Source organism: Pseudalkalibacillus sp. JSM 102089, assembly GCF_041366475.1.
Classification (GTDB): domain Bacteria; phylum Bacillota; class Bacilli; order Bacillales; family Guptibacillaceae; genus Guptibacillus; species Guptibacillus hwajinpoensis_B.
The window spans coordinates 403,701-460,814 of the sequence record NZ_JBEWYW010000001.1; the positions used below are offsets into that span (position 1 = coordinate 403,701).

General features: G+C 36.3%; 69 protein-coding genes and 1 tRNA gene (1 of these 70 cut by a window edge). 9 read left to right on the plus strand and 61 right to left on the minus strand.

All coding sequences use genetic code 11. The features are described from left to right. Positions 1-1,380 carry the 5' portion of a selenocysteine-specific translation elongation factor gene (gene selB, locus ABVF21_RS01950; protein ID WP_371017362.1) on the minus strand. Its footprint begins 501 nt before the window's first position, so the window shows 1,380 of its 1,881 coding nt (coding positions 1-1,380); its start codon is at positions 1,378-1,380; its stop codon lies beyond the left edge, outside the window. Between the two features lie 505 nt (positions 1,381-1,885). On the opposite strand from selB, the gene ABVF21_RS01955 reads away from it, so the two are divergent. Then, positions 1,886-1,982, plus strand: a tRNA-Sec gene (locus ABVF21_RS01955). Positions 1,983-1,986: 4 nt separating this feature from the next. On the opposite strand, the gene ABVF21_RS01960 is transcribed toward ABVF21_RS01955, so the two are convergent. Further along, on the minus strand, positions 1,987-2,331 hold the full coding sequence (locus ABVF21_RS01960) for a DUF4183 domain-containing protein (RefSeq protein WP_371017363.1): 345 nt from the start codon (positions 2,329-2,331) through the stop codon (positions 1,987-1,989). A 116-nt stretch (positions 2,332-2,447) separates the two neighbouring features. Here ABVF21_RS01960 and ABVF21_RS01965 point away from each other — a divergent pair, with 116 nt between their 5' ends. Then, entirely contained in the window at positions 2,448-2,828 is a 381-nt protein-coding gene (locus tag ABVF21_RS01965) for a DUF4183 domain-containing protein (protein WP_371017364.1), read from the plus strand. A gap of 90 nt (positions 2,829-2,918) precedes the next feature. Next, positions 2,919-3,344, plus strand: a complete 426-nt coding sequence (locus ABVF21_RS01970; protein WP_303531395.1) for a DUF2621 domain-containing protein — start codon at positions 2,919-2,921, stop codon at positions 3,342-3,344. Between the two features lie 34 nt (positions 3,345-3,378). Here ABVF21_RS01970 and ABVF21_RS01975 read toward each other — a convergent pair whose 3' ends face one another. From ABVF21_RS01975 to ABVF21_RS02015, 9 genes are all read right to left on the minus strand, one after another. Further along, positions 3,379-3,867: a CcdC family protein gene (locus ABVF21_RS01975; RefSeq protein WP_303531393.1), complete on the minus strand. Its 489-nt coding sequence runs from the start codon at positions 3,865-3,867 to the stop codon at positions 3,379-3,381. A 110-nt stretch (positions 3,868-3,977) separates the two neighbouring features. Beyond that, positions 3,978-4,433, minus strand: a complete 456-nt coding sequence (locus ABVF21_RS01980) for a Na(+)/H(+) antiporter subunit B (RefSeq protein WP_194221504.1) — start codon at positions 4,431-4,433, stop codon at positions 3,978-3,980. 20 nt (positions 4,434-4,453) lie between these two features. Further along, complete coding sequence (locus ABVF21_RS01985; protein WP_303531390.1) at positions 4,454-5,164, minus strand: cytochrome c biogenesis protein CcdA; 711 nt, start codon at positions 5,162-5,164, stop codon at positions 4,454-4,456. 105 nt (positions 5,165-5,269) lie between these two features. After that, the gene (locus ABVF21_RS01990) at positions 5,270-6,154 is read right to left on the minus strand and encodes a M15 family metallopeptidase (RefSeq protein ID WP_371017365.1); all 885 of its coding nucleotides are present in this window, start codon (positions 6,152-6,154) and stop codon (positions 5,270-5,272) included. 324 nt (positions 6,155-6,478) lie between these two features. Next, positions 6,479-6,739, minus strand: coding sequence for a hypothetical protein (locus ABVF21_RS01995; protein WP_371017366.1), 261 nt, complete (start codon positions 6,737-6,739; stop codon positions 6,479-6,481). Between the two features lie 12 nt (positions 6,740-6,751). Further along, positions 6,752-7,624 carry a hypothetical protein gene (locus ABVF21_RS02000; RefSeq protein WP_371017367.1) on the minus strand — a complete coding sequence of 291 codons (873 nt, stop codon included), beginning with the start codon at positions 7,622-7,624 and terminating at the stop codon, positions 6,752-6,754. Positions 7,625-7,737: 113 nt separating this feature from the next. Beyond that, entirely contained in the window at positions 7,738-8,349 is a 612-nt protein-coding gene (locus ABVF21_RS02005; protein ID WP_371017368.1) for a replication-relaxation family protein, read from the minus strand. Then, the gene (locus ABVF21_RS02010; protein ID WP_371017369.1) at positions 8,342-9,490 is read right to left on the minus strand and encodes an FtsK/SpoIIIE domain-containing protein; all 1,149 of its coding nucleotides are present in this window, start codon (positions 9,488-9,490) and stop codon (positions 8,342-8,344) included. The genes ABVF21_RS02005 and ABVF21_RS02010 overlap by 8 nt, the downstream gene beginning before the upstream one ends. Further along, positions 9,487-9,735 (minus strand): hypothetical protein, encoded by a 249-nt coding sequence (locus tag ABVF21_RS02015; RefSeq protein WP_371017370.1) that lies wholly within the window; start codon positions 9,733-9,735, stop codon positions 9,487-9,489. Before ABVF21_RS02015 ends, ABVF21_RS02010 begins: the two co-directional genes overlap by 4 nt. Before the next feature lie 323 nt (positions 9,736-10,058). Between ABVF21_RS02015 and ABVF21_RS02020 the strand changes: the two genes are divergently transcribed. From ABVF21_RS02020 to ABVF21_RS02030, 3 genes are all read left to right on the plus strand, one after another. Continuing rightward, entirely contained in the window at positions 10,059-10,256 is a 198-nt protein-coding gene (locus tag ABVF21_RS02020; RefSeq protein WP_371017371.1) for a helix-turn-helix transcriptional regulator, read from the plus strand. Positions 10,257-10,648: 392 nt separating this feature from the next. Beyond that, positions 10,649-10,843: a hypothetical protein gene (locus ABVF21_RS02025; protein WP_371017372.1), complete on the plus strand. Its 195-nt coding sequence runs from the start codon at positions 10,649-10,651 to the stop codon at positions 10,841-10,843. Positions 10,844-10,847: 4 nt separating this feature from the next. Further along, on the plus strand, positions 10,848-11,057 hold the full coding sequence (locus ABVF21_RS02030) for a hypothetical protein (RefSeq protein ID WP_371017373.1): 210 nt from the start codon (positions 10,848-10,850) through the stop codon (positions 11,055-11,057). A 39-nt stretch (positions 11,058-11,096) separates the two neighbouring features. On the opposite strand, the gene ABVF21_RS02035 is transcribed toward ABVF21_RS02030, so the two are convergent. From ABVF21_RS02035 to ABVF21_RS02195, 33 genes are all read right to left on the minus strand, one after another. Then, positions 11,097-11,309 carry a hypothetical protein gene (locus tag ABVF21_RS02035; RefSeq protein WP_371017374.1) on the minus strand — a complete coding sequence of 71 codons (213 nt, stop codon included), beginning with the start codon at positions 11,307-11,309 and terminating at the stop codon, positions 11,097-11,099. A gap of 18 nt (positions 11,310-11,327) precedes the next feature. Beyond that, positions 11,328-12,323, minus strand: coding sequence for a peptidoglycan recognition protein family protein (locus ABVF21_RS02040; protein ID WP_371017375.1), 996 nt, complete (start codon positions 12,321-12,323; stop codon positions 11,328-11,330). A gap of 20 nt (positions 12,324-12,343) precedes the next feature. Beyond that, positions 12,344-12,667, minus strand: a complete 324-nt coding sequence (locus tag ABVF21_RS02045) for a hypothetical protein (RefSeq protein WP_371017376.1) — start codon at positions 12,665-12,667, stop codon at positions 12,344-12,346. A 208-nt stretch (positions 12,668-12,875) separates the two neighbouring features. After that, positions 12,876-14,723: a phage tail spike protein gene (locus ABVF21_RS02050; RefSeq protein ID WP_371017591.1), complete on the minus strand. Its 1,848-nt coding sequence runs from the start codon at positions 14,721-14,723 to the stop codon at positions 12,876-12,878. Between the two features lie 20 nt (positions 14,724-14,743). Then, positions 14,744-16,477 (minus strand): glycerophosphodiester phosphodiesterase, encoded by a 1,734-nt coding sequence (locus ABVF21_RS02055; RefSeq protein WP_371017377.1) that lies wholly within the window; start codon positions 16,475-16,477, stop codon positions 14,744-14,746. A gap of 14 nt (positions 16,478-16,491) precedes the next feature. Beyond that, positions 16,492-17,310 carry a phage tail family protein gene (locus ABVF21_RS02060; RefSeq protein ID WP_371017378.1) on the minus strand — a complete coding sequence of 273 codons (819 nt, stop codon included), beginning with the start codon at positions 17,308-17,310 and terminating at the stop codon, positions 16,492-16,494. Next, a complete protein-coding gene (locus tag ABVF21_RS02065; RefSeq protein WP_371017379.1) occupies positions 17,307-21,194 on the minus strand; it encodes a peptidoglycan DD-metalloendopeptidase family protein in 3,888 nt (1,295 codons plus the stop codon). Before ABVF21_RS02065 ends, ABVF21_RS02060 begins: the two co-directional genes overlap by 4 nt. Before the next feature lie 261 nt (positions 21,195-21,455). Then, positions 21,456-21,854, minus strand: a complete 399-nt coding sequence (locus tag ABVF21_RS02070; protein ID WP_371017380.1) for a hypothetical protein — start codon at positions 21,852-21,854, stop codon at positions 21,456-21,458. A gap of 129 nt (positions 21,855-21,983) precedes the next feature. Next, positions 21,984-23,861, minus strand: coding sequence for a M14 family metallopeptidase (locus ABVF21_RS02075; RefSeq protein WP_371017381.1), 1,878 nt, complete (start codon positions 23,859-23,861; stop codon positions 21,984-21,986). Continuing rightward, on the minus strand, positions 23,861-24,391 hold the full coding sequence (locus tag ABVF21_RS02080) for a hypothetical protein (RefSeq protein WP_371017382.1): 531 nt from the start codon (positions 24,389-24,391) through the stop codon (positions 23,861-23,863). The genes ABVF21_RS02075 and ABVF21_RS02080 overlap by 1 nt, the downstream gene beginning before the upstream one ends. A gap of 156 nt (positions 24,392-24,547) precedes the next feature. Continuing rightward, positions 24,548-25,114, minus strand: a complete 567-nt coding sequence (locus ABVF21_RS02085; RefSeq protein ID WP_371017383.1) for a major tail protein — start codon at positions 25,112-25,114, stop codon at positions 24,548-24,550. Between the two features lie 56 nt (positions 25,115-25,170). Further along, positions 25,171-25,491: a hypothetical protein gene (locus tag ABVF21_RS02090; RefSeq protein WP_371017384.1), complete on the minus strand. Its 321-nt coding sequence runs from the start codon at positions 25,489-25,491 to the stop codon at positions 25,171-25,173. Next, complete coding sequence (locus tag ABVF21_RS02095; protein WP_371017385.1) at positions 25,488-25,886, minus strand: HK97-gp10 family putative phage morphogenesis protein; 399 nt, start codon at positions 25,884-25,886, stop codon at positions 25,488-25,490. The genes ABVF21_RS02090 and ABVF21_RS02095 overlap by 4 nt, the downstream gene beginning before the upstream one ends. Before the next feature lie 33 nt (positions 25,887-25,919). Then, positions 25,920-26,243 carry a phage head closure protein gene (locus ABVF21_RS02100; RefSeq protein WP_371017387.1) on the minus strand — a complete coding sequence of 108 codons (324 nt, stop codon included), beginning with the start codon at positions 26,241-26,243 and terminating at the stop codon, positions 25,920-25,922. Continuing rightward, positions 26,240-26,545, minus strand: coding sequence for a head-tail connector protein (locus ABVF21_RS02105; protein WP_371017388.1), 306 nt, complete (start codon positions 26,543-26,545; stop codon positions 26,240-26,242). Before ABVF21_RS02105 ends, ABVF21_RS02100 begins: the two co-directional genes overlap by 4 nt. A 48-nt stretch (positions 26,546-26,593) precedes the next feature. Then, entirely contained in the window at positions 26,594-27,712 is a 1,119-nt protein-coding gene (locus ABVF21_RS02110; RefSeq protein WP_371017389.1) for a phage major capsid protein, read from the minus strand. A gap of 56 nt (positions 27,713-27,768) precedes the next feature. Beyond that, the gene (locus ABVF21_RS02115; protein ID WP_371017390.1) at positions 27,769-28,362 is read right to left on the minus strand and encodes an HK97 family phage prohead protease; all 594 of its coding nucleotides are present in this window, start codon (positions 28,360-28,362) and stop codon (positions 27,769-27,771) included. Continuing rightward, on the minus strand, positions 28,355-29,590 hold the full coding sequence (locus ABVF21_RS02120) for a phage portal protein (protein ID WP_371017391.1): 1,236 nt from the start codon (positions 29,588-29,590) through the stop codon (positions 28,355-28,357). The genes ABVF21_RS02115 and ABVF21_RS02120 overlap by 8 nt, the downstream gene beginning before the upstream one ends. Positions 29,591-29,594: 4 nt before the next feature. Beyond that, a complete protein-coding gene (locus tag ABVF21_RS02125; RefSeq protein ID WP_371017392.1) occupies positions 29,595-29,777 on the minus strand; it encodes a hypothetical protein in 183 nt (60 codons plus the stop codon). 2 nt (positions 29,778-29,779) lie between these two features. Continuing rightward, the gene (locus ABVF21_RS02130) at positions 29,780-31,489 is read right to left on the minus strand and encodes a terminase large subunit (protein ID WP_371017393.1); all 1,710 of its coding nucleotides are present in this window, start codon (positions 31,487-31,489) and stop codon (positions 29,780-29,782) included. Beyond that, positions 31,486-31,977 (minus strand): phage terminase small subunit P27 family, encoded by a 492-nt coding sequence (locus tag ABVF21_RS02135; RefSeq protein WP_371017394.1) that lies wholly within the window; start codon positions 31,975-31,977, stop codon positions 31,486-31,488. Before ABVF21_RS02135 ends, ABVF21_RS02130 begins: the two co-directional genes overlap by 4 nt. 348 nt (positions 31,978-32,325) lie before the next feature. Beyond that, entirely contained in the window at positions 32,326-32,679 is a 354-nt protein-coding gene (locus ABVF21_RS02140; RefSeq protein WP_371017395.1) for an HNH endonuclease, read from the minus strand. A 51-nt stretch (positions 32,680-32,730) separates the two neighbouring features. Further along, the gene (locus ABVF21_RS02145) at positions 32,731-32,985 is read right to left on the minus strand and encodes a hypothetical protein (protein WP_371017396.1); all 255 of its coding nucleotides are present in this window, start codon (positions 32,983-32,985) and stop codon (positions 32,731-32,733) included. 55 nt (positions 32,986-33,040) lie between these two features. After that, positions 33,041-33,319, minus strand: a complete 279-nt coding sequence (locus ABVF21_RS02150; protein WP_371017397.1) for a hypothetical protein — start codon at positions 33,317-33,319, stop codon at positions 33,041-33,043. 59 nt (positions 33,320-33,378) lie between these two features. Continuing rightward, entirely contained in the window at positions 33,379-33,615 is a 237-nt protein-coding gene (locus ABVF21_RS02155; RefSeq protein ID WP_371017398.1) for a hypothetical protein, read from the minus strand. Positions 33,616-33,722: 107 nt separating this feature from the next. Continuing rightward, positions 33,723-34,121, minus strand: a complete 399-nt coding sequence (locus ABVF21_RS02160) for a hypothetical protein (protein WP_371017399.1) — start codon at positions 34,119-34,121, stop codon at positions 33,723-33,725. Between the two features lie 60 nt (positions 34,122-34,181). Continuing rightward, the gene (locus ABVF21_RS02165; RefSeq protein WP_371017400.1) at positions 34,182-34,415 is read right to left on the minus strand and encodes a DUF5659 domain-containing protein; all 234 of its coding nucleotides are present in this window, start codon (positions 34,413-34,415) and stop codon (positions 34,182-34,184) included. Next, on the minus strand, positions 34,415-35,098 hold the full coding sequence (locus ABVF21_RS02170) for an HNH endonuclease (RefSeq protein ID WP_371017401.1): 684 nt from the start codon (positions 35,096-35,098) through the stop codon (positions 34,415-34,417). Before ABVF21_RS02170 ends, ABVF21_RS02165 begins: the two co-directional genes overlap by 1 nt. A gap of 55 nt (positions 35,099-35,153) precedes the next feature. Then, the gene (locus ABVF21_RS02175; protein WP_371017402.1) at positions 35,154-35,282 is read right to left on the minus strand and encodes a hypothetical protein; all 129 of its coding nucleotides are present in this window, start codon (positions 35,280-35,282) and stop codon (positions 35,154-35,156) included. Between the two features lie 371 nt (positions 35,283-35,653). Further along, entirely contained in the window at positions 35,654-38,266 is a 2,613-nt protein-coding gene (locus ABVF21_RS02180) for a hypothetical protein (protein WP_371017403.1), read from the minus strand. A gap of 195 nt (positions 38,267-38,461) precedes the next feature. Further along, entirely contained in the window at positions 38,462-39,946 is a 1,485-nt protein-coding gene (locus tag ABVF21_RS02185; RefSeq protein WP_371017404.1) for a hypothetical protein, read from the minus strand. A 250-nt stretch (positions 39,947-40,196) separates the two neighbouring features. Further along, on the minus strand, positions 40,197-40,391 hold the full coding sequence (locus ABVF21_RS02190; protein ID WP_371017405.1) for a hypothetical protein: 195 nt from the start codon (positions 40,389-40,391) through the stop codon (positions 40,197-40,199). A 332-nt stretch (positions 40,392-40,723) separates the two neighbouring features. After that, positions 40,724-41,125, minus strand: coding sequence for a hypothetical protein (locus ABVF21_RS02195; protein ID WP_371017406.1), 402 nt, complete (start codon positions 41,123-41,125; stop codon positions 40,724-40,726). 136 nt (positions 41,126-41,261) lie between these two features. Between ABVF21_RS02195 and ABVF21_RS02200 the strand changes: the two genes are divergently transcribed. Beyond that, positions 41,262-41,480 carry a helix-turn-helix domain-containing protein gene (locus ABVF21_RS02200; protein ID WP_371017407.1) on the plus strand — a complete coding sequence of 73 codons (219 nt, stop codon included), beginning with the start codon at positions 41,262-41,264 and terminating at the stop codon, positions 41,478-41,480. Here ABVF21_RS02200 and ABVF21_RS02205 read toward each other — a convergent pair. The 8 genes from ABVF21_RS02205 to yneA all read right to left on the minus strand — a co-directional run bounded on the left by ABVF21_RS02205 (position 41,477) and on the right by yneA (position 46,278). Further along, positions 41,477-42,289 carry a helix-turn-helix domain-containing protein gene (locus tag ABVF21_RS02205; protein ID WP_371017408.1) on the minus strand — a complete coding sequence of 271 codons (813 nt, stop codon included), beginning with the start codon at positions 42,287-42,289 and terminating at the stop codon, positions 41,477-41,479. The genes ABVF21_RS02200 and ABVF21_RS02205 overlap by 4 nt on opposite strands. Positions 42,290-42,552: 263 nt before the next feature. Further along, a complete protein-coding gene (locus ABVF21_RS02210) occupies positions 42,553-43,476 on the minus strand; it encodes a tyrosine-type recombinase/integrase (RefSeq protein ID WP_371017409.1) in 924 nt (307 codons plus the stop codon). A 195-nt stretch (positions 43,477-43,671) separates the two neighbouring features. After that, positions 43,672-43,899, minus strand: coding sequence for a YneF family protein (locus ABVF21_RS02215; protein WP_098443499.1), 228 nt, complete (start codon positions 43,897-43,899; stop codon positions 43,672-43,674). Positions 43,900-43,991: 92 nt separating this feature from the next. Further along, a complete protein-coding gene (gene sirA, locus ABVF21_RS02220) occupies positions 43,992-44,435 on the minus strand; it encodes a sporulation inhibitor of replication protein SirA (protein ID WP_371017410.1) in 444 nt (147 codons plus the stop codon). Positions 44,436-44,595: 160 nt separating this feature from the next. Beyond that, positions 44,596-44,883: a HesB/YadR/YfhF family protein gene (locus tag ABVF21_RS02225; RefSeq protein WP_194221500.1), complete on the minus strand. Its 288-nt coding sequence runs from the start codon at positions 44,881-44,883 to the stop codon at positions 44,596-44,598. Between the two features lie 117 nt (positions 44,884-45,000). Continuing rightward, positions 45,001-45,237 carry a DUF896 domain-containing protein gene (locus ABVF21_RS02230; protein ID WP_194221499.1) on the minus strand — a complete coding sequence of 79 codons (237 nt, stop codon included), beginning with the start codon at positions 45,235-45,237 and terminating at the stop codon, positions 45,001-45,003. A 66-nt stretch (positions 45,238-45,303) separates the two neighbouring features. Beyond that, entirely contained in the window at positions 45,304-45,954 is a 651-nt protein-coding gene (locus ABVF21_RS02235; RefSeq protein WP_303531383.1) for a YneB family resolvase-like protein, read from the minus strand. Positions 45,955-45,957: 3 nt separating this feature from the next. Then, positions 45,958-46,278, minus strand: a complete 321-nt coding sequence (gene yneA / locus ABVF21_RS02240) for a cell division suppressor protein YneA (protein ID WP_303531380.1) — start codon at positions 46,276-46,278, stop codon at positions 45,958-45,960. A gap of 151 nt (positions 46,279-46,429) precedes the next feature. Between yneA and lexA the strand changes: the two genes are divergently transcribed. Beyond that, entirely contained in the window at positions 46,430-47,053 is a 624-nt protein-coding gene (gene lexA / locus ABVF21_RS02245; protein WP_194222291.1) for a transcriptional repressor LexA, read from the plus strand. Positions 47,054-47,308: 255 nt separating this feature from the next. Here lexA and ABVF21_RS02250 read toward each other — a convergent pair whose 3' ends face one another. The 5 genes from ABVF21_RS02250 to ABVF21_RS02270 all read right to left on the minus strand — a co-directional run bounded on the left by ABVF21_RS02250 (position 47,309) and on the right by ABVF21_RS02270 (position 52,209). After that, the gene (locus ABVF21_RS02250) at positions 47,309-48,598 is read right to left on the minus strand and encodes a hypothetical protein (protein WP_371017411.1); all 1,290 of its coding nucleotides are present in this window, start codon (positions 48,596-48,598) and stop codon (positions 47,309-47,311) included. A gap of 284 nt (positions 48,599-48,882) precedes the next feature. Further along, a complete protein-coding gene (locus tag ABVF21_RS02255; protein ID WP_303531375.1) occupies positions 48,883-49,254 on the minus strand; it encodes an iron chaperone in 372 nt (123 codons plus the stop codon). A gap of 63 nt (positions 49,255-49,317) precedes the next feature. Beyond that, positions 49,318-49,953: a Type 1 glutamine amidotransferase-like domain-containing protein gene (locus ABVF21_RS02260; RefSeq protein ID WP_371017412.1), complete on the minus strand. Its 636-nt coding sequence runs from the start codon at positions 49,951-49,953 to the stop codon at positions 49,318-49,320. A 57-nt stretch (positions 49,954-50,010) separates the two neighbouring features. After that, positions 50,011-50,565 (minus strand): GNAT family N-acetyltransferase, encoded by a 555-nt coding sequence (locus ABVF21_RS02265; protein WP_303531373.1) that lies wholly within the window; start codon positions 50,563-50,565, stop codon positions 50,011-50,013. A 207-nt stretch (positions 50,566-50,772) separates the two neighbouring features. After that, positions 50,773-52,209, minus strand: coding sequence for a DUF11 domain-containing protein (locus ABVF21_RS02270; RefSeq protein ID WP_303531371.1), 1,437 nt, complete (start codon positions 52,207-52,209; stop codon positions 50,773-50,775). Positions 52,210-52,808: 599 nt separating this feature from the next. Between ABVF21_RS02270 and ABVF21_RS02275 the strand changes: the two genes are divergently transcribed. Next, a complete protein-coding gene (locus tag ABVF21_RS02275; RefSeq protein ID WP_371017413.1) occupies positions 52,809-53,117 on the plus strand; it encodes a hypothetical protein in 309 nt (102 codons plus the stop codon). Between the two features lie 26 nt (positions 53,118-53,143). Here ABVF21_RS02275 and ABVF21_RS02280 read toward each other — a convergent pair whose 3' ends face one another. The 4 genes from ABVF21_RS02280 to ABVF21_RS02295 form a co-directional block, all read right to left on the minus strand. Continuing rightward, positions 53,144-53,662, minus strand: a complete 519-nt coding sequence (locus tag ABVF21_RS02280) for a GNAT family N-acetyltransferase (RefSeq protein WP_371017414.1) — start codon at positions 53,660-53,662, stop codon at positions 53,144-53,146. Positions 53,663-53,882: 220 nt separating this feature from the next. Beyond that, a complete protein-coding gene (locus ABVF21_RS02285) occupies positions 53,883-54,146 on the minus strand; it encodes a hypothetical protein (protein WP_371017415.1) in 264 nt (87 codons plus the stop codon). 156 nt (positions 54,147-54,302) lie between these two features. Continuing rightward, positions 54,303-54,707, minus strand: a complete 405-nt coding sequence (locus ABVF21_RS02290; RefSeq protein ID WP_371017416.1) for a VOC family protein — start codon at positions 54,705-54,707, stop codon at positions 54,303-54,305. A 208-nt stretch (positions 54,708-54,915) separates the two neighbouring features. After that, positions 54,916-56,757 carry a dihydroorotate dehydrogenase gene (locus ABVF21_RS02295; RefSeq protein WP_371017417.1) on the minus strand — a complete coding sequence of 614 codons (1,842 nt, stop codon included), beginning with the start codon at positions 56,755-56,757 and terminating at the stop codon, positions 54,916-54,918. Positions 56,758-57,114: the final 357 nt, after the last annotated feature.

Consider the following 57,114-nt stretch of genomic DNA (forward strand, 5'->3'; position numbering starts at 1 on the left):
CGCTTTGCGTGGTCCTTTCCGCATCGGAAAGTGATTATGATAGCCCTGTACAAAGTTGTGAATAGCTTCAACGATCCGTGTTAAAACGTCGTTAGATGTAACACCATTTTGGACACCTACAATTTCCGGATCGTCAATAAGCTGTTGAAAGGATTTTTCATTTAAACCAATTTGTTGCACCACTTGTTCCTTTGATAATAGGTGCTCTTGTTCAAGAATCTGAACAAGCTGTTCGACTGGCGTTCCTTTCTCCATCTGCTCAAACTTCGCAATTGTCTCTGAGCCAAATTTGTATTTTTCTCCCGCTACATTTAAGATGCTTCCTCCACCAATCGTCTCAACCGGGGAAGGGCGTCTAAGGATGACGCGGTCTCCTTTCTTTGCTGTCACGGGATCATGTAACCGAAGCTGACAAAATAGATCTTCTCGGTCTCCAGGCTCAAGAATGTTCCGATCAAAATACACAATCGTTCCACGTACTTCAGCGGTTCCGATATGAACCGTTACTTCTGATCGCTGTTTCAAGTCATAGGACATCGTGAGTGCTTTGGTGAATGAAAGGTCGATAGTAGTTGAAACGGCATAGTGATTAGAATTAACAATCACCTGTCCTCTCGTCAATTCTTGCTTATTAGGTCCTGCTAGATTAACTGCTACCCTCTGGCCAGCAAAAGCCCTCTCCACTTTCTGACTGTGTGTCTGGACTTGTCTTACTCTAGCAGCTACACGGTCTGGCAACAGTGTAACGAGTTCTCCTTCTTGAATTTCCCCATCAAAGATCGTGCCTCTCGCAATTGTCCCGTGACCTTGTAGCGTGAAAATCTGATCAATCGGTAACCTTAGCGCTCCTCCTTTATTTCTCGAAGGAACATCCTTAAGAAAGATACGAATACTTTCTTTCAACTCCTCAATACCTCGCCCACTCTTGCCATCGACGAAATGAAGTGGTGATCCTTCAAATCCGGTGCCCTTTATGTATTCAAGAATATCTTCCTTAACAAGATGAAGCATTTCATCGTCTACCATGTCTGTTTTAGTAATCGCAATAATCGATCGTTCAATCCCCAGCAACGATAAAATCTCCAAATGCTCCCTCGTCTGAGGCATAACCCCTTCATCCGCAGCTACAACTGGAACAACAAGATCTATCCCTGCAACTCCCGCGATCATTTGACGTATGAATCGTTCATGACCCGGAACATCAATAATTGATACCTTCATGTCATCCGATAAATGAAAAGGAGCAAAACCTGGTTCTATTGAAATGTTTCGTTCTTTCTCCTCTTTCAAACGATCTGTATCGATCCCTGTTAACGCTGCTGTCAACGTTGTCTTTCCATGGTCAATGTGTCCAGCTAGACCAATTGTATAATAGTTCACTTTCACACCCGCCAATCAACTGTCATCATTTATTAACCTTAATAAATGTTGTAACAGGATGCAAATTTAAACCATTGCTTTCTTAAAATCACCGCTACATTCTCCATTCACTAATGTATATATATTCACCCATGTATAGTTAAAGAGTTATGCACAGCTATCCACAGATAAAACTGTTACACCGACTTTTCACTACTGTACCATTCAAGCATCTGTTATAGTTCGTTATAGAAAACTGTTCCATTTGAACATTTTGTCGAAAGCACGAATAACGGAAAAAGATACGCTTTTTGTCGATTCATCTGATTTCGCACTATTGATCTATACTTCCGAGATTATTTAGACCTATTTCGACAAATACCATTGATGGAAATCTACAAAAACACCTTTAAGTAAAACTTTACTGAGTGTTTTACTTAAAGTTTTCTTAAAATAATCTTATTGAGCACATGTGTTGAATAAATCATTTTTTTACGTTACTATATTAACGTAATACTAATGATATGGGGCTGGTTGTACGTCTGGTGAGTGCCACGGTCTTCAAAACCGCCTGGGAGGCGCGTGCCGTCTTCGGTGGGTTCGATTCCCACACAGTCCCGCCATTTTTTATACTTTGATCATTTGCAAGATAACGGCCGCTCCTTCAATTGGCGCATCTTCGGTCAAAAGTATTAAGATCCCCTCATCTATTTTATAATTCATTTCAGGTTGCAGTACCGCATTTATAAATAAATTCATGAAGGAAACGTCTTTACACGATAAAATTTGATGATTACCATACCCCTTTACGGCGTCTTTGTCTGTAAAGTTTTTTTGATATCCATTTGCAATAGCAATGTATTCGTAAACTCGCACTTTCGCCGGAAGCTTCGCTCTGAATGGTTTCGAATTTATAGTAGGTAGCATAATTTTAGGATTGTTATAGCGATCGCTTCTCCTCTTATTTATCACTAGAACCCCTCCTCTCTTTACACAACGCACAATTTTTTAATAATGAATAAAACAAATGTTTGTCCCCTTACATAATATTGTTAAGAGCATATTATACAACGACAGGAGGTGAACGAATGGCCTTACAAATCATGAAAATTATAGCTAACGTGACGACTACTGTTGCGACAACTCCTGATACCCAACGTTTTTTCTACAACACAACTAGCTTGATTACTGGCGCAACCACCCTAACAATCGATGCGGCAGATTTCTTTGATGATACAGGAGCAGCGGTAACAACTTTGCCTTCACTAAATACAGACAATAGCTACTTTAACGTATATGTAAATGGTGTCTTACAAATGCAGGACCTCTCAACTTATACACCAGGAGCTACAGGTGTCGGAGAGTTAGCATTCGATGTTCCTGCTGCTACATCCCTATTATTAAACACCCCTATCGTCGTCGAATTAGTCAACTTCACACCTTCATCATCCTCTACGATTGAAACGTAACTCCCCTACCCTCTTGATTAAAAAGCGCTTTCGGCGTATAATGTGACCGTATTCATACAGTTTATATTATGATGCCATGAGGTGAGCGCGTTGGCAGGATGGTTTCAATGGTTTATCGTTGGATGGACAGTGATCTTAATTTCACTAATTGCAATTGGTGGATTTTTTATGTTTCGGAAGTTTCTAAAGCGCCTTCCAAAAGAAGATGGCAAATCAACTCTTGACTGGCAAGAGCACTACATTGAACAAACGAAGCATATGTGGAGCAATGATCAAAAAAAGTTATTAGACGAACTAGTCGCACCTGTGCCTGAATTGTTTCGAGATATTGCTAAGTATAAGATTGCTGGAACAATTGGCGAGCTTGCGTTAAAAGAACAAGCAAAAGATATGTCTCAAGACTTAATAATTAGAGGGTATATTATCGCTACTCCGAAACGAGATCACAAATGGCTCGTGAAAAAATTAAATGAAAAGCGAATTGATATGAGCCCCTATCATCATTTGCTTCAATAAAAAAACTCGTTTAGCAGATGCTAAACGAGTTTTTTTAAAGTAATGTTTGATGAAGTCGACCACTGTGTCCTCGGCTTCGTTCCGTTTTCTTAAATTGATAATACATCGAAATTCTCCATGGAACGATCATACCAAATGCTAATACGAAGAAAAGCGAGCTTGTTTGAAGCACAGGGATTGACTCCCCAATAATTAGTTTAAAAACGATTCTTACTAGAAGTAAGCCGATCAAGATAAACGCAAAAGCTTTTGAACGTGTCAAATAAATTTGATTATCTTTAATCTCAAACTTAGACGTCCGAATCAATAACAACGAAAAAGCCGCTCCAACTGATAGCGCTTCAATCGCTTCGTACCACGGAACCCTTGCATCCGGAACAACGAACATCAAAAAACCAGTTGCCATAAAAAAGGGCGGAAGTATTATTTTCCTTATCGTTGCAGGTTTCTTTGAAGCTTTTAACCTGATTACTACCATCGCAAGAGCCATCATAGCTCCAACAACTGTACTTAAAATCAGCATATACTCATCCCTCACCTATACCGTACTACCCATCATTTCCATTGTATGTGGAAGAGACAAAAAATACAAGCGCATGAAAAAAAGAACGGTGCGCAACCGTTCTTTTCACATTAACCATTTACTTTAGAAAGTTCTTCTTCGCCTTCATCTGCCGCGATGCTTAAAATAATCGTCATCGTAACACCGACAACCGTAAAATAAACACCTAGATCAAATAACATTGCTGTCGCGAGGTGAGAATGACCGAGAATCGGAAGCTCAAAGTACGCGTCTGTCTGACTCAAGAACGGTTGTCCAAAAAGAAAGGAACCGACACCAGTGAGAACAGCAATCAGAAGACCGATCGGAATAAAGTTCTTAAAATCAATGCGGATGACCTTATTCATGGTTTTAAAGCCATAAGAGATATAAAGAAGCACCAGAGCGCCCGCCGTCATAAGTCCTCCGATGAAACCTCCACCAGGTGCATTATGACCAGCGAAGAATAAGTATATTGAAAATCCTAGAATAATAAAGACGATAATCGTAGTCGTCGTTTTAAGTATAAGGTCATTTGTCCCCTTCACACTTCTACACCCTTTCTTTATTAAAATCCTTGAAATCCACCAAACAGGTTATTTACAAGGAACGATGTAAACATTGTCATAAAGTTAAAGTAAAGCAAGATTCCCATTACAATCATTAAGTACCCGCCAGCCTTCATGATGAACCGGCTATTTTTCTTAATCCAGTGCATTCGTCCGATAAAAAAGGACAGAATGAAAAATGGAACAGAAAAACCAAGCGTATAAGCTACCATATACATGAAGCCAGCTCCAGGATTTGAAACACCCATCGCAATAACCGCAGCTAAAATCGGCCCTGTACAAGGTGTCCAACCTGCCGCAAAACCCATCCCAATTAAAATCGATCCAACAAAGCCAGATGGGCGATTTCGAATTTTTAACCTGCGATCTTTCATTAGAAAGTTCGGCGTCCAAAAACCTACTACTACAAGTCCAAATACCACAATCAAAATGGCGCCAACTTGACGAAGAAGCTCTTTGTACTGAATAAATAAATTTCCAACGAGCGATGTTGACATCCCTAATACGAGGAAAATAATTGAAAACCCTATTAAAAAGAAGATCGTATGAAGAATTGCCCTTTTCTGCATCATCCCTCGTTCTTCTTTCAGGTCGTCAACGGATACCCCAGTGATATAAGAAATAAACGCTGGATAAAGCGGTAGCACACACGGTGAGATGAACGATAAAAAGCCGGCTCCGAACGCTAAAAACAAGTTCAAATCTGCCATTAAATTACTCCCTGTCTAATGCATGATCTTATCATGTGCATGTCGTTACCATTTCAACCTCTATTGTAAACGATTTATCTTATTCAAACTATGAACATTCCATAACTATTTTTCTTCAGAGAAAAATTCTTCAAGCGTAACGCCCGCTTCATGAACATCAGAAGCCGCTTCCTTGCCCACATAGCGAACGTGCCATGGCTCATACTGATAGCCAGTGATATCTTCTTTTCCTTTTAAGTAACGAACAACAAAGCCATATTCATGCGCATGCTCTGCTACCCACTTACCTTCTGGCGTATTGCCAAATTCTTCGGTAAGAGAGCTCCCTAGAGAAGGCGTGCTAATATCCATCGTTAATCCCGTCTGATGTTCACTCTGCCCCGCCTGAGCACTAACCTTGTTTGCCACTTCTTCTCCACGCTGTTCAGCATTATAAGCAAAAATAGCTTCCTGTCGCTCATAGGAGCGGTAGCCAGAGACAGCTTTTAATTCAAATCCATCTTTCTTTGCACCGGCAAACATTTTTTCAAGCGCTGTAGCCGCTTCCTTGACCATTAGCCTTTTAGGGTCATCTTTTGGTGCGTACGAAGAAACATCCGGTTCCACAAGATTTTGGGGCACAAAGTCAGAAGGTAGATTTCGCTCTTTGTTTGCCACAACATAAATACTGTCTGGATTCGTTACAGTTAAATTCTCTCCATTTTTCTCAACGGTTTCAGCCATCGTTGGATACGCTTCTGATTTATCCTTCTTGGCCTCATCGCTTTGATCGCTTTCTTGCTCTTCTTTCTTGCTGCTATCATTTTGCTTGTTATTGTTTTGGTTTCCATCATTATTTTCTGAACTATTCGAGGAGCCGTTATTCGTCTGTCCATCATTCTGCGACTGATTCTCTGTCTTGTTAGACGTTTGCTCGTCATCTCCTGCCTGGCATCCGGCTAAAAGCGCGAACGAAAGGCCAGTTGCTACTACTAAGTTTTTCATTGTCATGTGAACACTTCCTGATTTTTTATAGTCTAATCTATCATACCATCACACCAATTAGACCCGTCAACCAAAATTACTCCATACAAAAAGCACTCTGTTACCAGAGTGCTCAATAAGCTATTTATCGTTGTTTGTCATTTGACTATTCATAGCCTTCATCATCTGATTAATCTTCTTCTGAGACAGATGAAGCAAAAAAGAAGAAAAACGTTGATAAATAAGGCTTTTCCCAATTACTTTAACCACTTTATTCTGTTAAGAAAAATATACCTTATTTTTGGTGGTTTGTCTATGGGATTTTATAAGTCTAATCTTCTTATGGTTTATCTATTTCCCGAAATATCTTTTACTAATTCCCCTTGCCCTGTCTCTTCGATTTTGTTTTTCTTCTAGCAAATTTTCAATATTGTCTAGCAACTTCTTGTTATTTTCTTCTACTGCTACTGCAACACCATCGATAATTGAGTCGATAACTTTTTGTATAAAGTAGTCATCTACATAATAAAAAATATCTGGATTTTCATTTAATTTATCATTAATTATTTTTTTAATTTGATGAGAAGATAAGCTATAACTACTATAATTCATGGGATCACCTTATTAATAAAATTTGTTTTTGTGTTCAAATTTCTCCTGTATAAAATTTATTAGCTTACTAATTGAAACCACCAAGTCAGTTACATGGCTGTGAAATTCATTAAAATCCTTCGTCACAATATTGATTGATTCAAATTGTTTGGCCGAATCGTAGAAAGTAAACAATTCAGCCTTAATTCCATCATCCAAGTGTCCATAAAGGCTTTGATTTAAATTTTCTTCAGTAATTGAATTACCAATTAAAATTTCATGTAAAAACGTAGGAACTAATGACTTACTTTTATCTCGAAGTTGTGTATCGACTTTAGCTAAAATCTCCACAGCACCTTGATAAATTTCTTCGTCTGCTTTATTTAATGATTCGATGTATTTTTCCCCTAAATCAATAAGACTCTCTAACTCATTAGTTAAATACCTTGGCATTTCTATAGATCTAACATCAGATGTGATCCTCTCCCATGCTAAAAAGCTATTTCTTTTATACATTTCATGATAATCCTTAGTTGAAAATATCAGCCTTATTGGGTAATCATTATCTTTTTTATACTGATCCATACTATTCTTAAATTTTGTTAAATCATCAAACAAAGGAGAATAGATTACATTTTTCCTAACAATTACACCCTTATTTTTGAAGCTTTTCCTTTGAGTGTATACACTCCCTATAAATGATAATATCCCCCCAATTAACGCTCCAAACAATGCTGCAATCGCTGGATCGGATAAATCTATAGGAATAATCCTATAAATTATATTAGCCGAGTATTTAATTGGGTTTATATTAGCAAAATAACAACCTACTAATACAAATCCTATTAATATAATATAAATTTTCTTCCTGTGAATAATTAAATTCACTTTGTGATTTAATTTCATCTAATCCCCCTTCAAATAAAAAGATATTCTTATATGAATATCTTGAAAATAACCAAACTGTTAAAGGTGCATTTATCCAGAAATAAGTTATTTTACCTATAGATAATCAATTATTACCCACTCTTCCTATCATGTAAAGTAGAAATAAAATCATTCAAACTTGGAGCTTGGAATACTTTCAAATTGCTATCAATTGAGTATCTGGTATCGCTGATTAGTATAATGAAGGGAAACACCTTTTTATCTTTCGGTTGCCAGCTCTCCTCTTTCCATAATCCACTTCTATAATAATTCTCATATCGATTAATCTTTTCATTCATAACCTTCTCAGAATAGAGTGTCCTCTGTATCTCTACAAAGAAAGGTGAATCGTTCCAATTCATGAATACGTCCGGTTCCATATATCCTTTACCATACTTTGGTTCAACAATGAATTGTTTAGGCTTTCTCAATTTACTTGCTTGCTTATAGAAATCCACAATAGCAAGAAAATGCGGTATCTTCTGGCTATCTTTCTTGATAGGTGAAGGTGATAGAAAGTATAAATAAGGTTGATGATCTAACTTTGCTTCTATATAACCGTCTCTTCTCATTCGTTTGAGCACATTATTACATGCCTTTATAGGGTCTTTAAGGTTATTAAAATGAAGAGAAACAATATCATCACGAGACATAACCCTATGACGTTGCAAATCATTAAGGATAGCTGAATCACGCTTATTCATTGTCATTTCCCCCTAGTAACCCAAAAATGTTTTCAGTACTATCTTCTTGGACTTCTCCATCATGAATCGCAGATAGTTCATCTTTAACTACTGTATCAACTTTAAAAGGCTGCAATAACTTCTTAGCTGGATCAGCTTCAAGCAATGGTGCTTGTAACTCCATCACACCTTTATTTTTAAAATACATTCTCCCAGGCTCTTCTAATTTCTCTGCATTGTATTTACTTCCCCTACCTAAAGTAATGTCAGAGTTAATCTTATCAGCATGAGCAAAAGCCATTCTGACAGTTAGATTATTTTTTAATTTGCCATCTAATACGTCTTTATCCGGTCTCTGCATAGACAATATCAAGAATACTCCTAGTGCTCTTCCAATTGCTGATACATCCTCAACCTTTCCCATTATTGCTTTTTCTTTCTTCAATAAGGCTACTTCATCAATGCAAAGGATAATATACGGTGGTGGATTCTCTAGATCATCAATGTGCATGACTTCAGCCTCATCTAAAAGATCGCCTCTACGTTCCATTTCCCGACTTAAATAAGACATTATACGGCTTAATCCTGATACATCGTGAACAACCTCTTTTACCTTATCTATGCGCTTAAATAAGTGAAACTCAGAACGCTTAAGATCAGCTAAATACAGATGAACATTTTTATTAGAAAGTATTAAAGTTGTCAGTATTGCTCTAAGTTCTGTCGATTTTCCACTGCCAGTTTCACCGGCTAAGAGTAAATGGGGATACCTAACCATGTCATATATGTGTGTGGTTCCATTCCGGTCTTTTCCTGCTACGATAGGAAGCTTATAAGGTGATAGGTCATACTCGCTAAAGTCATACTTATTTGACATGCTACGTACTTTAGAATGGACAGTTAAACAGTATACATTGTCTTTGCTATCCAACTCGTAGTTGCTGCCATAAGTCTGATCAATGATAAATGTCTTTTTATTAAAGTCTGCTGGATTTAAACCAACCGGCAATTTAAACACGAAACGCTTATACTCACTCTTTACTTCCACATTCACAATAGATGGATAGTTATTAATCGGATCTTTCCCAATTTTAAATGTAGAGCTAATATCAGCTATCCTAAACATGTTCATCAGTTTGCGTCTTTCTGCTCCCCTACTCATAAAAACGCACCAAAAGCTTCAATAAACATATAGACAATTGATCCACCAATAATACAAGGTACGAGAGTATGTGTTATGTTATTTACTTTTTCAGCTTGCACAAGCATTCCTTTCTTAGCGTACTTTCTTTCAATGATCGTAGAAGCAACCAAGACACCACCAACTAGTACGACTATTCCTGTTCCAATCTGCATTTCTAAAGGCATGTTAAGGACAGAATGTGCGCTCACGTTGAAATTTCCCATAATTTTCTCTCCCCTTTTTTCTGATTTGATGAATAAAATCAAATCCACTTGGGCATCATTAGCTCCCACTTCGCCTCTCGGCTCGCTTCGCTAATAACAAATTCCTCAAATCCCTACATATCAGCATTATCACTCGTACTACCTCGGTAATAGATACCTTACTAACAACTTAACTAATGGATTAAGATTCGACTTATCCTGTTTCCATTTAGCTACCTTGGTAGATAATATGTATCTTTACGCTTGTATGTTGTTTGTCCATTATCAAAAAACATAAAGGACAAAATGTTTTGTATGACGAATATGTTTTTAGGTGATGCGAAATGAAATGTAAATTAAAGGTTATTTTTGCTGAGAGAGATATTAAACAGAGGGATTTTGCAAAGGATATTGGAATAAGTGAAGGGGCTCTTGGATTAATCAAAAATCAGAAGTCTATACCTACGCTGCCAGTAGCAATGAAGATAGCTAAGAAGTTGAATATGTATATAGAAGAGATCTGGATTGAAAATGATCAATAAAAAAGACACCCATGAGCAATGGATGTCTCCTCATACACACACCTGAATATGTACGATAAGATTAATATACCTATAGTAATTATGTCTGTCTACATTTTTTTACATTTATTCTATTTGATAAATCCATATTAATTGGAAGGTCACTTAAAAGTTCAGAGTAAACTTTTTCTTTTAACTGCTTTATATCTGTTTTATCCATTTTTCTACCTGGCTTAAGTTCGATAACGTATTTCACTTTCTACCTGATCCCCTTTTTATTATCATTAGACTATAACTATACAGTTCTTTTACTATATCTGCAGACAAATACACTGTCCACAAATTTTTATTTACAATTATTATCCAATTAAGAAGGTATAATTAATACTAAAGCAGAATTATAAGGAGTCGTTATGAAGATTAAATATGATCTTATGCATTGCGAATTTAAAGGTGGGAGAAGACATTTAAAAGTATTCAATTTTAAAGAAGGTGGTTTGCACACTTTTACATTAGATGAGGTTGATCAGTTACCAGAAGATTTACAAGAATACGTTAAAACGATTGAAGATGATGTTAAGCAGGGAAAATTTGATTACAAGGGGTAGCAAGATGGGGATGAAGATAAAAGTTATGAATGACATCATTAACTATGAGTGTTTGGAGACTGCACCTCCGTCAATATTCGTTCATTATCAGATTAAGCGACTAGGACATGAAATTGATGTTGAGGAGTATTTACCTAGAAGAGAATACTTTGAAATCAGACGTAATCTTGAAGGATATCTACTCAGAAGATACTTACATAGTAAAAAACTTTAACAAAAAATGCCCCACTCCATTTAGGAGCAGGGCTTATGTTTATTTGTCTTCTTTTTTAAATGTAGTGCTTTTTAAACTATTGTTTAGATACAATCCACCAACAGCCACAATAACAGCTACATAGTTTGCAATTTGATCAATATCTGAATCGCTAAATAATGAGAAATTAAAAAAGACTTCACTAATTAGCTTAGTAAGTCCAAGGATTGCTAGTACAAGAGTATAAACATTACCTCTGTTCTGGTTATCCATATGTATCACTTACCTTTCCTAAAACATTTTATTCCAAGTGTTAATACCAACAAGACCATCTACAGCTAGTCCATGACGACTCTGATAAGCTCTGACAGCTTTCTCTGTGTTACGTCCAAAGATACCATCAGGTGTTACTCCCACAGCACGTTGAACACGCTCTACGTCTTTACCACGAGATCCGACTTTAAGCAATCCAGGATAAGGAACAATAGCAGAACCACTGCTTGAAGGCTTGCTCTTTTGAGTTTTAGCTTTCTTAATTGCATCAAACGTGTTGGGGCCGGCTAGACCATCTACAACTAAACCTTTATCTTTTTGGAATGCTCTAACTGCATCCTTAGTATCTCTGCCAAACTTGCCATCTGCACCATATTTGCCGATATCGTACCCAAGTGATTTAAGATCATTCTGCAATTGTTTAACTTGAGATCCTTCATCACCTACACCTAGTACAAAGGAAATTACCTTATCCTTCACTTTTTGTTGTGTAGGATGAAGAACAACTTCAGGTGTGGAAGCAGAAGGCTTAAAGCTAAGTACTTTATAGACATAATCATGTTTATCTAAACCAGTACCAGGACAGGATTTAGCTGCATGTTCTGTATGGAACATAATTGATGCGCCACAATGTTTAACAAGATACTGGTAAACTTTAAGACTACTTTCCAATTGAGCACCTTGTAATTTATCATGGCCTTTGTCAAAGTTACCTACATGCTCAATCATAAATGCCCCTGTGTTATAACCGTAAATACCGGCAGGAGTAGAATTGAATGCTCTACCTGTAACAAATTTACCATCTGGCATAAGCGTTAAGTGTTGACCAATATCATCCCATCCACGAACATTAGTGTGATAGCGACACATACTCTCTTGCAATGCAATATGATTGCTACCGTTAAAGTCAGAGTGATCAGGTTTCCAAGTATGATGAACTTGTGCGTATTTGTATCTATAACCTTTTAACATTTCAATAACTTGATCGGCTGATACTACTTTAAATCTACTCATTATGTAAAACTCCTTTTCTTCTATAAAATTATTGTTATCAATGACAAAATCCCGACAATAATAGAAATAGCCACAGCAAACCAGGCAGGTAATATTGCCTTGTTGCTGCGACTATCGTTTTTAATTTCATTTTCGAGTTTTTCTAGAGACTCACGATTTTCTTTGATATCCTCATCACGGGAACGAAACATTTCTTGAGCTTCAGTTCTTGGTAAAAAGTTTGTTGTGTATGTATCTAATTTTGTTTCCATCCTAAGCATGGTTTCATATAACCTGTCATAGTGATCAGTGTGACCTTTGCTCTGTTCTTCTAGCTTGGCTATTCTTTCATTTTGAGAGTCCAACAGGACACCTCCCTTCAAAACAATAAAAAAAGAGATCATTTATGACCTCTTCATTAGTTCTCCATTTTCAACTATGTAATTATCTAAGTTGTCTACAACATTCCATGAATCTAACTCAAAATAATAATCGTATTCTGGGGGAGCCATCATGGTCGGCCCTGCCATTGAATCAATAATGTTTCCACTACCATCCACACTTACATAGAATTTAATCACCATAATCAGTCAATTCCATCCTAACTTTTTTAGCATAAGCCTTACTTGATCCACTAGAAGAACGAAGCATTAACCATATTGCTTTTTTTGATCCGTCTGGGACACCTAAATCTATTAAAATGTATCTAGTTTGAACTTCTGTACTTTTAACTGAGCTTGAACCTAAAATTTCACCACTGCTAGTATCATATATTTGTACAATTGATTGATACTGACCTGATTGGCATTTTTGATCCATTTGAAGCTTTAGATATCTTGCCTCATGACTAAATGTGTATCGATTTAAAGTACCGTATTCAGTACTAGTAGTAGTCCAATATCTGTCTTCAACTACTATAGATGAAGACATTCCACCTGGCTCTTCTGGTTGCAACTCAAAACTATGGCTTAATTTACCACCAATAATTGTTTTATAGCCGTCCTCACGCTCAACTTCAATGAGCCCCTTTTTCACCACTAGACCATTAGAATTTAATTGAACATATTTATTAGGATCACTAGCATTGATAGCAATAAGTTTATTTCCATCCCAATAAAAAAGATCATCGTTTCCGATAATCTGTACATTGTTCGTTTTAATTTGTCCTGCTGTGAGTAATGAAGTAGTTACACCATCACTCGTAATCGCCTCTTTAAAAGTTTGACCACCATCAACTGTGATTCCAATTCCACCAGAACGAAACACAACAAATCGATTAGGGTCATCTGGATCACGAGCAATGATACCCATACCCTCTGGATACTCCAATTCAGTAAGGGAATTATTTAAGGCTTCAGTAGCACGTTTCACAGATTCATCGTAAACATCATATCTTAGTTTCCCTGTATTCTCGTCCCATATTTTATCCAATATATTCTTACTTCTACTAAACACTGCATCCACAAGGGTATCTTTAACATTAGCTAATGTAACTTTAGGAGATTGATTGGACTCTGGATAGTCTTCAATTTCTAATATTCTTGTTGGGATATCAATTTTTAACGGCTCATAAATGACAAACACATCATCACCCAAACCAGGTGATACTGCAGGATAGCCATTCTTCTTTAATTCAACAAATTCCAATTCGAATCTCGCTTCAGGTGTATCTTTTAGCTCTTCTTTTAACCTTTTCAACAATTCAGCTTGATTAGTATATCGCTCATCTCTTACAGGATTAGCATGTTTTATTCCATAAGCACTTGCTAAAGGAGAGGTATACTCAGCAGTAACAATTGGATTTCCTTTGTCATCTAATTTCCCATAACCTTTTATGTATGTTGAAAGACTATTTCCATCAACATACTGAGTAAATGTTTTTAGATTATGTTTGAAACGGAACTGAAAATCAGACTCTATTCCTATTTTGCTGTAAATTCTAATATCATTTCCGTTAATTAAATACTCAGCACCAAACTTATTGATGATATCTTGAAATAAAGCAAGAGAATTATTGTCACCAAAGTTCTCCAATAATACTGTTCCAAATGATCCCACAATAGTAAAAGTGAAACCAGTATCTTTTAAAGCAAAACTAAGACATTGTGAGATGGATTTGTATCCAGTCGTCAAAGTATCATATTGATACATATCAATTATGTCAAAGAAAATATGATCAGCTTGAATTTGTTTATAAGGTGTCTCTCGCTTAGTTTTTTGCGAAAGTCCTTTAATACGATATTTATCATTGTCATATTCTAGGATAGACTCAACTTGTGCCAAATCAAAACTATGTTCATTTAATTGAGTTTTAGGCAATAAAAAAGAAAGCGTATGATCACCGTTGACCACTCGCCTTCTTACTAAGTTTGTATATGAAGTTAATTTTTCTGTCTCATTATAAATAGATGTAACTTCCAGAAGTCTCTTCTCCTTTCATATTAAGATACACTTACATTTGAAAACGATCCACGAACCATTCTTCTTCCAAATGCCACATACCCACTACGCTTAGAATTATCTACAGCAGTTACACTATAAGGAACGTCCAAACGCTCAAATTTAATACTTGTAGTATTTACAGTAACTTTCAAATCAATTGGTGTATTGGCTGCAACTGGTTGATTAGTTCTGTATTCAGCAATTTTTACAGCTTCAGTGTCAGTAATTTTGTAGATAAACAAATGCCCTATTTCAGAAAACAATAGATGATAACCACCTGCAGATTTTGCATAATTTGTATCGTCAAAGTAATCTTTGCCTAAACAAATAGCTGTGCTCAACCATCCTGTAGCTATGTTTTCAAATTGAATTTGATAATTAAGAGTAAATGATTCATCTAGTTCCCCAAGATATCCTTGTAAAACAAAGTCTCTCTCGTTTACTTTAGTGGTATTATCAGTAAATCCCCATGTGTAAGGACTCAGAGTTTGAGTATTAAATGTTCCCCTGTATTCACCATCACAAGCCAACATACCATCAGTAAAGACCTTTTCTCTAAATCTATCCGTAGAAAGTTGATAATTATTCTGTATGTAAAACGGCTCATCACTAAAATATCCATGCACACCTAAAGCTTGCAGTCTTTCATGTTGAAACTTGTGATTAACGGTATAGACGAATACTTTAAATCCTTCATTCATCATACTAGTAATGTACGAATCAGGTGCGTTTACGGAGCAACCTAGATAATGAATGTTATCTAACAAAAATAGGTTAACAGCAAGTGGTTGCACTAAATCAGATAGATACATTAATCTAATACCTTCATCTTTTATTGTGCGTAAATCACTCGAACTAAAGGACTGTATAATAACAAAATCCTCTAGTTTCATCTTCTTCACTAGAGCACAAATATCTTGAGCACTTTCTCTGTCTTTACTCTCAATAATATAGTTTGTTTTTCTCCCTAATCTTTCAAAAACCTGATTAAGCGTAGGAATAGGTTGATTAGTATAACCATATTCACCTGTAGTCACTTTATCGTCTACACTACGAGTGGAAAGATAACCTGTGCTAACCAAATTAACATTCCATTTTCCGTCTGTAGTTCGATCAAGTGTGTCGTCATGCATTACTACTAATGCTCCATCTGCATTCTTTCGAACGTCTAATTCAATTAGTTTATTTCCCCTAGCTATACAATTTTCATAAGCTTTTATCGTATGTTCTTGATAAATATTTCTAGCACCTCTATGAGCTACATACCAAGGGAAAGGCTTACTAAATTCAGATTCTTTTTCAATTTGACTATTTAAATTAGTAATGTCATTTTGAATTTGAGGAATAGTTGATTCATTAATCTCATTGACTCCCACATTTAATCCATTGACGTCATTCTGAATCTGATCAATCTCATTTGCAGTTTCAGTTTCATTAGCATCTAATCGTTCTTTTAAAGTTGTATGTGTTACTCCATCAGCATCCACTCTAGCTTGAGCAGCTTCAACGGATGAATCACCTTCAATAACGACCTGGTTAAATTCAGCTTTAACACTATTCGCTTTATCTTCTGCAGATTGAGATTGGAATTGTGCTTGATTAGCAATATTGAGAGCTTCTGAGGAATCACTTAATGATTTCTCCATATCTGCTTCTATAGCATCAACGTTATTATTATAATCGTTCCTAAAGTTAGGATCTAAAGCATTACTTACTTTTTTATACTTCGCCAATTATCATCACTTCCTTATAGATAATAAAACCTGAAATCGAAAGTGATTGAGAATGATGAAGAACCAATAATCTCAAAGTCATTCCAACCAGATTTTAGTTTAATCAATTTTCTATTAGTATTTTTAAATACAGATACGCCATTTTTTAAGGAGCGAATTCCACTTAGCTCAAGTTTGTCATTAGTCCCTGTGCTTCCTGTATACTTATAAAAATCTAATGTAGTTAAATTTTTGATTTGAAGATTAGTTGAAGCTCCTCTAAAAGTAATAACTAATGGTAAATTTCTTGGATCGATATCGACAGCACTAGGGTTATAAATCCTAAAAGTATTAGTTGTATGTGTGTATAGAGTTTCATCTAAGATTAGCCCTTGGCCAATTTGCCAAATACCCAAAGCAAAAGTTTTAGGATCAAGTGAAGTACCGGTTGACTCTGCATATGTACTAGCAGAAATGAAATTGATATTTACAGTACCAGTTCTAGATCCAACTAAATCAGGTGAATATCCTTCAGCACGGACTAGCCAACGTTTACCTGGTTCTCTACTGTCAATTACATAAAATTGTTCCTTACTTGCAAAAATGCTGAAAATCTCATTCCTTTTTAGAATGTAATCAATCTCATCCAAGGCAAGAAAATGGAGCGTAGATTCAATCCTACGCTCCGCATAATCAGCACCCATATCTATGTATCCGTCTAAACCTTCAACATACTCACTAGCAATACGAGGAGAAGGGGCACTTATTTTAAAACTACTTACAATAAAACCATTTTGCTTATTTAATATGTATTCTTGTCCATTTAAACGTTGAATAGTTAAATACCTGTTCATTTAATCCCCTTCCCTCTATTTTGTCGTCTCATATTTCTAGTAAGCTGCTCTTCTACAACACTAGCAAAATCTGAAGCATCTTCTCTTGAGCCAGATCCATAATAATTCAATGTGATTGGTTGCAATTGACTTTCTGCATTTGAAGATGATCCTTGAATACTTCTCACAAGGTTATCAATCATATTAGAAGACATTGAACCTGAACTAGATGCACCTACACTACTTACCTGATAAGTTTGTGGAGCTTTAAACATTCCAAGTATCTTACCAGTCTGCAACCATAGATCAACAGCTCTCCCTTTGTATTGTTCAAGTGGAATGATTACTTCTTTCTTACCACCTTCTCCAACTTGAGCTGTGTGTTCTTCATTAATGAAGCCACCAGAAGCATAACCAGGGTTAACAGGACGACCACCTTTACGTACTTCATAATGCAAATGGGGGCCGGTTGAATCACCAGTAGAGCCTACAGCAGCAATAGTTTGACCAGTTTTGACCAATTGACCAGAGCTTACATAGTTTCTTGAGTTATGAGCATACATATGAGTGAATCCAGCACCGTCAGTAATTGCAACAACGTTACCATATCCACCATAACCGGAACCTCTTTGACCGTATCCAGAGAAAATTACTTTACCACCTGAAGCAGAATATATAGGAGTTCCAGTAGGAGCACCATAATCGACACCGGCATGTAGTTTCATTTGTCCAGTAATAGGATGTTTTCGATAACCATAAGAAGATGTCTTAGTCATATGACCAAATACATTTTTACCAGAAGCACTACCGCCACCAAAGAAGCCCCAATCATCAATTAAAGATTGGATTTTACTTTGAGCTAAACCTTTAATTGCTTCAACGGGACTACCACTGACTTTAGTAAACCATGAAGGTAAAATATTATCTTTTAATCCAAATTTCTCTACCCCTTTGTTAAAGATAGCCTTCGGCCCTTCAAGAATAGTATCAAAAAAGTCACCTATTCCTGTGGCATAAGCAGGCGTATTTGAAGGAAAACCGTATTGTTTCAATATACCTTCAGTATGACCATGTGGTAAAACTGAAGAACCAGCAGGTAGATTTACCATTTCTGCTCCACCTTGACCAAGCATTGTGATACCTCTACCAGGAATATGAGCAAGCTCACGTCCTTCTTCACCAACTAAAGCACGTCCACCTGGATGACGACCATTCTTTGTACCTTTTGCATATTTTCTATATTGGCTAGTGCCTCCGACTGTAGACGTAGATTTTTTAGCAGAGCTGTCATTTCCAAATAGATTACTAATCCATCCCCAAACTTTGTCTACCTTCTCCCACATTTGATCCCATCCAGACTTAACTTCACCAGTTTCCCAGTCGATTTCATCTGCATGATCCTTAGCTTGACCCTTTGCTTCCTTGATGACTTTTTTATGCATATCTTCAGCAGCATCTACAGATTCATCTCTTGATTCTTCTGCTTCTTTAATAATTTTGTCAGCTTCATCAGCAGAAATAATGCCAAGATCATCACGAGCAGTTTTTGCTGTTGCTACTTTTTCTTTATACTGTTTGTTAGCTTCTTTAACAACTTTATCCCTTGTCTCAACTGACTTTTTAACAGTATTAGCAGCAGTTTCAGCATTAATGACACTTTGTTCTTCTTTCAAGTTAGTAAGGATAATCTTTTGTTCTTCTTTACTTTTAGATAATTCCTCGACAGCTTTAGTACGTTGTTTTTCTTGAATCTTAGCGATCTCAGCAGCTTCTTTATCCGTAATGCCACGTTTTTCATCAGCAGCAGTTTGCCAAATTTCATTGATTCTTTTTTGATTCTTATCATGTTCTTCTGTTTCTTTTAACTGTTCTGCCTTTAACTTTGCTAATCGTTTTGCTTCTTCTTCCTCGGTTAAGATAGCACTTTGATCAAATAAGCTCTGAGTTTCATCAAGTTGTTTTTGATGATTTTCTTTCATGGCAGTTAAAACTTGATCACCCATAGACTTATACTTAGATACCATATCATCAGCGATACCTTGTGTAATAGTAGATTGTGAGGAAGAAAGATAATTTAATTCAGCAGTAGCATCATCATTCAATTTCATGTAACTTCCTACAGCCTTTTGTGTAGCTTCAGAAATCTTATCACTAAATATCTCTGATTTAAGTACAGGTTTATCCATTTCATGATCAAGTGCCAAGAAACCTGCTCCTAGAGCTGCAACTGCTGCAATTGTAAGACCTACCGGCCCTGTTAATGCAGTAAACGCTACTCCTAAAGCACCAGTTACCCCACCTGCACCAGCGATAAATCCTGTTACTGAAGTTACAATTGGAATTAGACCACCAATAGCAGAAGCAAACATACCAACTGCTCCAATTACGGGGCCGATTACTAAGCCTACTCCACCTACAATAAGGGTTAGATTCTTCATAGTAGGAGACATGTTTTCAAACTTTTCAGTCACAAATTCAATACCAGCAGTAACTTTAGGAAGCCAGTCTTGTGCAACTTCTAATAAAGTTTCTCCTAAAGGCAATAAAGCATCTTGTGTTTGTCTAAATAAAACTTGTGCTTTTTCTCCAAATGTATATTCAACGTTATCACCAGAACGATCCATTGCACCATTAACGTTATCAAGCTCACCTGTTATACCACCAAGAGCAAGCATGGTATCAACACCCATGTCTTCCCACTTAGTTCCATAAAGTGATACACCTAGTTGATTAGCCTTAACTTTGTCGTCCATTCCATTTAAATCTTTGATAACTGAATTATGTAAGTCTTTTACAGTAGCTTCGCCATTCTCAAACTTCTTGAATAAATCCTGAGTACCTTTAGAAAGCTCTCCCATTGTTTCAGTAGTGGCATCCCCACCTTCAGCAGTAACAATAGAAAATTCTTTCATAGCATCATTTAGATAATCAAGGTTGTAAACCCCTTCTTCTGAGCCTTTTTGAAGGTAATCAAAATATTCTTCAGCAGAAAACCCTAAATTCTTATAGAGTGGTGCATATTCAGATAGGTTATCAAACATTTCTTGTGAAAAGTTAAGACCATTTTGAGCACCCCAAGCCATCAAATCAAAGGCTTCTTCACTTTCTAATCCAAAGCCTTTCATTAAATTATTACCTGCACGAGTTACCTCATTAACTTCAGCATCAAATATTTCAGCAAGATACATAGCATTGCCAGTTACTTTAACTAAATCAGCTTCATTAATATCTTTCATATTTTGCTTTACATTTAAAAGGGCATCTTCAACATCTTCTACGCTGTCGCCCCAGCCTTCTTCCCAAAGTCCACGAGCTTTTTCGCTTAATTTATCAGCTTCTTCACCTGTTATACCTAATACTCTTTGTATACGTGCTGAAGATCCATCTGCATTATCAGCAATTTTAAGTAGTCCAATTCCCATTGCGCCCAATGCAGGGGTTAAAGTTTTAGATAATGTACCACCAATCGACTTAGCACCGTCTCCGAAGTTTTTCAGAGCTTTTTCAGCCTTTTTTGCCTTATTTGTTTGTTCTTCAATAGCTGCATTATTTCTTTCAAGAGAGGATTGTGTACGTCTGAGAACACCTTGAGCATTGTTATATTGGATTAATAGTCTTTGTGTTGCAGCATCGTCTTCGCCTTTAACTTGGACAGATTGCTCATATTGTCGCCTTAATTCGGTAACTTTAGCTCTATGTAACTGCATTTGACGTGTAAGAGTATCATTTCTAGCTCTTAAACCTTCTAATGATTTAGCATACTCTTTAGTACCATCATTAGTAGCAGTGAATTCTGACCTTACAGCTTTTAACTGTCTATTAATATCAGTAATACTCTGATTAAATTGCGCTGAGTCTAAGCCTAGAGATATTCTAAGAGCACCTAAATTTTCATTACTCGACATTGATTCACCTCTTTTCTAACTAGAAACTTTATAAATTCCAAAAATCCATTTCATTAGTTTCATCAATAAAAGTTTTCTTGTTATTATCGATATCATTTTTATCGTGTGATTCTTTATTTCCATATTTAAATTGACATTTTGTTTTCCATAAAAGGTCTAACTTCCTCAAAGTCATTCTCCAAAATTCTTTTTCAGAGAAGCCTAATTCGTTTGTAGCAACATATAAAAACCAACCCCAATCAAATTCTTGAGGTTGGCTAGTTAGTTTTTTGAATCATTACCATCAGTTTCTTCTTTATTTTGTTCTTCTGATTCTGACGGAAAGAAATCTCTTATTACTTCCCCTAAGTTACTAAAAATTGATGTGAAATGATCCTTATCAGAAGTCATGATTTTACCAAGAATGCTTCCGACCTTATGAACTGTTAAATCCAGTGAAGCATCTTCATCTTCTGTCAATTGTCCTGCTACTAAACTTGCATACAAAACCGACTTCATTGCAGTTAAATTTTCCATCTGCAACTCTCTAAAAGCCCACTGAGGATCATGATATCCTAGTTCCTGCAATTCGCACATTGCATTAAAATCAAATGTCATTGGACGCTCTCTATCTAGCTCAATTCTCAATACCTTTGCTTGTTTCAAATCTTTACCTTTCATGTATGTACCTCCAAATTTTTTAATTAAAAAAGAGAGGCTTCAGCCCCTCTTATGTATCAATATTTTTCTTTTTAATAAGCCACTATCGCAACCCGTTAGTTGTACAGTGTTGTTGCAACCGAATATGTGTTACTTTTCCCAAATGCGGATATTGTTTTTAATCATCAAAAGCAGCCAATTAGTGAACGCTTCAACTCCGAGCGTTATAGTTAAAGAAGAATGATTCGCGAAATTAGGCTCTAATTCAAATCTTTGGCAAATCTCAAAAGTAGTCGACTGAACACCTTGATTCACCGCTTCTTGCGCTATTAAACCACCCGAGACACTACTCGAATACCCAAACATGGTTGAGTTGTCCTGTGGTAAAAAAGTGTGCTCTTTTTTCCATTTTCTCGACATCTTACTAATTAAATGCTTTGCTGCACTTCGATTAAAGGTAGTCGCTCCAACTAACCACATAAAACCGCTCGGAGTTGCTGGAGTGTGAAAGTTATGAAAATCCACAACATAAAGCAAATTATTAATTTCAGAAGTCATAACATTATGCACATATTGAGCTTCTAACTCTGACAAAGGGGCAGTTCCTCGATAAGTTGATGCAGTTGGGTCACTACTACCAGCTTCCCAATCAGTCGGAAAGTTACGGTTTATATCTACACCGTTTGAATTTTTCCTAGTGGCATTAACATAGCTCCATGGATTAACCAACGGTATGACGATAAAGTGTACGTTCCATCGTAGAACTTCTAATAGCGAATCTTCTTTCCAATGTTCGCTGATCTGATTCATGGTCTGAAGGGTAATCCAAACAGAATCACGTTCAAAACCATGTGTGCCGGAAGTGATTAATACTTTTGGAAACATTGTTACTGAATCAACATTGTTTACAGGTTGCGGAGTAAAATCGTACCTATTGATAGGAAGTCCTGTTGCATCATTACCTAGAAACGTTTTCTTCACATAGTCTGGGAAAGCCGTAACTAAGGCATCGTAATACCCATATATTTGTGAATAACTTTCATTTCCTAAAGGTGAAGGTGATGTGTCAGATTTACTCTCCATCGTAGGTGCGTTAAATATTCCGTTTATTTCTAAATCCTCAACAAAGTAATCCGCTGTTTTAATAGGTGTTTCTTTTACATCGAAAGAAAGGCCGCTTGATTCCTTGAATTTTCTATAAAATGGTTCGTAAGGTAGAAGCGTAGCCCCTTCGTTTAGTTGTGCAACACTTACGTTCGGGTTATAAATAACTACTCTCAAATAGACTGCATTTGAAGAAACTGTAAAAGGATTGGATGTTGCACTCGAAATGAATGTTTTATTTGCGTCATATTGCGCCCACCTAGAAATATTCCCGATATATTGTTGAGAAGGTTTGATTTTAAAAAAATCAGATATAGTATTTGTAGAATTCGCTACTGGTTCTCCAGTTGTCGCACTTATAGAGAAGCCTTCAGTAAGATTCGCTGTATTTAGTTTATTTGTCGAATCTTCTACAAATCCTAAATGAACAACGTCCACTTCGCCCCGCTTTAAATTTTCACCTCCAACCACACTCTTACCTAATGTTTTAACCTCTACATTTTCAAAATAAGGGGGCAGATATGGCTCATAAGGTAATGATGTATCGCCTTCATTCATCATCAAAGTATCAGGAGAAGTAGTTGAAACTTTAATATATTTAGCGTTAGCAGGTGTGACAAACGATCCATTTCCAGGAATTGCCGATATGAAATTTTTGTTAGAGTCATAAAATGCTCGTCTATTAAAAGCACTAGCAAAATAATTTGAATTTGGTTTAATTTCAATGAGTGGTGAAATTGAAGCAGTACCACTAGAAATGTTTTCCCCAGTAGTTAAATCTAAATTATAACCAAATGTTAGCTCTTTTTTACTGATTAGATTTTTAGACACCTTTATAAAAGTGGTTTTCTCAGGATTGATAGGTTTGGATATTTCTTTCAAGGCCTTATCCGCATTAACAAACGCTGTATCTAACTTACCCATTATGCCACCACCTTAGATTTACCTTTTACGGTAACAGTTCCTCCGGTGATTGCTGAAACTCTTGCTCTAAAAGAGAAACCAGCAGGCACATCGACTTCCCAAAACTCCGGCGTAGTATTACTTCCGCCCGTTGTTGATGTTCCATATTTAGTAGGATCAGTGATGTTGAACGCTGTAACTGGAATGTAAGTCCCACTAATACTCGCCATCTCAAAATTAATTGTTCGACTTGTGCTAGTGCCGTTTATTTCAAGGCGCAATTTAACGTCATTTACCGGTGTGTGCGCTGTTCCGTTTCCCGTTGCACTAACTGCATTTTGCAGGGTTACATCTGTAACAATACTCCCCGTTAGTTGCGTATTGATGGGGACAGATCCACCGATAACTTTTCCCGTATCATCTACCAATTGATAGAAGGGGGCTTTGTCTCCAGTATGACTTTTGAAGTCTCCAGTGGTCTTATCTTTAAACTGTGGAGTAGGTATGCTACCACTGGCATCTTTAATTAATTGTTTATTATCATTTGCCAAATTATTTCACTCCTTAATTTTAATCATAAAAATTCAGCTATTCGTCTAAGTTGTTAAAACCGAATAGCCGCACTTTTTGGCACAAAAAAAGTAAAGAAAGGACAATCCTCTCTTTACTCGTAATAGACTGTATATGACGTGCCGTATGCGGCGTACTTAGGGAGTAACAACTGCTCCATCATAAACTTTTGTAAACCAATCATTGATAACAGGTAGTGGAATGTCTTGATCATCTGTATCTACCTTAGCTCTCCACTTACCATCGGAACGCTTAACAAAAGTCCCTTTAATTGGCTGCGTTGTGAAGTCAGCTTTATCAGATTGAGTTTGGTAAGATTCATCGACTGAAGTAAATCGACCTTTATAAAGCCAAACTAGTCTATTTTCACCCTTACTCTTCTTAGCACGGAAACCAAATGCAAAATAAGGTGCTTCATCTTCTGCAGAATCAACTAGGACACCATTCTCATCCTTCTCGACTCCCATAAGCATTGCATAATGATCAGACGACAATTCAGCAATTGTAAATTCAACATCTACCTGAGAAAACACACGAAGGATTTCTGCAACAGTGTTATCAGCATATAGATTTTGGCTATCTACTGTAGGAGTAATTTTTGCATCAATTGCGTTTAGAATACGTACCGGTGTATCATATGTAATTTCACCGTTTTCTTCTGTTAATTTTGCTACGTAAATATTATCTAGACCGACTAAAGCCATTATTAATTCCTCATTCCATTAATTTTTTTAAATAAAAAGCAGCCAAAAGGCTACTCTCACATACTTGTTTTGAACATCAGCATTTTTCTAAATGTTTTTGTTTCAATTTCATACAAATCCATTTCATTAATTCTTTCAAATCCAACTTGTTTTAATGCTTCTTTTGCTTGTGACACAACACTTTCAATGTTTCCTTTGCCAAAGACATCAAGTTGAATACTATAAACAGTCATTATTTCTTCATCGTCAGCAATTAAACCGGCACTTTGATTGTAAACAGAAAATGTCATGTATTTACTTTCTGATCCTGTATACTCATGAAAAGCAATAGGGGCAATTGGCTTGAGAGTAGAAATAATTAGCTCATTAATGCTCATAATCCAAGCTCCCTTTTGATTACTTCACCCATAGCAGTCTCAATTAGATTCTTATGAGTCTCAAATGCTGGTCTCATAAAAGGTTTGGCACTAATATTAGGGATTTTGTACTTTTTACCATCTTTCCCTTTGTATGTACCCCCTTTAGCACCAACTTCATGAAATAACAAATAGAAAAATTCTTCTCTTGCACCAATGTCAAATTGACCTTTTTTCATCTTTTTAATGCCAATATTGTCCCTAGCATGAGGGCCACTGCCATTACTGACAGGCATATTTGGATGATTTCTTACCTTTTCTTTGACTATTTCTGATCCTGCTTGAAGAGCTTTATCTGTTAAATTTTCATCGATACTTGATCCCATGCTCTCTAAACGACTAATCAGCTCAGTCATACCTTCTAACCCTGAAAACCCATTATTCGCCATCTAAATCACCTCAATCCCGATGATTGTAAGAGTGATATTCTCTTCATTGTCATTAATAATGGATTCAATTTCATAATTTCTATCCTTATAGACAATTCGCATATCCTCATGTAATCCTTCACGATATCTAAACTGAAATTGTGCTGTTTTCTCACTCTTCATCTGCTTAGATTGAAAATACTCCTTTGCAGAGATCGTTCTAACATTAGCCCAAACTTTAACAACATCTTGCCAATCTTTTATTGGATAACCATCTTTGTCTTTTCCCTCACCCTTGACTTGTATTGAAATGCGCTTATTATACTTGCCAGCACCTACGCTCATTGGATTAAATCTTCTTCAACGTGAGAATAGGTTAACTGGAAAATTAAAGCATCTACTGTAAAGTGGATCTTATTCATTACAATATTAGGGGCAACGACAGCACGGTTATCATACCAATGTGAGACTAGCAATTTAATAATAAGTTTAGCTCTTTCAGGCACATCTGTTTCAAATTTGAATCCTGTAGCACTCTTTAAATACTCATCAGCAACCAGAAGGAAGCTCTCAATCATCTCATCTTCTTCATCATCAGCAATTTCTAGCCTTAAATATTGTTTCATTTCAACTAAATCAACTATCATTTGTTACCCTCCCATAAGAAAAGAAGGGAGGTAAGTCCCTTCTAGCTATTAAACTACTGGAATTTCAGCGTAAACGTATGCAGCAGCGTCAGCTTGCTTAACATCAAAACGTTCTACAACACGAGCCATAACCTGATTTTTGTTAAATCCAGCATGTTCAGACATTTGTACTTCATAAACACCACGATCAAAGAATTTAACACCTTCAGATAAAGCACCGATGTACATAGGAGCCTTTGGAGTTGCACCAGTAGAAGAAGCCAATTCAGCATTAGAGTATACATGTACTGGCATACCAAGAATCATGTATTCAGTAGGATTTGCAGGGTTAGCTTGAAGCAAGCCACGACCTTGAGCATCTTCAAGTGAATCAAGTGCGTTAAATCCATCTTGGTTTGTAGCAATTACAGAGATATCTTTGATAATAGGATCTACTTTAGTATTAATAACTTTCTTTACTGATTTAATATCAGAAAGAGCTTCAGCAGTTTTCCCACGCTTCAATTCTGCAAAGATTTTGCTATTTTCAGTACGAATAGCCTTTTTAGCAAAGTTTCCATTAAGATATGTAAGGAAATTTGCTGTTTCGTCTTGAAGGAATGAACGAGAAATAGGAGTAACTGCACCATAATTGGCAACCTTGTATTCTACATTCTTAAACTTTGGATTCTGTTCAGCTAGACCTGAGTTATCTTCATCAAAGTTTACTAGCTCCTGCATAGAAGCAAGATCTTCAATTTGGAATGAGCCTGACTCAGTACCTACGGGAAGAACACCTACAATGTCCTTAGCAGATTTGTATTGACGCTTTAGTTCATTGATATCTGTCTTAACTTCTTTCGGTACAAGATAACCTCCATCAGCAAGTACAGAAGATTGAGCAAGAGCACGTTCTTCTTCAGTAAGTGACTTACCTTGTAGCATTTTCCCAAACAATTGACGCATTTCAATAGTAGTTTCTTTTACTTCTTCACGTTTTTCCATTTTCTTTTCTGCCTCTCTCTTTTCATCTGCATCTAGCTCTTCTTGAATCTTAATTTGTTTAGCAATAGAACGCACTTCTTCTAGTTTTGCTTCCGCTTCATCAACTTTACCTTCAGCATTCAAAGAACGTGCTTCACCTTTGATTGTTTCAAGGGATTGCTTCAACTCATCGATCTTTTTCATAATTTAATAGTCCTCTTTTCTAATAATTGTTTAATTTATGGCATTAAAAATAGAGCTTAGATTAAATCTAGCTCCAATGCGATTTGACGCTTTTTAAGTTGTTTTGCAACTTCATTCTTATAATTATCAAGACTTCTTTGACCAACAACACTTTCTGTTTTCTCATAAGCTGGATATGTTACGACTGAAACATCCCAAATTTTACGGAATTTCTTGATAGTTCTTATGTAAATATCTCTTGCTTCATCATATTCAATATCATCATCGCCTTCCATCCAATTAAGAGTGAATGCAAATGAAGATTGATCAATGTCTTTTCGCTGCATTGACTCCATCAAATCTCTAGCATATGTAGTATCAGGTGGTGCAATTGTATATTTAAGTCCAATTTCATCAACTTCTAATTTTAAAGTTCCTGATTTACTACGAGCTAGTACTTTATCAGCTGAATGATTAAATAGTGCTCTTACATCGGACATATCAGCACCGTCTAAAGCGCCTGGCTCAATAATCTCTACAAAACCGCCTAAATCATTAGATTCAGAGTTAAATTTAAGAGCATAACCAACAATATAATTAGTCCCCGACTCTTCATCTGCTCTGACTTCAACGGGCATTGTAAGTGTTCTAATCTCTTTCTCTCTACTCATCTATATCACCTCCCTCAATAGGTGGCTCTACAGGTTCCTCATAAGCCATCCCAACTTTATCAAGAGGTTGCATTGAACCATTTACAATTAAGCTGTCAGCACCATCCATTGTAGGCATATCTTCTTTAAGCCTAGCTTCGTTTGGAGTAAGAAAACCTTTATCAATTCCAACACCGTAAGCATCATATCTAGTCTTAATGTCTGTTCGAAGGATAGAATCCACATTAAATTGAAAGAAATGATTTAATTTTTCTCTATCGGTTAACAATTTCCACGTTAACTCTTGCTCATACATAGTAAGGATCGATTGCAAAGTATCACGATAGAACTCTTCGTTCTGTTGCTGTACATTATTAAACTTTGCACCGGATAAATCATTGACCATATGTTGTTTGATCCCAAACGCAGCAGCAATTTGTTGAATGGAGAATTTATTAATCTCCAGGAATTGAGCATCGGCCATATTAGAATTAATTGAAGAGAAAGTAAAGCCCATTGGAACAGGTAAAATACCACCAACGTTATCCATACCTGAAGCCATCTTTTCAAACCGATCTTTCATTCGGTTGGCTGCACCTGGTTCAATATCACCAGTATATTGAAGTAAACCCTTAGCAGATAAGCCACCTTTAAAGTATTTATTAACGTATTCTGACCCATATTGAAGGTTTTCTATGGTTTTATTGAGACATTCTCTTACTGATAAGCTATTAATACCATCAGTAGTTAGCCCTTTGAAGTGTAAAACTTCATCACTAGAAAACTTATATTCTTTATCAGTAGACCGATAAACGTACCAAATTGAAGGAGTACGCCCAATTACTGCTTTATCATCTACCCATATCTCAACATTAGACATATTTAACGGATGTAAAGCTTCTATTTTACCGTTGTTTGCAGACTGAATTACTACTACAGAGTGGCCATAATGGTTGCGCTGATACTCTACACCCTTCCAAAAGTCAGAAGATGACATGTTTTTATTGGGTCTTAGCTTTAACATAGAATACAAATAATGATCACTTGCCTTACTAATGCCATTACCGGTTTCACGATAGAGCTTTAATCCTAATTTGCTTATAGTATCGCTCAGAATACGCAAACAAGTGAAATACGTTGCCTCTTTAACTTTACTTGCTGAAATTCCATCAATAGGAATGCCTAAAAGCTTGGCAAGCTCTACATCTTGGAAAGTATATGACCTTTTTTCTGATTTTCTAAATAGCATTTATTCACCTCCTGCCTTTAATTCCATGTACATCAACTACGCTGATAATAATTAGAAAGATACCTAAACCAATCATTGAAATAGCAATGCTATAGAGCATAAATAATGCTCCGATTATTAACAGCACACCTATAACAATAAGGATATCTTCAATAAAATCAGCAATAAAACTAACTAATTTCTTCATAATCACCAACCCATCTTGTCCAAGAAATCATCCGATACCATTTCATTAATATCTCCATGCTGATAATAAAAACGCGCATGAGCATGTCCTGTTATAATTGCTGCAACAGGATCAATACGCTGTGATGACTTATCTTTATCTAGGATAATATTTTCATTGTGATCCATCTTTGTTACTGCATTTCCAAAAGCCCAATTATGTAATGGATTATTTATGTGTATAATTTTCTTTTGATAAACTAATTCTCTAAAACTTTTACAAGCAGGAGATAGAACGTTAATTCTTTGTGGAACTTTTACTGTATGATATCCTTCATCTTGCATTTCATTAGACATCTCTTGTGCTTGCCATTCATCGTAAAAGAAACCTTTTGGAATCCAGTTATATTTTTCGACTTGTTCAAGTATATATTTACGTAAAAATCTGTAATCAACCACATCTCCTGGGGTAGTAGAAAGCCAATTTTGACGCTCCCATAAATCATATGGTTGCTTATCTGTTGCCATTTTAGTTGTCATTGTCTCTTCCGGCATGAATGAATGACCAAGTACCACAAATTTCCCATCACCAATTGGAATAATAAAAGCACAGCTTGTTAAATCAAGAGTGGAAGACAAATCAACAGAAATGTAGACTTCTTTACCATCTATATCTGGTAACTGTTCATCCTTTTTAAGCCCACAATCATTCCATTTTGCTAAGTCCATGTAGCCACCTTGCTTACGCTGCACCCAAATATTCATATGCTTTGTAAGAAATTCGGTCATCTTTTCTGGTATTTCATGAGCTACTTTTAATCTACTTTTTAAATCCTTTAGCCCTTCTTCGTACGTAGCAACAATCGGATTTGCTTTTATGTATAAACTTGAATCCTTAATATCATCTTCAGGTTCCATTTCACAAATCATAACGAAATATTCATCATTATCTACAACACTCTCAGGGTCTAATACTTTAGATACATACTGATACTCTTTGTAGCATGGTACAGCTAGATCAAGCCCTGCAGTTGTAATTGATACAATTAAACTATTCTTTCTACCAACCATTCCAGATAAAAGAACATCGTAAATTTCACTCGTAGGATGAGCATGATATTCATCGATAATGGCCAGACTAGGAAATTTTCCATCTCCAGTTTTACGAGCTTCCTTACTTAGAGGTTGGATGATAGATCCGTTACGTTTAGTTTTAATAATCCCATACGAAGTAGAATACTTATGTTTTAAATGTTTGCAGCCATCTATTTGGTCAAGTATCTGCTGATAAACAATTTTAGACTGTTCCTTAGTTACACCAGCAATGAATATTTGCTCTTTTTCTTTGCTTAAAAAAGCTACATACGAAGCAATCAATGCTTGTAACTGTGATTTGGCTTGCTTCCTTGCCAATTGAATATAAGCACGTTTGAACCTTCGAGCATGAGTCTTTTTATCTTTCCAACAAAAGATATTAGCAACCAAGAACAATTGAAAATCAGTTAATTCAATAGGTTGATTTGCCAATAATCCTTCCTTGTGATTGAACATTTTAGCCCATTCGTAAAAGTCATAAAGCTCATTGCCATCAAAATAGTATTGGAAATCTTCATCTTCAAGCTTAACTACATCATCAAAGAATCTCTGACATGCTTGAATATGTTTTTTACAAGCCAAGATATTTCCGTCAACTATGTCTTGAGCATAAGTCCATACACGTTCAATTAGGGTCACAGACGATCACTGAACGGATTCCCATCATCTTCATCCTTTTGTAAATTAACAGCTAGACGTGCTCTTGCAACTGGTGACAAACCAAAATCACCTGCAACCTTATTCATCTGATCAAAGGCTTGCTTCTTCTTAGTTAAAAGTGGATGAGGTATCATGTTAGTAGCTCCCATTTTATTGGTCTGCTCAATCTGATCACCTTGTTCGGCTATAGTATTTGTATATCTTATGTAATCTGAATAAGCATCACAGTATAAAGCTAGGCCATGAACGTCTACATTTACCAGGATACCTGCTGCAATAAATTCCTTAATAAGCTTATTGAAGATTTTTTTCGCTTCTTTATCTAACCAAGTTGGTGCTTTAAGATTATCTGATTTGAAAGTCATGCTTTCTTCAGCTTCTTTTCGCTTATCTAACTTTTCCTTTGAAATTCGGTTCGGATTACCTTCTAACAAATGCAATTGTACCGGTTTTGCTGGTCTTGGCATGATTCACACTCCTTTCTGCTAAAAATACGTCGAAATATTTAAACCCAGCTTACTTTTTTAAACGCATTTTGTTTTTTTTTAATTCCCCGCCGACCACAGAATATTTTTTAAAAGTTTTTCAGACTAGCCCCTGGGCTTTTTGAAAAAAATAAAAAATAAATTTTAAAATTTTCCTGGTAATTTTGCACAAATACTTTTTCACATAAAAAAATCCTAATCACTATTAATAACATTAGCAATTAGAATACTTATGACACTTTATTCAATTAAACTATTACTCAATCAATCAACAATATAATCATCAATTAATACTTACATTACTCATTCACATCATCCATTAACCAATCATTACTTCTTCTTGTTTGCATGTAACTTGTTGTGACAAGAGAAGCAGACTGACTGAAGGTTACTTAGGTCTAACCGTCTACTCCAATCTTCCTTTACCTCGGCTTGGTAGTGGTGGACTATATCCATAGGAGTTATCCTATCAGGTAGACACACCTCACACAATGGACTGATAGCTCGCTTATGTTCCCTTACTTTCTTCCATGCTGCAGATGAATAGAAAGCCTGCTCTCTCTTGTCAGTCCTATTCCTTTTGTATTCCTTATGTACTTCCTTACTATGTAACTCACAGTACGAATCATATGTAAGCTGTCCACATCCTGGGTCATTACATTGACGGGGTGACTTCTTAGGCATAGGGTATCACTCTTTCACTGGGGTACTCTATTGTTATGTAGGGTAGTCTGTTTACCAACCTAACAAATTAAGGTGATCATAGTCACAAGATGCATCATTCGAATCAACTAACTCTTTAATGATATGAGCTTTAATCTCTTCTTTAAGTTCTTTCATATTTACATCATCAAACTGTTTGCCTACTCGATATCGGCCACTGATACCAGTTCCCACAATTTCATAATCAACTATGTCTATAAACTCCGCACTACACAATCTGTCGTCCGTTCCCACTGCTAACCTTACACTTGTAATCATAATCTTCATTATTAATCATCCTCCACAAGTTATTGTTGTAGTTAATCTCATATATTCTCCCTCATTAGAAATCAAAGTGAGTATACTTCATTAGATTACTAATCTCTGCATCCTCAAATCCTGGCCCCATAATTGAAGTACCTAAATGCAACCTCCTAGTCGAATCCACTACACATGCTAATGTATGTATGATTTCACGAAAGGTAGTTTCTTTACTTAATCCCAATTGTCTTAATGCTACATGAGTATTATTCTCTTGCCCTTTAATCCTCACATAAGCTTCTTTCTTCATATCATAAATCTGATCTAGAATTGCTGGGTAACACGTATCACGCATTAACATTATTCATCTTCTCCTTTAAATTTTAATAAAATAAAAAGCACCACAATGGGTGCTCAAGATTATTCAACTGTTACTTCGTTTAAAATGACGTATAATTCAATAACCAACCGTCCGTTATCCGTATTGTGATGCATATTAATGCTAGAAACCTTATAAGCTTTTCTTTTTATTGTTACAATATTAGCAACCTTCAAAGCAGAAACATATTCATTCCAATGTTCAATATTAATATCAAGTATTCTTTCGTCATCGCAATAAAATTTAACTAAGAAATTGTTAAGATTATTCTTTTCCACAAAAACACCTCCCTTCCATCATCTTACAATTCGACAGAATGAGAGGTGATCCTTCTCAATATAGAAATATTTTACTTATTTTGTTTCATCTAAAGAACAATCTTTATCTACTCTAATCCAGGACTAGTTTCTACTTTCTCAATAACAGATTCATCTTCATTATAAGTAACTCTGATCCATTCTTTGCTTCCACCTGACACATCACTATAAGTGTAAATATGATCACCCATATCAGATACTTCAAATCCACTCATCACAGTACTAATGTAATCATATGAAGACTGTCCATCCTCTAATCCTACACTGTCTCGTAATATCTCAGCACTTCTTTCCATTGTAAACAAAGGCTCATCATCACTCTCGGTTTCTTCAGCAGCAACAGTTGTATCTTCTTCTACAACTTCACTAACAGCTTCATTATCAGTTGTAGTCATTAGACTGCTTATTAGCAATCCACCACCAATGAATAAGACAAGCAAACTAGCTATCATTATTAGCTTTCTCATCTTTTCCCCCTTGATATTAAGTATTAATCCTATTATATCACGAAACTGGAAAACAATTACTTATTGCTTTGCTTCCCATAGATTTTTATTGATATCTTTAAAGTTAGCATTATATGTACGTAACCAAATATCGTTATTGTATTTTCTAATATCACTAGCCACTTCCTCGGTTTCAGGAAAACAATAAAATGATTTATTGGTGTTTGGATCATAACCAATTGACGTTACCTCATGTCCTTCTGTAATAAGATAAGACATCAATGCACGACTAAATACTTTCTTCTTATGGCTCATTAAATTTCCCCTTCTTTCATCTCAGCAATTTCATTTCTTACAGGTAATCCAGTTGTATCAGGGATAAAAGGAATATCCGTAGGTTTTCTATCCTGATCAGCAACTTTACCTAATTTATTCATTATGTATTCTTCAATTTTTCTCATTTTAACTGGCCCCAATAGACCACTATCAGCAATGTTATTTGTTCGCTCATATCCATTTCCAGTAAGTTTAAGTGCTACATCGTAAGCATAACCTGCTTCAATGTCACTATCCCAAAAGCCTAATGAAGTCTTTTTCTTATTAATTCTAGCTTGGGCATACCATTTACCAGTAGCTTTTACAAAACTTGAACCTTTATATCCACTCGAATTATCTTTTCTAATTTTACTATTCTTCTGGTTATCGCTATTAGTAGCCTCACGTAAATTTGTAGACCGGTTATCTAATCCGTTGCCATTCTTATGATCAACATGAATCTTTGGATCAGTAACACCCATAATCTTACGATGTAAAGCAAAATACTTTCTCTGCTCAGCATCCCAATACTCAACATAACCGTCTTGTTTTCCAATTAATTTGTATTTAGAAAGATTGTGCCTTAAATAATCTTTGTGTTCAACGACACATACTTTCCCCTTACCGTATTCACCTTCAAGATAAATCTTAACGATACCATTATGTACAATTGTTTTATTCATTTTCTAATCCTCCGTTTTTAGTATTATGTAAAATAAAAAAGCCAGCCCTATCGGACTAGCTAACTTTCTTGATCATTTCATCTAATTTTTGATTCATCTTAGTTTGTAAAAGCTCAATCTCTAGCAATTTGATCTGATTCTTTAAGTAACAATTTTCATTTTCCAATCTCTCTAAATCTGTCATTTCTTCTCCTCCAATTGTCTTGTAAATTAAAAAGCACCCGATCAATGACCGGATGCAATAATATGTATTATTTGCTATGTACTACTTTAACGAGACCATCTTTATCAACTTGATATTGCAGTCTCTTGTTGCTCTTTTTGCTTGTAATCATTACTTTTCCATCCTTATAATTAATAAAAGCTTGCTATGTGCTCGAAACCGTGATAAATTATAATTACGGTAACGAATGAAAAATTATGTAAAATATAAAAATAATAAAAAAGGGGAGCATCCTTGCCCTTAATTGTGTATATTAGCGATTATTTTATCTCCCTAATATACGCTTAACTCTTATTCTATTAAATCGCTTCAAACCCTTGATATAACTGGGTTTATTCAGCTATTGCCAAATTTTGTCCGATTGAAATTTTCTTCTTTTCTCTTGCTTTCCTTTTCCTTTCTCTATCGATTCTTTTCAACTCAATTTCATAACAAGATTCACATCTAACTTGACCTCGTTTAACCTTTCTAAACTTCGAATCACAGTCTTCACATTCCAATGCTTCATCTAAATTTTTATCCAGGTTCACTTCTATCTCTTCTCCAAACGATTCCCAAAGTGTAGATTTAAAGCTACTATCCTTCACTCCAAATAGATATTGTATTAAAACATCAGCTACATACATTGGATCAGGATTAATCTTTAGCAACTCATTTCTTATTAAAACGTACACATACAACTTGTTATCTTTCTTATTCTTATCAAACTCTTCTTTATTCTTGTCAATCAACTTTCTTTTTTCCTCATTCAACTCTTCATATTTCTCAATAACCTTATCATCAATCTTAGTTTTAGGATTATTCATCAGCAATTTATAATCAAACTTACCTCCAGCAATTTCTCTAAAGTGGATACGCTTATTACTTATTAAATCCTCCAAGCGATTAACCGTACTATCCGTCTTAGCTGCAACTCTCGGCTCTTTAACTATTCGATTATCCTTCTTCTTAATTTTACGACTATCAAATTGGAAGAATGCCGGTAAATCACCTTTCGTATATTGCTTAATGATTTCATCAATTTCGGTTGGTCTAGTTGGTCTGAAAAGCGTTTTAGCATAGTCGATCTCGAAATTATTTTCCATACATAGCCAAGCCACTACTCGTAAATCAGGATTAGGTTGGGCAAATATTTTTGTGATGCTATTCGAATACAATCCAATTTTTCCACCCATCGCAAGGACAAGGCTATTAAAGATATTCTTACTATTAATCTCTTGAGCTTCAGCTTTAGCCATCTCATAATATAACGGGACAATATCATCATTCTTCATATTTCTCTCAGCTACATCAAGTAAAACTTTATCTTGGACAACTAATGCTTTATCTCCATCCCAATCATTTTGGATCAACTTAGATAAAAGAGATTCATTAGCTACATATAAAGCATCAGTAGTAAAATACTTACTTCTTTTATCGTCTATTTTATTCTGAGCCAAGCCCCACTCTCTATACAAATGGGGGCTGCGGAGAATCCCAGTCCTGCCACTCTTATTTAACTTACAATGTACTTCACCATCATTTAAGAGTGGCTTAGCTTCACCGGTAAATAGATATGTAGAAAACGAGTATAGATCAGGAATAACGAAAGTGTACGAACCATTCACGTTGAGCTTACCCATCTTTGCATCATTCACCATCGCCTTCTTCTTCGCTTTGATGGTACTTTTTGAATGGGCATCATTTAACAACTCAGGATACTTCATCAAACATTTTTGATAACTTCTCTTTTGTTCATTCGATTCAGTAGCACCAAGTACTCTCAACATGACATCTTGACGACTTCCAATGTTATCGATAGTGTAATTTGTGGATTTAACGATACTTTCAAGCTCATCGTCTTTAACGTCCGTTAAAGTTTGTAAAAATTGATATGTAAGCTTACCTTGATTAAAAGTATCTTCTTCTTCATTCAATTTAGCAGCCTGACAATTGAATTTCTTAAAGTTATCTTTGTAGTGATCCCATGAATCAAAGAATTTCCAAAGTTTTAGCTGACTCTTAGTAAAAATAATCTTAATCCCATCTTCGATAACATCCCACTCTTTGCCCCACACGTCTGTTACTTTGCATTTACCACACTCTCTTGCGATTTCATCAAAAGACATGACAGCCAACAAACCTTTCAGAAACGGTAGACGCACCATGAAGTTCTTTTCCGATACGCTAGGTAGCATCATTCCAACTCCATCTGTTGCAGTAATATCTATGTCCATTCTCTTTCTTGTAATCTCATATGTATTATTATCTATGTAATCAACTTCACCATTTACAATAACGTCCATATCATCCACTACAATACATTCATCAATGTTGAAATCCAACCACTCATCTGAAGCTCCTGTAATTAGCGCGGAATAAGCAAGATACTTCGTAATATTAATCGAGCCTTTTTGATTTATATCCTCAACACTCAATCCACATGTAAGGCTATCCTTATGTTTATCCCACAATACTTTCTTTACCCAAACACCCTTCTTCTGTCTTGTTTGGCCAGCAGATGAACTAAGGTATTGATACTGTTCTCCATTTTCATCAACAAATCCGTATTCAATTAAATCTCTAAACACTGATAAGTGGTAAGACTGTACAATTACAATATCCTTTGTCACTTTATCCATATCTTTACCAGATTCAATACCGAATGTACGAGTTAATACTGACTCAAAAATCCCAACTACACTATAAGGTTTCAACTCTTCTTTGCGTACCGTCCTAACACCTTCATGTCTATCCACTAAACTTCGTAACTCAACTTCTAATTCCTTAACTTTCTCCCTAACCTTTTTAATCTCATCCTTATTGTCATTATCTTTATCTCGTCTAAGTCGCTTAATGTAGCCCTTCCTATTCACCAATTCCTTAAACACTCTATCCTCTTCATCAGTGTGAAAAGCTGACGTACCAACACTGTAGCAATAAATTTGATTATCAAGATTACCCATTAAATCAATCCACCTTTTAGTTTTATACACCGACACAACAGACAATATTGAAGTTTGACCATATCTGACCTTTAATGCAAAAAAGATAGACACACTTAGTGCCTACCTTTATTATACTTTGTTTCTTATTTAATTGTCAAAGTTTCATAACACTAAATTATAACTTTTTTTAATAATTAATGCAATGGTTTTTTATCAATCTAAGCTAAAAATATCATCTTCGTTAAATTCTTCCTCATCATCGAAAATCGCTAATACTGGATTACTTTTTAACGCATCTCTTTTCTCACTCTGTTCCTGATCACGTTTAACATTTAACATAAACTCCCTTTTCCTTTCTGCTAAGCTATCATTTCTCTCACCGGAAGTAGGAGAAAAACTATACTTATCACCTTCCCAATCATCATCATATTTTTTGTCTTGATTGATTTCATTTAGTAACTCTTTACGATAGCTATCTATCTTGTACCTATTTACAGTTCCTTGTGTCTTGATGTCATCAAGTAATTTATGGAAAATTCCATTTCTTACTTTGTCACTAATACGAACATCAAACTCATCATCATCACGATAGATACCATTTACAATTCCAGAGACTGACTCAGTAAACAATTCTTTGTTTGCAATAGGATGATTGGAATGATCCTCTCTGACAGAAACAATTGAATCAGTCATTTTCAAGTTATCAGCATTATTTAATTCCAGGTACTCATTATCACGCTTAATAACAAATTTATTTTCATCTTCAATCATGTGGATGATTCCCTTATCTTCTTCTCGTTTAAGCTGCATTTCTTTTTGTCGCTCTATTTCAGCAATTTTATTTTTTGCATAACTCAAACCTTCATCACGTTTCCTTTTAGAGAAATTATTTTTATCAAACAATTTCATACGCTTTTCAGCATGTTTCTTTAATTTATCATCTTCAGTTGTTAAGTATATGTAATAGCACTGTTCAGTTGGAAAGTCTTTATCGTACCAGTTATGTTTTCTTGTTTCAGACGCTTCATTTAAAGGAGAGTCATCTTTAACTACTTCATTTACTTGTTCTTCAGCAATCTCATATGTATTCATTTCTTGCCTTACAACGTTATCTTCTGCCAAATAATAACGGCCAGATGTAACATTTATAATTTTACGTTCCTGCAAATCATTTAATTTATTTTGAACTGTATTCTTGTCACATTCCAATATTGAAGTCCATTCACCAATCGAAACTGGTCTTTTAACTTTTGATATGTAACAAATAATCAAAAACTGATCAGCACGATTGAATACCTTCGACCCATTAACCTTTTCAAATAGATTGTATGGTATCTGTTCATACCCATTTTTAAAAGATTCTTCACGATTTAAGTAATAGTCATCAGCTTTCTTAATAATTGTAATCGTTGAGTTTGTCTTAATACTTCCTTTAGCATCTCTTTCAACTTCAACTGATTCAAATACACTTTTTTCAATCAATGAATCTAATACTTCTTTAATCCTGTTCTTATTTTGATTAATATTTTTCTTTAGCGTAAAGTCAGAAGAAAGCAATTCAACATTTGTTTTAATAACTTTTCTATACCATCGTAATTCCAACGTGTTAAGATAATAGTACAAATACAATTCTTCAGACGTTAACTTTTCTTCACCTTCAACAGTAAATACATTTGGTACTTTAATAAACATTTCCATTAACATTTAACCTCCACGTAATAGTATCTTTGGTTTGGGTTTGACCTTATCTTTTGATCTTTCTTCCTTTAAAATAACCCACCTACAAATTAGTATCTTATGTATGTTTCTTATGTATTAGTTTCTTGTGTATAACTTATGAATCTAGTTAATTATTTTTAATCATATTCACTTTTCGATGTGAATCTAGTTAATTATTTTTAACTATATTCTGAGAATAGTTAATTATTTTTAACTAAATTATTTTTAGTTAATTATTTTTAACTTTTTTCTTCTCTTGGTATTCCTTTACAGCTTGACTCAAATCATCACTTCTCCAAAATTGCCAGAACTGTTTATTTGTATCCAAGTGTCTTCCTGTACAAATGAATGCGATATTTTTTTCAAATTTAAGAAAATTATAAAGTACCGGTGAATAACAGTAGAAAAATTCTTTTTGATCCATTTAATATCATCCCTTCAAATTTTAAATCTGCTACCCACACATGAGTAGCAGTATATTGGTGTTATTATCTTTTATCTCCATCTAAACCACCTGGTCTGCCACCTGGATCACACATATATTCACCACCTTTCTAATGAAAATAATAGACTATAGACGACAGACCTCTCAGGATCTTCCATCTACAGTCTATTATACATTATACGAACAAGTGTTTCTATCTTTTCTCTATCCCGACCCGTTTTAGAGCTTTATTGTACTCATCTGCAAGTTTGCTAGAGTCTTGTCCTGCTAAGTAGGCTAAATATGCGTTATACTCTTCCATTTTCATCCACCTAACCTTTCGCAATCAGCATGATACGTAGTGAGCGATATTGTGGTTTGCTGATAAATTTGTCATAGAAGCCTTTTAGAGTAAATTTCCTTTGTTCGATACGTTCATTGATCATGGAAACTTCACCATCTTGGATATAATGTTTAAACAGATTTGTAAGAGCTGAGACTGGATTAGTTTTATATTCGTTTTCAAAATCAGTGAAAGTAGGAGTGGATTGAGCGATAAGGTGTTGACGATAATCTTGAGCTGCAAAATAAATGCGTTCTGGCGATGCTAGGAAGGAAGAGATAAATTCAGAAACGTTGTAATCAGAGTTAAGGATTGTTTCCATGTCCTTCTGAAGCATGTCACCTTTGATAGCGATACCCATTTCATTAAGCTTGCTTGTTAGTGTTGTCATTTTAAATCCCCCTCGAATTTGTTTTACTTCTTGTACTAAATGTACACTTTTATGTACATATTGTCAACAACTTTTCGAAACTTTTTGTATAGATATCCGTACATATAGTATACTAAGTGTTGAGGGAGGCTTTAAGATGATGAAATTATCATATAAACCACTAGAAATTACTCTAATTAAAAATGACAAAACAAAAACTGACTTAAGGAATGAAGTTAAATTATCACCAACAATTATTGCTAAAATTGCAAAAGGTGAAACAATCTCCCTTAGCAGCATAATGAAGATTTGCGAATATCTTGATTGTGATGTAGAAGACGTAGTTGAATTCGTCAAAGTGGAACAGGATGCCTAAACATAGGCATCTTTTTTAATGCCATTCCAGTCATAAATAGGCTTAACTCGATCAGCTACCTCTCGTCTCCTAAGCTCACAGAAAGCCGTTCTAAGGGTTCCATAAAAATAAGCTGTAATGTTTCGAATAGGTTTAGTTCCATGAGCTGTAGCCATTTTAGCTTTGAATATGGTTGATTTAAAGGCATGGATAGCTTGATCCATGACATCAGATACATTGCATTCTAAATTAGATTGCTTATGTGCTTGCATAACTTTACCAAAATAGCGATAGACTGTGTAAGGAGATGGAAAGAACTTGAATACTTCTTTAGCGAAGTCAGCAGAAATTGATTTAGGTAAATAAGATAAATCCAATCCAGATTGAGTTTTTTCCTCTCCCACATGACGTAGTTCTTTATTATTTGCTTTAATAGAAGTATGAGCTTTATATGGGGTTGTCATTTCCACGTTGTCACTCTTATCTAAACAGGTAGAATCATCTAAAAGCACATAGATATTACTTCCCGTTCCCCCATGCCTCTTCTTAGTGGACTTGATACATAGGATACCTAACTGCTTTAATTTACGTTTAGAGCGTTCTACGGTTGATTCAGACTTATTGATTGCAGCACAAATAGTGGAGTTTTTAAGATAAGAAACCCCTGGATATTTACATGAGTGTTGTGAGAGGAATGTTAATAGTGCTAAGTCGGATTTGTTGAGGTCATACTTATGTCTTATCTTAAATTGATCAATAATATTATTCATATCATCGACAGACTTAAAAGAAACAAACTGTTTCAAGTCCGCATACGAGTTTATGTACATAGTTAGTCCTCCAATTTGGAGAACACAGAAGACCCTAAATTTGGGTTTAACAAATAATCTCATTGATACCTCTTTCAAAAAAAGGTATAATAAGCGTAGGGTATATTTATGAGTCATGGGAGCGTTGGTGATTGCAGTCACTAGCGCTCTTTTTCTGTGCTCTTTTATTTATATTGCTTGTCCAATCCTCATTAAAAAGTAGTAAAAATCACCTTCTAAAAACGTTGATATATCAAGGTTTTTAATCTGATAAAATGTCACTTTTATCGTATAGATTTTCTATTCAAATTCATTAATGGACTACTTGCTACAGCTTTATTTAATAATTGCTGATTGCTCATAGATGATAAGTATCGTTGAGTGGTAGTTACTTCAGAATGACCAAGTAACAAAGATAAGCTATGCAAATCCAAATTCCCATTGTTCAAACACTGGACAGAATAGAAATGCCTAAACGAATGAGGACTCACCCTCTTACCTTCTATACCAGCCCTCTTACCTGCTAACTTAATGATGTTATATAAGCCAACATGTGAAAGCTCATCCCCTGTATAGGAAAGGAAATAGCGATCAGCTCTAATTATCTTGTCGCTAAAATATTGTTTTCTTAGACGTTCATATTTGATTAGGATCTTTTTCAACACAGGACTAATTGAAAGCATTCTTTCTTTGTTGCCCTTACCATTAACTAAAATAGTATTACCTTTCACATTTTCTACTGTAAGAGTTCTGAGTTCAATTGAGCGTAGGCCAATATCTGATAACATCGCTATAATTGCCTTATTTCGTGCCGAAATATAATTTTCATAAGTGAAAGCATCAATCATCGCTTGTACTTCTTCCCCAGTAAAACCTTTATGGATAACCTTTGGAACCTTAGGAAGTTCAACTTTCTTCATGATATTTTCTTTTAAATACTCTTCTCCTACACACCAATTAAAGAAAGCAGATATGTTTTTACACATACATACAATACTTTGTGGCTTTAAACCTGATTGTTGTTTCCCTCTTACATAAGCTCTCAGATCAAAGACAGTAATACTTTCTAATTCGGTAATTCCTCGCCTCTCTTTAAGAAATTTCTTTAATTGCTTGTATTCTTGTTGCTTATTGATCAAGGTTTTAGGTGTAAAAGCTCTTGCTTGGCAATGATAAATGTACTCTTCTAGAACATCTTCAATCTCCATAAAACACAAAAAACCACCTTTCTCTGCTGATTAATCTTTCAACAGAAAAAAGTGGTTTTGGTTAATTGGGAGAAAACTTAAGCGATTATTGAGTGTTATTTAGCAGAAAGGTTAATCCTACACTCTAACCTCTCACACTAAGCTAACCCAATCAATGATTTGTTAAAGCACTCTGTTACCAGAGTGCTCAATAAGCTATTTATCGTTGTTTGTCATTTGACTATTCATAGCCTTCATCATCTGATTAATCTTCTTCTGAGAAGGTTTTTGCCCCATTTGCATCATCATTACACGAAGCATATTTTCATTAATAGGGGGATTCTTCTTTAAATAGTCCATCATATATTTGCGGGCAATAAAAAAGCCAAGTGCTACTCCAGCAATCAACGCTAGCACGCCCACAAGCGTGTACATCCACCACATTCTAGATTTCCTCCTTATTCTTTCTCTTCCAATAGTGTACTACAACCCTTAATGATTATACAATAACGTCTATTAAAATAGTAGGAGTTTATTCAAACTAGTTTCTGTTGTTTAATTGGGTTAAGCCACCCGTATCGACCGGATTGGAAGTCAATCGCAAAGAACGAAGGAGTTAATTTTCGTATCACTTCAAAAAAGACTGTTTCAGCCTCGTTTGATCCGCTAGCATATATATTTATCTTCTCGCTTCTAACAAATAAAGATGCATCGCTTTTAGATTGTTTAATACACAATCGATGCCCTTCATTTTTAAATTCATACGTGCGAAAGCCACCCAATTCATTGACTAAACAGGTATTTAGTTCTTCTTCTTCCACAGGCTCTGTAATAAAGGCTACCTGTTTTTCTAGAAGCTCTTTCTGATCAGCCTGAATAGCCCGCTTCCTTTCGAGGAAAAGTTGATACAACAGATGCTCCTTACCAGCATATTGTTCTGCAATGTGCTGCTTAACGAAATACATTTCGTAATGCCTCATATAACTCCCCCCTACCCAAGAATCGACTCATATAAAAGAAAGTATAAATGAGTTCTCATAAAATGATTGTCTATACATGGAGGCTAGGCTTCACTAGTTTTGTCGAAATTAAAAAGACCTGTACTATAACATATATGTTATAGTACAGGTCTTTAGAATGCTATGCCATACTCGGCAGGTCACAAAGAACACCGCCGGATCTCTCATCATAATCAAGCTTCATTCGATCAACAAACCATTGATCGTCCGGTCGAACGAAGTACGTAACTCCTCCAATTTCTTGCTTATAATCATCATATGAAGGCTTATCAGACATGACCCCAAGAGAAAAACCTCCGCTGTCTCCACTCCCTGCGTAGCGTACGAATAACCTTAAGCAATCACCGTTACCAAGTTCCATCTCATTTTTGTAAAACTCAGCTGCAGAATCAGTTACAACAAACATCATATCCGCCCTCTCCGTTTTGTATTAGTACATCTTGTTATAGTACAGTATAACGAATATTCGAAAAATTGCAACCATAAAAATAGCCTAATTTTGCTTTTCGCAAAATTAGGCTATTTTCTACTGAAGAAAGCGACGGTTTTTCTTACTTTCCTTAAGCTTTTCAGGTGTTACATCTGTACCTTCTTCATCTACAACTTTTATAGAATGAAGTTGGTTTTTGAAAGAAGAACGGAAATTTGCTAAATATTCCTTACGTAGCTTTTTCTGTTCTTTTTTCTCATCTTCTGTTAATGATGATTCTTTCGCTTTACGAGATAGCTCGTTAATTCTTTGGAGTTTATCTTCAAAAGGCATGTAAAATAGCTCCTTTACTGAAACTTGTATCTCACATGCTAACGCATGTTTTGAACATAGACAAGTTTAGTGCTTCTCGTTCTGCTCGTCAACATATTCCTGATAACGTCTATGTACCGTTGCTTTCGAAGCGTGATGTCCAAATCCTTTTAGCGTTGCAGCTATTTCATTAAACGTAAGACCACGGTTTCGTAGATTAACAATTTCTTCGATTGGAACTTCCACCCGCTCACGCCCACCTTGATTTTGCTGGCTGAGGTTTCGCTGCGGTCGATAGCCTTCTTTAACCGCCTTGTCCATTCCACGTTTAATTTTCAGATTATGAAGCTTGCGCTGAAATTCTTCAACGATACTAACGATTTCAAGAACCATCGAATCAGATTCCGACAATTGAAGTTCTCCGTTTTGATTCACTGTATAAATCGTCCCTCCATATTTATGGACGGCATGTAGAAGAGCGATCTTTGCATTCCCTCTCCCAAGTCTCGTTTCATCTTGAATGAGCAATGCCTCAACATGCCCCTCTTTCAATAAGTCAAGCACCTCGAGTATGCCATCGCGATCAATGTCATACCCGCTGTGCTTTTCTTCAATCAAGCGCTGTATAATGAAACCTGACTGTGATGCAAATCGTTGTAGTTCTTCTTTTTGCCTGGCAAGAGAAGACTCCTGTGCTTCTTTCTTTGTGCTTACCCGACAATAAATAACGGCGTTCATACTTTATTCTTTACCCCCAAGTGCGGTAGCGTTCGCTTCAACAGGGATGATGAGAGTATCTCCTGCTGTAATTCGGTTTGCATCAATGCTATTCACTTCTTCAACCCAGCTGACGAACTTCCGATCAGACAACTCATGTGCAGTACGGAATTCTTCCGCAATTTCTAAAACAGTATCTCCCTGCTCCAATTGTACCGTTGTGTAACGATCATACTCCTCAGCTGCAGCTGTTCGCAAAGATAAAAACACAATAATTAACACAGCTACAAAAGATATAATGACAAGAAAATCAACTCCAGACAAGCCCCCAGCTTGCTTTCTCATCCCAATCACCCCATATGCGAATATTTGTTCTGTTTTTAGTATATCAGAACCTCTGTTCGTGTCAACTAATTTCTTCGAACTTATGTTTGTATGCGAACAAAAATTCTGGTATACTACTAACAAATAGATAGATTGGAACGAGGTGCCAGATATTATGAAACTATCAAAGCGTCAGCAGGACATTCTGGACTTTATTAAAGTCGAAGTTAAGCAAAAGGGTTATCCACCCTCTGTAAGAGAAATTGGCGAAGCTGTTGGACTCGCTTCAAGCTCCACTGTCCATGGCCACCTGGCAAGACTCGAGAAAAAAGGGTATATCAGACGAGACCCAACAAAACCAAGAGCTATCGAAGTGCTTGGTCTTGATGAAACAATCGATATTCCTCGTCAACACACTGTAAACGTTCCCGTCATTGGTAAAGTAACTGCTGGTCAACCGATCACTGCCATTGAAAATGTAGAAGAATACTTCCCGCTTCCAGAGCAGTTTGCACAGGATGAAGAGCATACTTTTATTCTTGTGATTGAAGGGGATAGTATGATCGAAGCTGGTATTTATAACGGTGATATGGTCATTGTGAAGCAACAACCAACTGCAAATAACGGTGATATTGTTGTCGCGATGACAGATGAAGCTGAAGCAACTGTTAAACGATTCTTTAAAGAAAGCAACTACTTCCGACTTCAACCGGAAAACTCATCGATGGAACCGATCATTCTTGATTCCGTTTCTATTCTTGGTAAAGTAATTGGGGTCTTTCGCTCCATTCACTAGAAGCGCTGCGTGCGCTTCTTTTTTTATGTTATATAAGCTTTCTGGGCTATAATATAACAATACGAGCTTCTTCTCTTCTTTTATTTATTAATCCCTCCGTCTGTGTAAATGATCGCAGTTTGAAGAGCATAGGGGTGTAGCTTTACATTACAACCAACCTCACCGACCTACTTTTAACTCTTACAGGCTATACAAAACCGCCCTTCATTTAAATGAAGAGCGGTTTTGTATACTTCTAACATTATTCTTAAACGGTTACTTTTCAGCAGCCTCTGAAGCCGCTATAACTAATTCAACTGTTTGATCTACTGTCGCCTGACGGAACTTTTGGAACTCATCAGTGATATAAACGGAAGGATCTTCAGGATAGTACTCCTGAGCGGCTACGTGAAGGTGTCCACCCGGAATATCATAAGCTCCTATCCCAATTCGCACACGATTGGATCGGTACTGACTTTCATTCGATAAGTAGCTTCCGCCTCCTCCTTTACGAGCTTTTGATCCTTCAGTCGGACCCCCTTCATGGCATTCATACGGTTTATCACGATATTCTGGTGCGAGCCATTCGCATACTTCATCGCCTCTTTCCACCGGCCATGGTCCAGTATTGGCTGCAATCATTTCCTTGTAAGGAAGCGTTGTTTCAATAAATTCCGGCAGTTTTTCAGGCATCGGCCAATTGCTCACTGTCGGAATAACTTCTGAGCGATCTTCAAGAGTGTTTCCAACCCCTGTGCGCCATCTCCCGGCAAACCCTTCGATGGTCATAGCTTTTGGACCCCCTTGACTGATTGTCATCATGAGATCCACCTGCTCTTTACTATTAACCAGGTAAGGTCCAAATGTATCTTCAACGATTCCTTCATCAAAATCATCCCATCGTACCGGAAAATTCGCTGCTTGAATAAAAGCTGGACCTTCTTCCGTCAAAACGACTTTCCCATCCATTTGAAGCGCTGCAGCGCCAGAAGGGTTTGATCTCCTAAATTCCTGTTCTAAACGGTATGGATCAAATCCACTTACTAAAACGCGCTTAACTTTCTTCCCTTTTGGAAAATCAATAGAAGTAATTCCCCTTGACGTGTACTCTAGTTTCTTCATCAGTTCTTCTTGCTTTTTCTCCGTTACTGTATATGATGGTTCCCATTGCCTGAGGGCAGCAGTCATATGTAATCGAGTCCAATATAGCGGGCGATCATCATAACGATCTAGTTCCCCTAAATCATTTCGTTCGCCCTGAGCTCGAGCCACAGCCGTATCCCACAGCTTCTCACCATGCTTTTCGATCACTTTCTCTGCTTTTTTTACACTTTTCGCTTTGCACAAATCTTCCTTAAATTCATCTGCAAAAACTGTAAACTTCGCCTTATCCATAATTTGCTGTGGGATAGGGGCACCGTCTTCCATTCGCTGCTCCTCTGGTGTTAGCGCCGCATCAGTGTTAAAGCAATCACCTTTGGCACTTCCAGTTAACGGTGAGAAACCGAAAGTTAACATCCCTACAAGAAAAAGCGCAATCCCATATTTCCATTCCCTAGATTTCATATTTCTGTTTTCCTCCCCTTCTAGTTGAACTATCTTCTATTGTAGAGATGGGAGGTTGCATTTTTCAAACTATTACAAGTATTCTGATCAAAAATGAATCATTCGAAGTGGATCATGTATGGATAACATACTTATATTATAGAAAACCGTGACGTTTTCTCTGCATCTTTCGACATATAGATAAGCTTAGCTATCATTTAATGAACTTCATTTAGTTTAAATGTAATCTCATATAGCGGCGATCAATCGGTTGATCCGAATAAAAGCCTGTCCCGCCTATTTATTCACTTGCGCCAGAAAGTTGAACAGTCTGCCTTATCATGAATATTGAATTCGATCATTTTTTTAAGTAATGAAAAATCAACTGAACTACCCCACGGAATACGCATTAGTTGTTTAGTGTGGTCATAGCCAGCAAGTTTCATTTCTTCAGAAAAATGAACAATTCCATTCTTTTCAGGGGCAACAGCCAAATGATGTTTTGCTACGCTAAAGGCAATAATAAATGTTCCGTGATCTGTAAACATTGGCTGATTCCAGGCAATTTTCGGCACCAGGTTTGGAAATTCATTTTGTACCCAGGTCAAAACTTGTTCCGTTCGCTCTCGGTGCTGCAGGTTCTCTATCTTTGCTAAATATTCTTCAAATACATCCATTTTTAGTCCTCCTATAAAACAAGCAAATGTAGTGATGTACCATATCTTACTGAGATAGTACCATTACAACTCGCTATTCATCACTACTATATCACCTATCATTTGTAGTTTACCCTCTTCAAAAATAATTCCATCGCCGTCATTCGCTGCATAAACAGTTGTTCCTGTTCTCTTAACATACTCCCAAACTTTACTCTTATAATCTGAACTCCAGCGATTGTAGTGAGGTAAAAACTCGAAACCGACAAGACCCAAAGTTTGGTACAACGCCTCGCTAGTTGTTTCTGTAAACATCTGAAATAGCTTTGTAGATCTACCGAGTTGAACCGCTCCTCCGCTCACCCCAACAAGAATTCCTCCGCGATTATAGAAATCTAAAAGAACGTGAATCATATGCCGATGTTTAAGAGCCTTACTAAATTCCAGCGGATTACCTGCTGAGAGATGAATTATATCTGAACTCAATAATTCCTCTATTTTCGTAGGTTCAAATTCACTGTATAAATCGAAAAACATGATATTCTCGATTCCATAGTTTCGATAATAATTCACTTTAGTACCGAAATAATTCTTTTCTTCATCCTCCGTTGAAGGTATGTAGCTAATCTTTTTGTTTCCCCCACTAAACAATAATTCATCTAATCTTCGGTTGCCGGGTGTTTCATTTAATTGATCGCTATAAAAGTATAACTTTCCCATTAATACACCTCATTCATACCCCTATACGATAAAGTATTTTGAAATTCTGTTCGTTTATTAACTCTCACGATATTCATTCCATTCTTTCGAGAGAAGACTGTACAGAATAGTGTCATGAAAGTGATCGTACAAATATTCAGCGTCTTTTATGATTCCATCTGGTTTAAAACCAAGACGTCTAGGGATTCCCTGACTTTTTTCATTCTCTATCCCGCACTGTATTTCAATTCGATTCAAATTGTATTCTTCAAATGCCTGAACAATTAGTTCATTAACGGCAGCTGTCATAATCCCCTTACCCTGGAACTTATCAGATAGCCAATAGCCAATACTCGTTTTCTTGTTAGACCAATCGATGCCATGGAATCCAACCATGCCTGCTAATCTTCCATTGTGCACAATACCTGCTTGAAATCCATCATGTGAAGAAAACTGCTTTAGCCACATTTCAATCACTGGCAAATAATCCTCTTCTTCTTTCATATTGTCTACCCAGGGCAGCCATTCCCTTAAATAATCTCTCGAATGGTCAACCAATGCAAATAGCTCTTGCGCATCTTCGTTTTGAAGTAACTTTAAGGAGACCTCTTCATTCACTTTTAACCTAAACATACGATACCCCACCTTTTTTTCATAAATATATGGAAAGCTAACCACTTCCAATTATTTCAAAATATTTAGAAAAATGCCATCTTTTATTTATTCTATTTCTAAAAAATATTTCTATCTAGCAATCAGTTAGTTTACAGTCACTGATAGGGGTAGTAAATCTCTATAACATAAAAAAAGGATGCTGAGCATAAATACAGCATCCTTTCACTAACAGCAACACCCACCGTCATCCCCGCAACACCGCTGACAAGCTGTTGTAATCACTGAATTACTAGTTGCAACTTTACCACAGCTATACGTAAGAGTTGCTTCATTAATAATAAAACACTTGCTACCAACACGTATTTTATAGCTGATCACACGTGAATCTCCTGCTGGAATTGGATCTAAAGAGAAGCCCACCGCCGGGTCTAGTCCCGGTTGGGTAACGCCGTCTATCTTCACCGTATCTGGAATAAACTCTGAACCATCAGAAAGTAGATCCTCAAAAAAAGCATTGTCAGCTTCTACTACGCCATCGTTTGTTATTGTAACGGTGTATGTTAAAACGTCTCCAGCGTACGAGATTGTTTTACTCACTTCTTTATCCAATTCTAGGTCTGCTTCCCCAAAGTCAATCTGGACGCCTAGCGCATTAGGCATATAAAGATCACCTGTGGAACTAAATCGAAATAACGCAGATGCTTGATTATTTGGTAAGTAGTTGGTCGCATCAACATTGCTAATGTCCCATCCCTGTCTTCCCGCCAATATGTTTGTCCCAGGAGTACCAGGGTTTTGATTTCGATCACCGTAAGAACCAGTCGTATCTAAATTTCCTGAATCATCTGTTATTTGCGAACCAAAGAAGTTTCCTGCCGGGTTACGAGGCCCTGACAAATTCGTTAGCGATAAGGCGTCTTCACCGAATTCCGCCTGGTCCCCACTAATATTCGCGTCACCTTCTTGTGCACTCAAGAGCACTCTTGCATCTACGTCACCACTCGGAGGAGTTAAAAAACCCGTTATCGGGACGTCAATCGGGTTACCGTTACTTACTTGTCCATCTGCTCCAACATAAAGATTCATATTACGGTTATTTAATGCTGTGTTTTCATAAACAACTGCTAACGTCCACCCCGCATGGTTAACAAAACCTGTTGAATCAACAATTGCTGGCACGCTTCCAGCACTGAACGTTCCTGCTCCAGCAGATTGCACTAGCGTTGTAACATCTGCTGATCGCATATAAAAACCGTTAAATTCATTTGCTGTGATAGGATCAGGTGTAATCGGGGTGTCACTTACGAGCGGAGTAGAAAATAAAATGTCATCATCTATTAATGCCGACAGGTCTTCATCATTACTTATATATAATCCTCCCCAAATCAATTCAGCATAGAGCACCGTACTTCCCACAGGTAGAACGAGAACAGCTTGAGATTCATTTTCCGTGTAGTCTGTCGTTGTACCAGCTGATCCTATGATTGCTGGTGGAGGAAAGGCATCGACAGTTGAAGCACTATCAAGCGTAATGAAGGCACCAATTGTACCATCTGTTCCTGCCGTATTTGGTGTATTACTAATTCCACTAAGCCCAAGGGTATTTCCTGTAAATGTAATTGCTCCACAATTATTAACTGAAAATCGATTTATAAAAGCCATAATCAGTTATCCTTTCTAACAATATAGTAGGCTCGAAACATGATAAATTAAATTTTTCATCTACTTCAAGTTACCCTTTGTTTAATATTTCCTTATATATTGTATGCATTGCGTTAGGACAGGGTGTACATATTCGACTAGTTTGAAAATACATTGTTCAATTACCTTTTTCTACGATAACGCCAAGTTCCGGAACAGTTACATTAAGTTATTGCAAACTATCAGAGACATTTTGCTTTTCTGGAATTTGATAGAAGATCTTCCTTGTGAATTTTGTCTTATTTCTCTTTCTTAACTTCAACTGATCATACGATAATATATGAAGATCATGAACAAGATGAAACGGGTTACTTTTATGAAAAAATCAAAAAACCTTTAAACTCGATCATACGAATTCAAAGGGGTTTTAATAATATATAATAATTTTAGTTTATGGCTTTGTTAAAGCTGTCACTAAAAATGCCATTTGAACCTATTTCAAAATATTAATGAGTCATCTAATTCAAACAAGCGGCTGTTTCTACTAAACTTTTTATGGTGTAACGAGACAAATAACTACTTAGTACATTGAGTTATATGAAGATGACGAGGTGGATGGAATGGTACAGAAGGAAGTTCAAGACCTGTTAAACAGGTTGATTCTAATCGAACACATTTCTACAACGTTGTACCTAGCAATATCAGCGTATATGGATCAAAAAAATATCACTAATTCCTACCGTCAGGCCTATAACTATATTAAAAAAATCGACCCGCAAACAACAGTTATTGTACAGGAATTCTTACGAGAACAAATTGATGAAGAAGCACAAACGCTTACGATCGTAGAGAGGTTAAAGTTAGCAGATGATAATACATCCGCTCTTCTCTTATTTAATCAAGAGCTTGCACAAAGGCAAGCTGGATAATAATAAAGTCCCGCTGATCATAATAATCAACGGGCTTCCTTTTCCCATATGTAATGAAGCAACGATACAAACTTGCCGTTCAATAAGACTTCATCTTGATCCGTATAAGCATGTGTAAAACCATTTTTCGCAAGTACTTTCTGTGAGGCGACATTATCTTGAGTTGTTCTAGCTACTATGCATTGAATGACTTCGAGATTGGTTGTCTTTTCTAATAAAAGCTTGAGCGCTCTAGTTGCTATTCCATTGCCGGTATAACCTTCACCAATTCTATAACCAAGCTCGGCGCAATTGTTGATGGAACTGAAGTCTAAATTAATTCTTCCTAAGATCGTGCCATTTTCATCTTTTATAAGGTAAAAGGTCGATAAACAGAGAGATTGTTCAGTTACTAATTGTACGAGCTTGTCGTTAAACGTCTCAAATTTATAATAATCTTCTCCACGATCTGGGACCATCTTATTGAAATAAACTCTGTTTGCGACTTCAAAGTGAAACAATGATTCCGCATCACTTTCTTGAAGTTTATGTATTTTAACTTCCATCATGTTCTCCCCCACGCTAAATCATTCATAGTAGAACTTTACCTATCGTGAATCAATCCATGTAACAATCAAATCCCTACAAGGACTTAAGCAGTTTAATGTCTTCAGGCCTATTGAAGAGTGAGTGACGGTAGATATAAACAAGCATCGATAGCATCATCGTCGCTAACAACGCAATCCGAACAACCATCGTTTACACAATTTCAGTCAAAACAACAGATTAAGTGTTGTTTTCGGTTTTCAAGGAGTACTTAGTGAAATAAGCACCGAGTAAGAGAAAAACCATCATCGCAACCCAGTTAATCATTCCCATGAAATCAAACCAGTAAGCTAAAAGGTTCACGATCGCAATGAGAAAGAGAAACACTGGCGTTAAAGCACTCTTTATACCGGTCAATCCAGCCGCTTTTCTTTTCCGTAAAACAATAAATGTAGCTACAATTAAGGCTGTAACCGTGATAATTGTTAAGATAACAGGTGTCATTTGTCCCCTCCTCCTTTTTAACGTGGTGACGCTTTACGTAATTTTGGTGTGAGCAGTTTCAATATAATAAATCCTTTTTATCCTTACCGTTGATTTTAACATATTATTCCACACTCAATTCCAACTACAAGTATAAATGTTACGTATCTATTAAGTTTAAATCCCTTCTGTATTCATTAGTACAACTCTCCAGCCATCAGGATCTTCAATCGTTATCCCTTTCTCTTTCCAATACACATTTTCAGGTTCTACTTCCCTATGCCCTATTTGATTAAGTCTTTTTGCTACGCTCTTCAGCTCTTCTCCATTTGGAATATAGAAAACGATTAAGTTATCAGCAGTAGGAGCAGGGCAAGGGCTACCTTCTTCATGTGACGTGAACTCTAGTTGATAAGATAGATGAGGTAAACCATATACCACTCCCGTATATCCTGCGTGTCCAGTAAATTCAGCCACTCGCTGCAAGCCTAATCCATGTTCATAAAACTGAATAACCTTATCAAATTGATCGGTCGGCCTAGCTATTCGAACTTGCATTGCGTTAAAATCTTGAAATTTCATCGTCGTTCCCTCCAATTACCATATATAAGCAGGTTATTTCAACAATCTAATTGTTACATACGTATACTTTAAGCTTTCTCCAGCATCATGGCGCTAGAACAATGAATGAACTTCTCTACGACTTTAGGATGATATGAGGAAATAATTCATATAAAAAAGCTGAAGCCCCATAAAGTGAACTTCAGCTTCTAATTAAAATAGGACCCCATTAAACAATTGAAGATTCAGCACTAATTCTTCGAGATGAATACTTCGCCATCAAATAACGTTTTGAAAAATATAATCCTCCAAAAAATAGCGCAAGAGCGATGTAAGCTGGAAGCAAGTGAATAAACGTCGTGTAGCCAATCATAATGTGTACATAAATTCCTGCTACAAACGCAGGTAATCCTCCTATAAGAAACATCCACCATAGCCATGTATTCCCCGATTGGAAGCCCCAGAGAGCAGACATGAGCACTAACAATCCAACGCTAATCATCGCTCCTCCGAATCCAGCACGGTCATGGGCGATGACTGAGATCAATCGATCATTGAAGGACTGAATGAGATCCGCTGGCATGCAGATGTATTGTAAGTCCGTTGGGACAAAAACCCCTGTCACACCAATTCCGGCAATAATCACTCCACCAAGAACAAATGAAAATCCAAGCATAACAAAACAAAATTGCCCAATAACGCCTTTACGCCATGCCTGGTCATTCCGACGGTTTCGTGATTTTGGCGTTCTCTTTATACCTTTCGTTTTCACGTATCCTCTAAAGTAAAAGGGTAATAACACAATCCAAAACAGCAAGTGTAACCAGTCGAAGTACCCATAGCCAATGAAAAGCAAGATGCCTAGAAAACCGATAATTGCGGCAATATCAATCGCCTGCTTTGCCCACAACATTCCGTACTTAACTCCGTTATAAGACAGCGTCATATAAACAATGCCACCAGAAATCATCGTTCCAGCTAACGTCATTCGGTCATGTGCCATAAACCATAAGAGTCGTTCATTAAAGAGCAACAGCTCCTGACGAGTTAGCTGCATAAACCTTTCATCATATGGTAAAACGATCGAAGTGAGACTTAACATTAAAGCAATCATGCCACCGATCATGATAAATAATCCAAACAAAAAGTAGTCTTTCCATCCACGACTTTCTTCTTCAAATGCGCTATCGTTCATCGCTTCATAAATTCTCTTAGGCAACCCTGGCCCAGCTTCGACATATTCACCAGATAGGAACAACAAATCAGCACCGTTATTCACTAGCTGTAGAGCATCTTCTGGCTCTTTCACTCCACCCACAGTCACCAATCGTAATGAAGGAAATTCTTTTTGACAATAGGCTAACGCTTCCTTATGTATCGCAAGGTTTGCTAACGTATCTAAACCTTGCACTTTATCAATCACAACACCCGTTATGTATGGAGAAATAGAATCCAAGTCAGCTTTTTCAATTTGATTACCTGGCACTCGAACATAAATGCTTTTCCATTCTCGAATGGACCTCAGCACATCCATATTCGTAAAATCGATTTCATTATAATGGATTTCATAAACACCATTATAAGGTTTTAAAGCTCTAGCGATCTCAATCAGCTCAACGCTTTTACCGCTTAACTGGAACATAGCGGGCTGAACCAACTTGGCTTGATCTAACCGTTGAAGCGTCTTTGCAAGGCCCGCTCTCTCTCCCTGTTCAGAAAAAGCAATACTTCCATTTTGTAGCCTCGTTGGTTTCGTGTATTCTTCAGATGGCTCTTTCGTAATCGGACCAATTTCAATACAGCCAAACCCCAAATGGCTAAATCCTTTTAAACCAGAAAGTCTAGGATCAATTTTGCCTGATAGACCCACACAGCCTGGAAAAGTAATGTCTTCGATCTTAACCATCAGCTCACCCGCTACCTCTTCTCTTCCTAAAAAATGAATGAGATGCTGTCCACCTGGAAGTGAAGCGATACGATTCATGGACTGATGAATAAACTCTCTTGAAGCTTCGGGACTCCATTTTGATAGAAAAGGTTTAAACATGACATGGTAGGACCAGTCCGGCATATAATCATCCTTCTAGTTTACATAATTTAATTATAGTTTACTATGTTATGAAATAAGCTCTGTTCTGAGACGCAGGCGTTTCCATTAGTTTATATTTTTTTATAATAAATCAGTCATTAACAGAATGAAAAGTATAACCGCGGTAACAATGTATGTATTGGCTATTTTTTTAGTTTGTTCTTCTTCTCTTATTTTTTCGATTCCAAACAGTAGAAACATGACAAACAAAAATGAGATAAAGACTTGACTAGAAATCGCGTTAGGCAAAATAAAAAAATGATTGAAAGCCATTCCTATTGCTACGATTGCCAATAACAAATTAACTTTTCTTAACAGAGTCATAGAAATCACGCCTTC

Bases quoted from the DNA above. Each gene is read 5' to 3' on its own strand.
- ABVF21_RS02095 (WP_371017385.1), bottom strand. From the start codon at position 25,886: ATGACTGAGCTGATTAGTCGTTTAGAGAGCATGGGATCAAGTATCGAT.
- ABVF21_RS02160 (WP_371017399.1), bottom strand. From the start codon at position 34,121: ATGAGAAAGCTAATAATGATAGCTAGTTTGCTTGTCTTATTCATTGGT.
- ABVF21_RS02190 (WP_371017405.1), bottom strand. From the start codon at position 40,391: ATGGATCAAAAAGAATTTTTCTACTGTTATTCACCGGTACTTTATAAT.
- ABVF21_RS02260 (WP_371017412.1), bottom strand. From the start codon at position 49,953: ATGGGAAAGTTATACTTTTATAGCGATCAATTAAATGAAACACCCGGC.
- ABVF21_RS02150 (WP_371017397.1), bottom strand. From the start codon at position 33,319: ATGTTAATGCGTGATACGTGTTACCCAGCAATTCTAGATCAGATTTAT.
- ABVF21_RS02105 (WP_371017388.1), bottom strand. From the start codon at position 26,545: ATGATAGTTGATTTAGTTGAAATGAAACAATATTTAAGGCTAGAAATT.
- ABVF21_RS02035 (WP_371017374.1), bottom strand. From the start codon at position 11,309: ATGGATAACCAGAACAGAGGTAATGTTTATACTCTTGTACTAGCAATC.
- ABVF21_RS02255 (WP_303531375.1), bottom strand. From the start codon at position 49,254: ATGGATGTATTTGAAGAATATTTAGCAAAGATAGAGAACCTGCAGCAC.
- sirA (WP_371017410.1), bottom strand. From the start codon at position 44,435: ATGAGGCATTACGAAATGTATTTCGTTAAGCAGCACATTGCAGAACAA.
- ABVF21_RS02280 (WP_371017414.1), bottom strand. From the start codon at position 53,662: ATGGAAGTTAAAATACATAAACTTCAAGAAAGTGATGCGGAATCATTG.
- ABVF21_RS02100 (WP_371017387.1), bottom strand. From the start codon at position 26,243: ATGAGCGTAGGTGCTGGCAAGTATAATAAGCGCATTTCAATACAAGTC.
- ABVF21_RS02075 (WP_371017381.1), bottom strand. From the start codon at position 23,861: ATGGGTAAGTTAGATACAGCGTTTGTTAATGCGGATAAGGCCTTGAAA.
- ABVF21_RS02200 (WP_371017407.1), top strand. From the start codon at position 41,262: ATGATGAAATTATCATATAAACCACTAGAAATTACTCTAATTAAAAAT.
- ABVF21_RS01995 (WP_371017366.1), bottom strand. From the start codon at position 6,739: ATGAATTATAGTAGTTATAGCTTATCTTCTCATCAAATTAAAAAAATA.
- ABVF21_RS02265 (WP_303531373.1), bottom strand. From the start codon at position 50,565: ATGTTTAGGTTAAAAGTGAATGAAGAGGTCTCCTTAAAGTTACTTCAA.
- ABVF21_RS02065 (WP_371017379.1), bottom strand. From the start codon at position 21,194: ATGTCGAGTAATGAAAATTTAGGTGCTCTTAGAATATCTCTAGGCTTA.
- ABVF21_RS02180 (WP_371017403.1), bottom strand. From the start codon at position 38,266: ATGGGTAATCTTGATAATCAAATTTATTGCTACAGTGTTGGTACGTCA.
- yneA (WP_303531380.1), bottom strand. From the start codon at position 46,278: ATGAGAAAGCAAGCTGGGGGCTTGTCTGGAGTTGATTTTCTTGTCATT.
- ABVF21_RS02005 (WP_371017368.1), bottom strand. From the start codon at position 8,349: ATGAATAAGCGTGATTCAGCTATCCTTAATGATTTGCAACGTCATAGG.
- ABVF21_RS02225 (WP_194221500.1), bottom strand. From the start codon at position 44,883: ATGATGTTTGTTGTAACTGATTCTGCAGCTGAGTTTTACAAAAATGAG.
- ABVF21_RS02115 (WP_371017390.1), bottom strand. From the start codon at position 28,362: ATGAGTAGAGAGAAAGAGATTAGAACACTTACAATGCCCGTTGAAGTC.
- ABVF21_RS01965 (WP_371017364.1), top strand. From the start codon at position 2,448: ATGGCCTTACAAATCATGAAAATTATAGCTAACGTGACGACTACTGTT.
- ABVF21_RS02290 (WP_371017416.1), bottom strand. From the start codon at position 54,707: ATGAAATTTCAAGATTTTAACGCAATGCAAGTTCGAATAGCTAGGCCG.
- ABVF21_RS02195 (WP_371017406.1), bottom strand. From the start codon at position 41,125: ATGACAACACTAACAAGCAAGCTTAATGAAATGGGTATCGCTATCAAA.
- ABVF21_RS02295 (WP_371017417.1), bottom strand. From the start codon at position 56,757: ATGCCGGACTGGTCCTACCATGTCATGTTTAAACCTTTTCTATCAAAA.
- ABVF21_RS02030 (WP_371017373.1), top strand. From the start codon at position 10,848: ATGGGGATGAAGATAAAAGTTATGAATGACATCATTAACTATGAGTGT.
- ABVF21_RS02140 (WP_371017395.1), bottom strand. From the start codon at position 32,679: ATGCCTAAGAAGTCACCCCGTCAATGTAATGACCCAGGATGTGGACAG.
- ABVF21_RS01985 (WP_303531390.1), bottom strand. From the start codon at position 5,164: ATGGCAGATTTGAACTTGTTTTTAGCGTTCGGAGCCGGCTTTTTATCG.
- ABVF21_RS02025 (WP_371017372.1), top strand. From the start codon at position 10,649: ATGAAGATTAAATATGATCTTATGCATTGCGAATTTAAAGGTGGGAGA.
- ABVF21_RS02145 (WP_371017396.1), bottom strand. From the start codon at position 32,985: ATGAAGATTATGATTACAAGTGTAAGGTTAGCAGTGGGAACGGACGAC.
- ABVF21_RS02120 (WP_371017391.1), bottom strand. From the start codon at position 29,590: ATGCTATTTAGAAAATCAGAAAAAAGGTCATATACTTTCCAAGATGTA.
- ABVF21_RS02060 (WP_371017378.1), bottom strand. From the start codon at position 17,310: ATGAACAGGTATTTAACTATTCAACGTTTAAATGGACAAGAATACATA.
- ABVF21_RS02210 (WP_371017409.1), bottom strand. From the start codon at position 43,476: ATGGAGATTGAAGATGTTCTAGAAGAGTACATTTATCATTGCCAAGCA.
- ABVF21_RS02090 (WP_371017384.1), bottom strand. From the start codon at position 25,491: ATGAGCATTAATGAGCTAATTATTTCTACTCTCAAGCCAATTGCCCCT.
- ABVF21_RS02175 (WP_371017402.1), bottom strand. From the start codon at position 35,282: ATGACAGATTTAGAGAGATTGGAAAATGAAAATTGTTACTTAAAGAAT.
- ABVF21_RS02235 (WP_303531383.1), bottom strand. From the start codon at position 45,954: ATGAACGCCGTTATTTATTGTCGGGTAAGCACAAAGAAAGAAGCACAG.
- ABVF21_RS02070 (WP_371017380.1), bottom strand. From the start codon at position 21,854: ATGAAAGGTAAAGATTTGAAACAAGCAAAGGTATTGAGAATTGAGCTA.
- ABVF21_RS02250 (WP_371017411.1), bottom strand. From the start codon at position 48,598: ATGAAATCTAGGGAATGGAAATATGGGATTGCGCTTTTTCTTGTAGGG.
- ABVF21_RS02010 (WP_371017369.1), bottom strand. From the start codon at position 9,490: ATGAGTAGGGGAGCAGAAAGACGCAAACTGATGAACATGTTTAGGATA.
- ABVF21_RS02085 (WP_371017383.1), bottom strand. From the start codon at position 25,114: ATGGCTTTAGTCGGTCTAGATAATATTTACGTAGCAAAATTAACAGAA.
- ABVF21_RS02135 (WP_371017394.1), bottom strand. From the start codon at position 31,977: ATGCCAAGACCAGCAAAACCGGTACAATTGCATTTGTTAGAAGGTAAT.
- ABVF21_RS02185 (WP_371017404.1), bottom strand. From the start codon at position 39,946: ATGGAAATGTTTATTAAAGTACCAAATGTATTTACTGTTGAAGGTGAA.
- ABVF21_RS02125 (WP_371017392.1), bottom strand. From the start codon at position 29,777: ATGAAGAAATTAGTTAGTTTTATTGCTGATTTTATTGAAGATATCCTT.
- ABVF21_RS02205 (WP_371017408.1), bottom strand. From the start codon at position 42,289: ATGTACATAAACTCGTATGCGGACTTGAAACAGTTTGTTTCTTTTAAG.
- ABVF21_RS02285 (WP_371017415.1), bottom strand. From the start codon at position 54,146: ATGACACCTGTTATCTTAACAATTATCACGGTTACAGCCTTAATTGTA.
- ABVF21_RS01975 (WP_303531393.1), bottom strand. From the start codon at position 3,867: ATGCTGATTTTAAGTACAGTTGTTGGAGCTATGATGGCTCTTGCGATG.
- ABVF21_RS02040 (WP_371017375.1), bottom strand. From the start codon at position 12,323: ATGAGTAGATTTAAAGTAGTATCAGCCGATCAAGTTATTGAAATGTTA.
- ABVF21_RS02165 (WP_371017400.1), bottom strand. From the start codon at position 34,415: ATGAGCCATAAGAAGAAAGTATTTAGTCGTGCATTGATGTCTTATCTT.
- ABVF21_RS01990 (WP_371017365.1), bottom strand. From the start codon at position 6,154: ATGACAATGAAAAACTTAGTAGTAGCAACTGGCCTTTCGTTCGCGCTT.
- ABVF21_RS02015 (WP_371017370.1), bottom strand. From the start codon at position 9,735: ATGGGAAATTTCAACGTGAGCGCACATTCTGTCCTTAACATGCCTTTA.
- ABVF21_RS02000 (WP_371017367.1), bottom strand. From the start codon at position 7,624: ATGAAATTAAATCACAAAGTGAATTTAATTATTCACAGGAAGAAAATT.
- ABVF21_RS02110 (WP_371017389.1), bottom strand. From the start codon at position 27,712: ATGAAAAAGATCGATGAGTTGAAGCAATCCCTTGAAACAATCAAAGGT.
- ABVF21_RS02230 (WP_194221499.1), bottom strand. From the start codon at position 45,237: ATGCCTTTTGAAGATAAACTCCAAAGAATTAACGAGCTATCTCGTAAA.
- ABVF21_RS02270 (WP_303531371.1), bottom strand. From the start codon at position 52,209: ATGGCTTTTATAAATCGATTTTCAGTTAATAATTGTGGAGCAATTACA.
- ABVF21_RS02020 (WP_371017371.1), top strand. From the start codon at position 10,059: ATGAAATGTAAATTAAAGGTTATTTTTGCTGAGAGAGATATTAAACAG.
- ABVF21_RS02215 (WP_098443499.1), bottom strand. From the start codon at position 43,899: ATGTGGTGGATGTACACGCTTGTGGGCGTGCTAGCGTTGATTGCTGGA.
- ABVF21_RS02170 (WP_371017401.1), bottom strand. From the start codon at position 35,098: ATGAATAAAACAATTGTACATAATGGTATCGTTAAGATTTATCTTGAA.
- ABVF21_RS02275 (WP_371017413.1), top strand. From the start codon at position 52,809: ATGGTACAGAAGGAAGTTCAAGACCTGTTAAACAGGTTGATTCTAATC.